The organism is Brevundimonas sp. GW821-FHT10A07 (assembly GCF_059415785.1).
Genome location: NZ_JBWKNX010000023.1, coordinates 1 through 55206, shown reverse-complemented (window position 1 = coordinate 55206; position 55206 = coordinate 1). Strand labels below are relative to the sequence as shown.

Sequence of the window (55206 nt, the reverse complement as noted above, 5' to 3'; positions counted from 1 at the left end):
TGATCCGACGATGGAGCGCCGCAGCCTGGGCCGGTTCGCCATCCTCGACCACGTCCGCCAGGCGGCCCAGGTCGGCCTGCCCTTCGTCTATCTGGGCTACTGGGTCCAGGGCTCCGACAAGATGGACTACAAGTCGGGCTTTCGCCCGATGGAAGTGCTGGGCAAGCTGGGATGGTCTCGGCTGCAGGACTAGGCGAACCGCCTCTCCCTCCCCGTCCGGGGAGGGGCGTCGCGCAGCGACGGGGTGGGGGCGGCACGGCAGCAGCGCACCAACGGAGCAACAGCGAAGTATCGCCCTGCCCTTCCCACCCGGCTTCGGCTACGCCTCCGCCCCCCCTCCCCCGCAGGGGGAGGGAGAGGCCAACTCTACCTGAACTTCCTCAGGCCTCGCGGCCCCTGACGGCCGGCGCCGGCGCGCTTGCCCAGCCAGTCCTTCCAGTCGGGCCAGTTGCGGCGGCGCCCGCCGCCGTCGGCCCATTCCGGCCCCTGTTCGGCGTTGAACACGGTGACGTCGGCCAGACCGCCCTGTTTGAAATTCTGCAGCCGCACCCCCTTGCCGCGCCCCATCTCGGGCAGTTCGTCCAGCGGGAAGATCAGGGTCTTGATGTTCTCGCCGATGGTCGCGACATGGTCGGCTGTCGGCGTCTGCGGGATGCGCAGCATGGCCAGCATGTCGCCGTTCAGCACCTGTTTGCCGCCCCGCTTCTGGGCCAGGGTGTCGTCTTCCGGCGCAATGAAGCCATAGCCGGCCTTGGAGGCGATCAGCAGCTTGCCGCCCGGCTGGTGGGCCAGGACATTGATGATGTCGGCCTTCTCATCCAGATCGATCATCAGCCGCAGCGGCTCGCCATGCCCGCGACCGGACGCCAGTTTGTCGGCCCCGATGGTGAAGATGCGCCCGTCCGACGCCCCGACCAGAAGCTTGTCGGTCGTATAGGCCGGAACCAGATAGGCCAGCTGGTCGCCTTCCTTGAACTTCAGCTCCGACGGATCCTCGACCTTGCCCTTGGCGGCGCGGATCCAGCCCCGTTCCGACAGGATGACGGTGATCGCCTCGCGCGGAATGAAGGCCTCGGGCGCGACGAAGGCGGAGCTGTCCACAGCGTCGGCGATGGTCGTCCGGCGCGGCGAGATCAGGGCCTTGCGCACAGCCTCCAGCTCCTTGGAGATGGCCTTCCACTGCTTGCCTTCCGAAGACGTCAGGGCCTGCAGGTGCGCCAGCTCTTCCGAGAGTTCCTTGAACTCCTTCTCGATCGTCATCTCTTCCAGACGCGCCAACTGACGCAGCCGGGTGTCGAGGATGAAGTCGGCCTGGACCTCGGTCAGGCCGAAGTGCGCGATCAGGACGGCCTTGGGCTGTTCCTCCTCGCGAACGATGCGGATCACCTCGTCGATGTTGAGGAAGACGATGCGCAGGCCTTCCAGCAGGTGCAGCCGCTTCTCGACCCGCGCGATCCGCCACTGCGACCGGCGGTTCAGAACCTCGCGGCGGTGATCCAGGAAGGCCCTCAGGCAGGCCTTCAGCCCCATGACCCGGGGGGTGCCGTCTGCATCCAGCACATTCATGTTGATCGGGAAGCGCACTTCCAGATCCGACAGCTTGAACAGGCTCTCCATCAGCATCTCGGGCTCGATGGTGCGGTTCTTGGGCTCCAGGATCAGGCGGATGTCCTCGGCCGACTCGTCGCGCACGTCGCCCAGCAGGGGCGCCTTCTTGTGCTCGATAAGGTCCGCCAGCGCCTCGATCAGGCGCGACTTCTGCACCTGGTACGGCATCTCGGTGACGATGATCCGCCACACGCCGCGCCCCAGGTCCTCAGTCTCCCAGCGCGCCCGCAGCCGCACCCCGCCCCGCCCCGTCTCATAGGCGTCCAGAATGGCGGCATGGCCCTCGACCGCGACGCCCCCAGTGGGGAAGTCCGGTCCCGGCACCAGTTGCACCAGCTCCTCGGTCGTCGCCTCGGGCCGGTCCAGCAGCATCTGGCAGGCGTCGATCAGTTCGCCGACATTGTGCGGCGGGATCGAGGTGGCCATGCCCACGGCGATGCCGGACGAGCCGTTGGCCAGCAGGTTGGGGAAACCGGCCGGCAGAACCACCGGCTCCTCGTCCTGATCGTCGTAGGTGGCGCGGAAATCGACCGAGTCCTGATCGATCCCGTCCAGCAGCAGCACGGCCGCCGGCGTCAGCTTGCACTCGGTGTAGCGCATGGCCGCGGCGCTATCGCCGTCGATATTGCCGAAGTTCCCCTGGCCGTCGACCAGCGGATAGCGCTGGGCGAAATCCTGGGCCAGGCGCACCAGGGCTTCATAGATCGAGGCGTCGCCGTGCGGGTGGTATCCGCCCATGACCTCGCCGACGACCTTGGCGCATTTGCGCGCCGCCGCCTGCGGGTTCAGCCGCATCTGGTGCATGGCGTACAGGATGCGCCGGTGCACGGGCTTGAACCCGTCCCGAACATCGGGAAGGGCGCGGTTGGTGATGGTCGACAGGGCGTAGGCCAGATAGCGACGGCTGAGGGCCGTCTCCATCGGCTCGTCGATGATACGGCCGCCTTCCGGCGGCGGAGCGTGGATCGTCATGGGCCAGCGAATCGGGGATCGGAAGCGCGAAGTCTAGCCCGTTCGAGCAGGGACAGGGCGTCTATCTGTGGGAGATCGTACGCCGAAGGGTAACCGAACGCCTCCCGGCTTCGTATGTGAGTGACCCCGTCACGTCAGGCCCGCCTTCATGATCCTGTTCCTGCTCTCCTATCTGGCCGGCGCCCTGACCATCGTCAGCCCCTGTATCCTGCCCGTCCTGCCCTTCGTCTTCGCCCGCGCCGGTCGGCCGTTCGTGCGCAACGGCCTGCCCCTGCTGGTCGGCATGGCGGTCACCTTCGCCGGGGTGGCGACCCTGGCGGCCCTCGGCGGCGGCTGGGCCGTGCGCGCCAATGAGGTCGGTCGCTGGATCGCGCTTGCGGTCATGGCCGTCCTGGGGCTCAGCCTGCTCGTGCCCTCCATCGGCGATCGGCTGATGCGGCCGTTTGTGGCGGCCGGTTCCTGGCTGACCGATCGCGTCGAGCGCCGCTCCGCAGACCAGGGCGACGTCCGCGCCTCCCTGTTGCTGGGCGTAGCCACCGGCCTGCTGTGGGCGCCCTGCGCGGGCCCCATCCTGGGCGTCATCCTGACCGGCGCGGCCCTGCAAGGCGCGGGCGTCGGCTCGACCGTTCTGCTGCTGGCCTATGCGGCGGGCGCCGCCACCTCCCTGGCCTTGGCCCTGCTGGTCGGCGGACGGGTGTTCAAGGCCATGAAGGGCGCGCTGGGCCTCGGCGAATGGGTGCGGCGCGGCCTGGGCGCCTTGGTGCTGATTGGCGTGGTCGCCATCGGCCTGGGCCTGGACACGGGCCTGCTGACCCGGATTTCGGCCGGAAGCACCGGCCGTCTGGAACAGGCGCTGCTGAGCGGCATCGGTCGCGGCGCGCCGATGAACGCGGCGCCGACGGATCTGGCGAACCTCCCGGTCGAGGGCCAGTTGCCCGCATTTACCGGGGCCACCACCTGGATCAACTCCCCGCCCCTGACGCCGCAACAGCTGCGCGGCAAGGTCGTGGTCGTCGATTTCTGGACCTACTCCTGCATCAACTGCCTGCGCGCCCTGCCCTACGTTCGCGCCTGGGCCGAGAAGTACAAGGACCAGGGCCTGGTCGTCATCGGCGTCCACACGCCCGAGTTCGCCTTCGAGAAGTCCGAGGCCAACGTCCGCGACGCGGTGCGCCGCCTGGGCGTCGACTATCCGGTCGCCATGGACAATGATTTCGCCATCTGGCGCGCCTTCAAGAACCAGTACTGGCCGGCCCACTATTTCATCGACGCCCAGGGCCGCATTCGCCACCACCATTTCGGCGAGGGCGACTATGAGGGCTCGGAACGGGTCATCCAGCAACTGCTCAAGGAGGCGGGCGCCGCCGACGTCGCTGCGGACGTGGTTCGGGTCCAGGCCCAGGGCGCCGAGGCCGCCGCCGACATGAACCAGCTCGGCTCGCCCGAAACCTATGTCGGCTACGCCCGCGCCGAAAACTTCCGCTCGCCGGGCGGCCTCGCCCGGGATGTGGCCAAGGCCTATGTGGCCAGCCCGCTGCACCTCAACGACTGGAGCCTGGTCGGGCGCTGGCGCGTGACGCGCGAGCACGCCGAACTGGCGGCGTCCGGCGGCCGGCTGTCCTTCCGCTTCAAGGCGCGCGACCTGCACCTGGTCATGGGGCCCGGGTCCAACGGCGCCATGCCGCGTTTCCGCGTCCTGATCGACGGCCAGGCGCCGGGCGCGGACGCCGGGTCCGACATCGACGCCCAGGGGGTGGGACGCATCGACCAGCAGCGCCTGTATCAGTTGATCCGCCAGTCAGGCCAAGTGCGCGAACGCACCTTCGAGATCGAGTTTCTCGATCCCGGCGTCCAGGTCTTCGCCTTCACCTTCGGCTAAAGGTCCAGCAGCAGCCGCAGCCGGTTCTTGGCCAACTGACGACGCTTGCGGACCAGTTCTCGGCTGATGTTCAGATGGGCGGCGATACGGTCGTCGCTCCAGTCGTCCAGATGAAGCCGCAAGGGTTCGATCGAGGCGGCCGGAAGAGCGTTCATGGCCCGCCCCCAGGCCGCGTCGCTTTCCTGTTGCGACAGCGCCTCTTCCGGCGAGGGCGCCGCCTTGACCCAGGCGGCGGCGGACGGCGGCGGCAGATCGGCGTCCTCTGCCACGATGGGAATGCGATTGGCGTTCTGGCGGTGCTGATCCATGCAGGCGTTGTGCAGGATTCGCACCAGCCAGGCCCCGGGGTTCTGCACCGGCTGGCGGTCAAAGGCCTGGGCCGCCCGCACCATGGCCGCGCTCAACGCGTCCTCGGCGTCGGCCCGATTCCCGCCGGAGAGCCGCAGGCTTCGATGCCGCAGACTGTTCTGATGCACCATCCAGATCGCCCAGAAACGGTCCATCGACGGCGGCCGGTCCAGAGCGCGCGCGATCACGCCCGCAGGCGTCAACCCGGCTTTTGGAATCCCGCCCCGATCGCCGCCGGCCGCTCGGGCCAGAACCTCGACCGGAGACGGGGTGCGCGGCGCTGAAGGATGGGAAGCAGAACGCCGCTCAGGCGGCGCAACCGTCGCGGGCGCCCTCTCTTTCTCGCCTTGCGTCTCCCAATCCGGAAACAACCGGACGACATTCATATTCGTCACTCCCCCTCGGCGTGGGGAGCGACCGTCAAGCCCAAAGCGAGCTCATCCCCCTACGCTTGGCCTGGCAGAACCAACGGGGCGTATCGGTCGAGGTCTCGTCGCGATTCCGGATCGCCGACGTCGCATCAACCAAAGTTTGCAAGAACCCCGTTATCACTACTTAGACGGGTGTATTTGCTTTTTGTGAAGCCGTTTGATGCGGTGCTGGAAAATACTGACGGCTACTGGCCGCCTGACGCCCGGTCAGCCGGTGCGGCGGCCGATGGCGATGCGGCGGTCCGTTCGATCATTGCGCAGATCGCGAGGTCCAACTGCCGCGTCACCTCGCGCGCGATGATCTTCTGCAAGGCCTCGACGATCTCGAGACTGACCTGGGCGGAAGGCCCCCTCGCCGCGCGCTGCATGTCCTCGGGCATGGCCGCCAGGCGTTGCTCGGCCACGGCCCGTTTCAACAGCTCGCGCTGATCGGCGAAACTGTCGACGACCATGTGTTTCTGCTCCGATATGGAGTCATAGAGATGCCGCCCCGTCGCCCCTTGCGCATCCGTCATCGGGCGGATCCGTCTTCATCGGGCGGCAGCCCCAGAGCCCGCGTCAGCTGCGCCTGAAGCTGCTCGATCATGGCCTCGGTGAACTGGGGAATCGGCGTGTCCGGCGGCGACTGAGCCGCCAGCAACTCGGGCAGACGCGCGGCCGAGGTCCTGAAGACCTCGGCGACCATCCGCCGAGCCGCCACGACAATGGGATCCGCAGCCGGAACCGGCGGCTCGCCGGCGGCGGCCTCAGGCGATGGAGAATCGTCGGTCATCAAACCCTCCTGTCCGGCCTCATTCCTTGTCGGTTCCGGCGGGAACGAACGAGATCTTCTCGACCAGCTCGCCGTCTTCGATATCGGTCAGCAGGCCCCGCGCCTTGACCATCAACTTCGCCGCCCAGGGCGCATAGGGATCGGTCAGCAACGGCTCCTGCATCCGGTACAGAATGGCGACCATCCCCTCCGCCGCAGCACGCAGTTCCCGATATCTGGACTGGCTTTCCTCAAACCCTTCGGCGGAGGATCTGTCTTCTGCGGCGTCGCTCCACCGCTCGGTCTCGCATCGCGTCTCCCATTCCAGCGTCTGCGCTTCCTGAACGACGGCCTCGGCGTCGCTCATCTTCGATAGGGTCAAACGGGACATGGCTGCTCCTTCTCTCTCTTCGACTAGTTTCTGGGAAAGGTCTTGACCGCCGTGGTGACGGATTCGGCCGCCAGGCCCGCCGCGATCGGCGCCGCGAACGAACTGACCAGGGCCATGGCGTAGGCGACAAGCGCCGGTTCGTTCATCCCGCCCGACGCCAGCATCATGGCCATGGCCTTGCCCTGGACGGTGGTGCTGATGGACAGCATGTTGCGCTGGTAATCGGCGGCGTCCTGCACCGACAGAGCCGCCGCCTGGGTGGCCTTGTCGTAGGCGATGGCGCCACCGGCCGAGACGCGCGTCGAGGTCGAGGGCGTGCCCTGCTCGAGCGGCGCGAAGCCCAGCGCCCAGTTCGTCGAGGTCTGAACGGCGTCCTTGATCTGGCTGTTGACGGTCGGTTCGGTCACGGCGCGAAAGCTCTCGTTTCAGATGAAGGCGCTATTTCTGCGCCGCGTTCATGATCATGGTGACGGCGCTGGAGGTGACGGCGTTGCCGATCTGCTGCAGCCCCCCTTGCGCCTGCTGGGCGTTCTGCATGGCCAGGGAAATCGAATGGGCCATGCTCTGATAGACCAGCGCCATCGATTGGGCCGGCGCTTCGCCCAGCACCTTGACGTTGGTCTGGGTGACCGCGTCGGTGACTTGCGAGTTGACGGGCGTGTCGGCGGCCATGGTTCAGATCCTGACAATTCTAGAGATTCAGCAGTTTGGCGGCGATAAGCAGAACAAGGGCGTTTTCGAGCGGGCTGGGCGGCGGCGGTCGGGCGGCGATCCGCGTGGTGGCGATGGCCGAGACCATGCTGCCCATCTCATAGACCTGCATCACGCCCTGGTTGGTGGCGGCCTGGGCGCAGATCGAGGCCTGGCGCTGGGCCTGGACCGCGTTCTCGAACACGATCGCCGTCGAATGGGCCGCGCTCTGATAGATCGAGCCCATGGCGATCGTCGATGCGGCGCCCAGGACCATCAGGTTCTGCTGCGTCACCGCATCGGTGATCTGACTGTTCACGGCGGTCGGATAGGCCATCGCTCAGACCGCGATTTCGAGAATCTTGGCGATCAGGGCGCCGACGGCGGCGTTGTTGATCTGTTGCATGCCCCCCTGGGTCTGGCTGGCGTTCTCGACCGACAGGCTGGTGGCGTGCGCCACCGCCTGGACCGACACGGCCATGGCTTCCGCAGGCCCCTCTCCCAGCACCTTGACGTTGGTCTGGGTGACGGCGTCGGTGATCTGTGCGTTGACGGTGTCGCTCACGACGAAGCCTCCCCCCCTTTCTTGATGCTCAGGTGACGACCGGCGCGCCGTAGAAGGCCGATGGCGCAGGCTCCTGACGAACTTGCGACACCGACCGCACGCCGACGTCGGCGGTCCGGACCGTGCGGATCTGCTGCATGTCGGCCAGGCTGGTCGCCAGTTGCCGGATCTGCAGCGTCGACAGTTCCGCCGCATGCTGCGTCGAGGCGGCTAGGCGCGCAGCAAAAGCGTCCGCCGAGGCCATGATGGTGATCAGACCGGCGTTGCACACGCCGGCTCCGGCGCACAGCAGCAGGGCGTCGTCGCGACAGGCCGCGACGGCCAGCCCTTCTTCGGTTCTCAATCGCTTTTCCTCGCGTGTCATTCGAACGGCTCCTCACGGCGCGGACCGATGTCCGGCCACGGAATGACGGACGGCTTGTCCATCAGCGCCTGGACGCAGTTCATGGTCGCGACCATGCCCAGGATGTTGGTGGTCTGCTGGTTGGCGACGGCGTTGTGGTACATCATCCCGCTGGCCTGATTGGCGGCCACCAGGCTCTGCATCGCCGCGAAGCTGGGGCCCGAGCCGATGACGGTCAGCAGGGTGTTGGCGACCGATTCCGCCGTGGGGGCCGTCGCGGGGTTCTTGCTGAGCTCCAGCATGAGCTTCAGAATCTCCTCGAAGTCGCCGAGGGTCTGGGCGGATTTTTCCGCCGTCTTCTCGTTCATCTTCGCCTCGACCATGGTCGTCCTCCAGGGGGTGGCGCGGCGGGCGCCAGTCTCCCGCCGCGGCCGTCACGGATATCCAGGGTTCGGCGTCAGGCCGCCGTGGCGCGCAGGGCCGTCAGCAGGGACAACAGATTGTCAGGCGTGTCCGACTGGCTGATCTTGCTGGCGGCGACCGCGCCGGCCATGGTGTCGACGCTGTAGATCTGGATGACCCCCTGATTGGTCGCGGCCTGGCCGGCGATGGCCAGTTGCTGCTGCGAAGAGGCGGCGTTTTCGTAGAGAATGCCGGTGGAGTGGGCGAGCGACTGATAGATCGCGCCCATGGCCATGGCCGGGGCGTCGCCCAGCACCTTGACGTTGGCCTGGGTGACGGCGTCGGTGATCATGCCGTTGACGGGTGTCGGAAGCGCCATGTCTCAAGTCCTTCTTTTGGAGTTTGCGGGGCGAAAAATCAGGAAACCGCAGCCGTGGGACCGACGGCGCGCAGGGCCGTCAGAAGGGCCATCATGTTGTCGGGCGTATCGGACTGGGCGATCTTCGATGTGGCGACCGCGCCGGCCATGGTGTCGACGCTGTAGATCTGGATGACGCCCTGGTTGGTCGCAGCCTGGGCGGCGATCGCCAGCTGCTGCTGCGAGGAGGTCGCGTTCTCGTAGAGAATGCCGGTGGAGTGGGCGAGCGACTGATAGATCGCGCCCATGGCCATCGCCGGGGCGTCGCCAAGGACCTTCACATTCGCCTGGGTGACGGCGTCGGTGATCTGACCGTTCACCGGGGTCGGAATAGCCATGCTTGTCTCCTTCCATTCGATTGAGGCCTCGGATGGAGGGTCGCGTGGCCCCGTTGAAAGTCGCCCCCCACAACCATGACGCGCCATGGGGCGTGGCGTGAATTTCCCGCGGTTGTTTTTCGAGATCTGAAGCACGGCTCAGGCGACGCAGCGGCGTCAGGCCTGCAAGGCGCCCAAGAAAGCGAGCCCCGCGCCGAATTGGCTATGGGGCTTGAACCCAGGGCCGTCGCTTAGAGACGTCCCGTCTCGGCCAGCCGGTCCAGCATCCAGACCCGTGCGGCCGGCAAGGGCTTGTTCTGCGGGTGGAAGACGAACTGTTCCAGAAAATGGCCGGTCAGGTCGAACCCCGCCCTGACGTCGCCCTCGACCAGCCCCGCCTGCGCCCCCAGCATGAAGGGCGGCAGGCTCAGCATCTTGTCGGCATAGGGGGCGCCGGCTTCGCGGCTGACCGCCCGCCCGGTGCGGGGGCTGACATAGATCAGGTCGTCCGCCGTCCCCGTCGCCGCACATTTCGACAGATCGAGGCCGAAGCCCAGGTCTTCCAGCAGCCCCGCCTCGAACCGCACGAAGATGGCCGGCCAGACGTCCGGAAGGGCGAAGGCCCCCATCAATGCCTCAAAGGCCAGGAAGACGCCGGGATGCGGCTCGCGCTCAGGCAAGGCCCCCTGCGCCACCCCCGCGGCCGCCGCCAGGCCGGTCAGGGCCAGGGCGTCGTCGAACAGGGCGCTGGGGCCCTCGCCCACCGGCTCCAGCCGCGCCCCGCCCAGATGATCCGATGTCCGCGCGCGATAGTCGGCCACGACCCGCGCCCCGGCCTGCAGGAAGGGTCGCATCTTGCGGGACGCCCCGCCGGCCACATAGGCCGCGCGCCGTCCATGGCTTTCGGTCAACAGATCCACCACGGCGCCGGTGTCCCCATGGGCGCGCGCCGACAGGACAAAGGCCTCTTCATGAAAATCCATCAGTGCGCGGGATCCGCGTCAGGCCGGGCCTCGACCGGAGACTGAACCAGAGCCACCACGGCCTTCGCCTTGTCGTTCGGAATGGGCATGCTCAACACATACTGCTCGATCTTCCAGCCGTCCTCGGTTCGGCGCAGCACGCCGGAACCGCGCGTCAGCCCATAGGCGTCGTTGTCCAGCAGTTCGTCGAACCAGACGATGCAGCGACAGTCGCCGGGCGCCAGGGTCGTGACCCGGTCGTGGGGCCGATAGGTCCACCCCTGCCCCCGCGAGAAATAGGGCGCCGCATAGGCCTTGAACTGAGCCAGCGACCACCGCTCGGTCGCGTCGGTGCCGATGAAGCGGGCGTCGGGCGTGAACAGGCCGAAATAGGCGTCGGCGTCAGCATGCGAAGCCGCCACATGCATCTGATCCACCACGGCCTCGGCCGCGACCACGGGGTCCTCCGTAGATTGCAGGGGGACGGACATCAGGGCCAGGGCGGCGAGAGCGGCGATCATGGGTTCGTTCTACTCCTGTTCTCGACTTTCGAAAACAGGCTAGCCGCCGGAGCTGGCCTCCTGAATATTTGACGAGGATCATGGACGAAGCGGGCAAGCTCGACCAAGGTCTAATGGACCGTCGAGACCGCGACGCCCAAGTCCAGCCCCGCCTTGCAGGCCCTCCCCGGCCGTAACCTTGAAGAGCTCCATGTCGCGTATCCGCAGCCAATCCCTGCGCTCCAAGCTGATGTCCGCCCAGGACGCCGCCGCCCTGATTCCCGCCGGCTCCACCGTGGGCATGAGCGGCTTCACCGGCTCGGGCTACCCCAAGGCGGTGCCCTCGGCTCTCGCGGCGCGGATCGAGGCCGCCCACGCGGCCGGCGACGCCTTCCGGCTGAACCTCTGGACCGGCGCCTCCACCGGGCCGGAACTGGACGGGGCCCTGGCCAAGGCCGACGGGATCGAACGCCGCCTTCCCTACAACTCCGACCCTATCGCGCGTGAGAAGATCAACTCGGGCCAGATGGACTATCTGGACATGCACCTCAGCCAGCTGGCGCCCATGGTCTGGCAGGGCGTCCTGGGTCCGCTGGACACCGCCGTGATCGAGGTTTCGGCGATCAACGCCGACGGCAGCCTGGTGCCCTCCTCCTCCATCGGCAACAACAAGACCTGGCTGGACCGGGCCGAGCGCGTGATCCTGGAGGTCAACGCCTGGCAGAACCCGGCGCTGGAGGGGATGCACGACATCTATTACGGCACCGCCCTGCCGCCCAACCGTGTGCCCATCCCCCTGACCCGGCCCGACCAGCTGATCGGCCAGCCGACCCTCCGCTGTGATCCGGCCAAGATCGTCGCTATCGTCGAGACCGAGGCCCCCGACCGCAACCTGCCCTTCGCCGCGCCCGACGCCAACGCCCGCGCCATCGCCGGTCACCTGATCGAATTCCTCAAGCACGAGGTCCACGTCGGTCGCCTGCCCACCGCCCTGCTGCCGCTGCAATCGGGCGTCGGCAATGTCGCCAACGCCGTGCTGGCAGGCCTGATGGACAGTCCGTTCGAGCGGATGGCCGCCTATACAGAGGTGATCCAGGACGGGATGCTGGACCTGCTGGACGCCGGCAAGTTGACCGTCGCCTCCGCCACCGCCTTCTCCCTCAGCCCGGAGGCGGCGGCGGACATGAACAGTCGCATGGAGCAGTTCCGCGGCAAGATCATCCTGCGCCCGCAGGAAATCTCGAATCATCCCGAACTGATCCGCCGCCTGGGCTGTATCGCCATGAACGGCCTGATCGAGGCCGACATCTACGGCAACGTCAACTCGACCCAGGTGATGGGATCGCGGATTCAGAACGGCATCGGCGGTTCCGGGGACTTCTCGCGCAACGCCTTCATCTCCTGCTTCGTGACGCCTTCAACGGCCAAGGGCGGCGCCATCTCGGCCATCGTGCCCATGGCAAGCCACGTCGACCACATCACCCAGGACGTCCAGGTCATCGTCACCGAACAGGGCCTTGCCGACCTGCGCGGCCTGTCGCCGAAACAGCGGGCCAAGCTGATCATCGCCCACTGCGCCCACCCCAAATACCGCGATGCGCTGAACGACTATTACGACCGTGCGCTGAAGGGCTCCTACGGCCTTCAGTCGCCGCATCTGCTGAACGAAGCCCTGTCCTGGCACCAGCGCTACATCGAAACGGGGTCGATGCTGCCGACCTGACGGGCGGTCAGCGGGCCAGGGTCGTGGGGAAGTCCCGGCCCAGGGCCTCGGCCATGGCCTGCTGGCTGATCAGGAAGACCTGGTCGCGGAGGTGATAATTGTTCGACAGCACGATCACCGTCACATCGGCCTCGGGCTGATAGAGCATCAGGTTGCGGAACCCGCCCCAGCTGCCGGTGTGATAGATCTGGCGATCCTGGAAACTGGGCCGAACCTGATCGCCCAGCCGGTTCGAGAAGATCCCGTATCCCCAGTCGCGGCGCGGACGGCCCCGTTCCTTGGGCGTGTCCGCCGGCGCATGGTCGGCCAGCATCTGCTGATAGCTGAACGGCTTCAGCAGCGCCCCCCTGTGCAGCGCCCTCTGCCAGACCAGCAGATCGTCCAGGGTCGAATAGACCGCCCCCGCCCCCGCGACGATGGAGGTGTTGGCGTTCGGCTGGGCCGCCAGTCCGGCCGGGAAGTTGGCGTAGCCCATGATCACCCCATGGTCGCCGCCGCCCAGGTCCAGCCCGCTGTCCTTCATGCCCAGAGGGCCGAAGAAGGTCTCGCGCATATAGGCGTCATAGGGCCGGCCGCTGGCCTTCTCGACGATGGCCGCCGCCAGGTTGAAGCCCGCATTGTCGTATCGGACCTTGGTTCCCGGCGCGAACTGCAGGCCGAACCGCTTCGAATCCTCGGTCAATTCGGCCAGTGTCGCCGGCGTGGTCCGACGCATGCCCCAGCCCGGCCGCGCCATCAGGTCCGGTATTCCGGAGGTGTGCGACAGCAGGTGGCTGATCCGCACCGGCTCCCACGCCTTCGGGCACGGCTGGATCCATTTGCACACGGGGTCGGAGATGCGCAGCCTTCCCTCGTCCTGAAGACGCAGGATGGCCGTGGCGGTGAACTGTTTGGAGATCGAGGCCAGGCGAAACCGGGAATCCAGCTTCAGCGGCCGATCCTGCTCATAGTTCGCCTCGCCATAGACCTGACGGAACAGCACCCGGTCGCCCTTGGCCACCAGCACCGCGCCCATGAAACGCCCGGCGGCGGCCTCACGGTCCAGTCGCGCGGCCAGTTGCGGCAAGTCCTCGACCACCACCAGGGGCGGACGCGGCGGCGTGTCGGGACGTATGGAGGCCAGTACCGCATCGCTGGCGGGTTTCACGGCCGTGGAGAAGCCCGCCCAGACCGCGCCGCCGAGGATCAGCGCCCCAAGGACGCCCAGAACGAGCCGGGGATGGCCCCCAGGGGTACGCGGCACTTCAAACACGGGAACTCAGACGTCGAAATCGAGACCGAACTGGGCGTAGAGCGCCCGTGAATCCTGCCATTTCGGATCGACTTTCACCGTCAGGAACAGGTGGACCTGACGGCCGAGGATCTCGTTCAGCTCCTCGCGCGCCTTCTGGCCGATCCATTTCAGGGTCTGGCCGCCCTTGCCCAGGACGATGGGCCGCTGGCTCTCGCGCTCGACATAGATGGTCTGTTCGATCCGGGCCGAGCCGTCGGCGCGGTCCTCGAAACTGGTGGTCTCCACCGCCGCCGAATAGGGCAGTTCCTCGTGGACGCGCAGATAGACCTTCTCGCGCGTGATCTCGGCCGCCAGAACCCGCACCGGCACGTCCGCCGCCTGATCCTCGGGATACAGCCACGGCCCCTTGGGCATCGACCGCGCCAGCCGCTGCTTCAGGTCCTCGACCCCGTCGCCGTTGGCGGCGGAGATCATATAGACCTCCTCATAGACGCCGCTCTCGAACAGTGTCTGCGACAGGGCCAGCAGGGTGTCGCGGCGCATGCCGTCGATCTTGTTCAGCGCCAGGATGACCTTCGTCCCGGTGGACTGAAGATTGGCGATGATGGTCTCGGTGTCCTCGGCCGAGCGGCGATCGGCCGCCGTGCCTTCACGGCCCTCGGCGTTGATGTGCGACTGGGCGTCGATCAGGTGGACGACCACGTCCGCGTCCTGCGCTCCGCCCCAGGCCGAGGCGACCATGGCCCGGTCCAGCCGACGGCGCGGGGTGAAGATGCCGGGGGTGTCCACCAGAACGATCTGGGCGTCGCCTTCCATGGCGATGCCGCGCACCGGGAACCGTGTCGTCTGCACCTTCTGGGTGACGATGGAGACCTTGGATCCGGTCAGCCGGTTGACCAGCGTGGACTTGCCGGCGTTCGGCGCGCCGATGATGGCGGCGAAGCCCGCGCGCTGGTTTTCGATATCGGTCAAATGACGCCTTCACGTTTGAGGAGAGCCGTTGCGGCCGCCTTCTCCGCCTCCTGACGCGAACGCCCCTGTGCGGTCAAGGGCTCCACGCCCTCGACGGACACCTCGACGGTGAATGTCGGCGCATGATCCGAACCCGTCCGATCCGCAACCCGATAAGTCGGCAGCGGTCGGCCCTTGGCCTGGGCCCACTCCTGCAGCGCCGACTTGGGGTTGGTCACGGTCCGCGACGGCGGGGCGGAAAACTCTTCCGCCCAGGCCTTGTCGAAGAAGGCTCGCGCCGCCTCCAGCCCCCCGTCCAGATAGACGGCCGCCAGGATGGCCTCGACCGCGTCGGCGATCACCCCGGCCTTGCGGCGCCCCCCCGTCTTGGTCTCGCCCGGCGACAGCCGCAGCGCAGCGCCGACGCCCAGGGCCTCTCCCACGCGCGCGCAGGCGGTCTTGTCGACCAGGGTGTGCAGGCTGGACGAGAGCTGGCCCTCGTTGGCGGTGGGATAGTCCCGCGACAGCTTCTCGGCCACCAGCAGGCCCAGCACCCGGTCGCCCAGAAACTCCAGCCGCTCGTTGTCGCGCGGACCATGCACACCCACCGGCGCGCCCTCGCCCACGCTGGCGTGGGTCAGGGCGCGTTCCAGCAAGGCCGCATCCCTAAAGGCATGACCAATGCGTGTCTGAAGCGCCGCGACCGCCTCGGCCCGTAAATTGGCCATCAGTGCAGGACGTTGAAGAACCGGTCGAGCCGCACGTTGAACCAGCTCACAGGGTTCCACAGCGACGATCCGGGCTTCCACGAGAACAGGATGATCTGCGCCTTGCCGACCAGGTTCTCGGCCGGGACCATGCCCACGCCGCTGGACTGTTCGACCCGGCTGTCGATCGAGTTGTCGCGGTTGTCGCCCATCATGAAGTAGTGGCCGACCGGCACCTCATAGACCGGGGTGTCGTCCAGGTCGTTGCCGGGGCCGAAGTCCTGGGTCATGAAGCTCTTGCCTTCCGGCAGGGTCTCGCGGACCTCGGCGATCGGGTGCGCGCCGAAGATGTCGTCGATCTCACCCTGGCTGACGACGACGTCCTGAACCGGCTTGTCGTTGATATACAGCTTGTTGGCGATCATCTGGATGCGGTCGCCCGGCAGGCCGATCACCCGCTTGATGAAGTCGGTCTTGTCGTCACGCGGCAGCTTGAACACCACGATATCGCCGCGCTTGGGCGCCGAACCCATGATGCGGCCGTCGAACAGCGGTGGGCTGAACGGGATCGAGTGTTTCGAATAGCCGTAGGACCATTTCGACACGACGATATAGTCGCCTTCGTACAGGTTCGGCTCCATCGAGGCCGACGGGATGGTGAAGGGCTGGAACAGGAAGATCCGCAGCACCATGGCGATCAACAGGGCGAAGAAGATCGTCTTGACGATCTCGACCGTTTCGTCGCCGGCGCTCTGTTCGCCCTTGGCCTTGTTGGCGGGCTTGCGCGCATAGACCGGAGTCGTCGGCTCGTCCTCGAACGGCGCATCCCCCTTGTCGCTCCAGACCGGGCGCTTTTCGGCGGCGGGATCCTTCACCGCCTCCACAGGCGCATCGGCCTCGGACGCGGCGAAGACTTCCTCCGGCGTGGCGTCGGTCGCGTTGGTCTGGGCAGCATCGGCGTCGTGCGGCTTCTGGTCTTCGCTCATGCGATCAAGCATCCCCTTGCCGCGTCTGCGCGGTCGTCTCGTGACGGGTATATCGCGATTACGACAGCGGCAAGGCTTCGATCACCACGAAGGCGAGTGCATAGGGGTGTTCATCGCTGAGGGTCAGGTGAATCCTCGCCTCATGACCCGCCGGCGTCAGTCGCGCCAGATGGTCGGCGGCGTGGCCCGTCAGGGCCAGGGTCGGCTGGCCGGAGCGCAGATTCACCACCCCCATGTCGCGCCAGTAGACATCGGCTCTCATCCCGGTGCCCAGGGCCTTGGCGCAGGCCTCCTTGGCGGCGAACCGCTTGGCGTAACTCCAGGCGGGATCAGGCTTGCGGTCCGATCGCGTCCGCTCCAGATCGGTGAAACAGCGCTGTTTGAACCGCTCGCCGAACCGATCCAGCGAGGCCTGGATTCTCCGAATATCGGACAGGTCCGCCCCGACGCCGAGGATCACAGGGCGGCGTCCATCGCCGCCCGCATGCGGCGGATGGCGGAATCCAGGCCGACGAAGATGGATTCGCCGATCAGGAAATGGCCGATATTCAGCTCACGCACTTCGGGGATCGCCAGCATGCGGGGCGCCGTGTCGTAATCCAGCCCATGGCCGGCATGGACCTCGAGCCCCAGGATGTCGGCCTGGGCGGCGGCGGCGGCGATCCGTTCGAACTCGACCTCCCGCTCGCCGGGATCGGTCAGCAGGCAATAGCGGCCCGTGTGGAACTCCACCACCTGGGCGCCGACGGCGGCGGCGGCCTCGACCTGGTCTTCCGACGGTTCGATGAACAGGGACACCCGGATGCCCGCCTCGGCCAGGGCCTGGGCGACAGGCGCGATCCGCGCCTCGTGCCCCGCGACGGCCAGACCGCCCTCGGTCGTGACCTCCTCGCGCCGTTCGGGCACCAGACAGGCGGCGTGGGGCCGATGGCGCAGGGCGATGGCCAGCATCTCCTCCGTCACCGCCATCTCGAAATTCAGGGGCTTGCCCGCCCGGGCGCACAGGGCGCTCAGAACATCGATGTCGGCGTCGGTGATATGGCGACGGTCCTCGCGCAGATGGGCCGTGATGCCGTCGGCGCCGGCGGCCAGCGCCGCCTCGGCGGCACGGGCCGGATCAGGATGCGTCCCGCCCCGCGCGTTCCGCACGGTGGCGACATGATCGATATTGACGCCCAGCCTGACCCGTTCGCGCATCTCAGCTCCTCGCCAAACCGAACATCACTTCGAAAGTCTGCGGCTGCCGGGATCCTCGACCGGCAAAGCCGCCAATTCCGGCGGCAAGGCGTCGGCCGGATAGGCCGGCACTTCCAGCGAGGCCAGGGCGATCAGGGGCACGCCCACATCCGCCTTGCCCCCAGACCGATCGACGATACAGGCGGCCGCAACCACTTCGCCTCCCGCAGCCTGGATGGCGGCGATGCATTCGCGCGACGACAGGCCCGTGGTGACGATGTCCTCGACCATCACCACCTTCTGTCCCGGCTCGACCGAGAAGCCGCGCCGCAGCTTGAACTGCCCGCCTTCCCGCTCGACATACATCGACGGCACGCCCAGGTGACGCGCGGTCTCATATCCCGGAATAATCCCGCCGACCGCCGGCGAAATGGCGACATCCACCGGACCCACGGTCGCGACGATCTTGTCCGCCAGGGCCTTGCACAGGCGTTCGCAGCGGTCGGTCTGCATGAAGACCAGGTTCTTCTGCAGGAAGACCGGGCTGTGCAGGCCGGACGACAGGACGAAATGGCCTTCGCGCAGGGCGCCGGCGTCACGGAATTCGTTGAGGACGTCTTGGGTGTTCATGGCGCGGTCTTAGCGCCTGGAACCGTCGTGTCAAAGGCTCAGCCTCGACCGCGATCGACGTTGTCGACGGATGGATTGGCCCGCAGCGCCGCCATGAGCATGGTCGCGTGTTTGGCGTCCTCGACCTCGACGTCGATGGTCACATCGAAGAAGTCCTGCTGGCGGTAGGCCATCGACAGGTTGATGATATTGCCGCCCGCCTCGCCGATCAGGGTCGTCACCTGCCCCAGCACCCCCGGCGCGTTGCGAATGGTCGCATTCAGACGAACCGCCGCAACGGCGTCTGTCTCGGCCTGGGGCGTCCATTGCAGGTCGTGCCAGACCGAGTCGTCATCGGCGAAGGCCGCCAGGGACTGGCAGTCGATCGTATGGACCGTCAGGCCGATCTCCGGCTCCAGGATGCCGACGATCCGATCACCCGGCACCGGGGTGCAGCACTGACCGAAGTGAACGCTGACGCCCGGCGTCAGTCCGCCGCCGCGCACGAACAGACGGGCGGTGTCGCTTTCGATCCGTTGTTTCTCGGGTCCGGCCTTCAGCCGCCCCTTCATGGCGGGGAACAGGGTCTCCGCCACCGTCGTCGGCGACAGTCGGCCGCGACCCAGGCTTTCGAACACATCATCGTCACCGGCGACCGCCAGGGTCTCCAGAATCGGCTTCAGCGACACCTCGGCCAGGGTCTTGTCTATTCGGGCCAGGGTCTGCTGCAGGGCGATTCGGCCCAGTTTGACGAACTCCTCGCGTTCCGAAGTCCGGATGTGGCGGCGGATGGCCGAACGGGCCCGGCCCGTGACCGTCAGGCTGCGCCAGTCGGCGGGCACTTCGCGTTTGGCCCCGCGGATGATCTCGATCACGTCGCCGTTCTGAAGCGGCGTCCGCATCGGCTTCAGTTCGCCGTTGACCTTGACCCCCACGGCCGTGTCCCCGACCTCGGTGTGGACCGCATAGGCGAAGTCCAGCGGCATGCCGCCGCGCGGCAGGGTCACCAGCCGCCCCTTGGGCGTGAAGACGAACACCTGGTCCAGGTACATTTCGAGCTTGGCGTGCTCGACCCAGTCTTCGCCGCCCTCGCCGTGCTCGATCACCTGAACGAGATGGCGCAGGTTCTGCAGCGGATCGCGTCCGCCGCCCTTGGCCATGGCCTCGCGGTCGAATCCATAGGACTGGTTCTTGTAGCGCCAATGGGCCGCCACGCCGTCTTCCGCCACGCGATCCATCGCCTCTGTGCGGATCTGCATCTCGATCCGGAGGCCGCGCGGCCCGACCACAGTGGTGTGAAGCGAGCGATAGTTGTTCGACTTGGGCGTCGAGATGAAATCCTTGAACCGTTCCGGCACCATCGGCCATTCGCGGTGGATGACGCCCAGAGCGCGATAACAGTCGTCTTCCGCTTCAACGATCACGCGGAAACCGTAGATGTCCGACAGTGACGAAAACCCGACCGACTTGCGCTGCAGCTTGCGCCAGATCGAATAGGGGGTCTTTTGCCGCCCGAACACATGGGCGCCCACGCCCGCCTCGGACAGAACCCGCTCGACCTCGCCGGACACGCCTTCGATGGCGCGGCCATGCTCCAGCTTCAGCGCCTCCAGCCGCCGTTCGATGGCCGTCTTCGCCGTCGGATTCAGATAGGTGAAGGCCAGTTCTTCCAACTCGGACGCAATCGAGTGGATGCCGATCGACCGTCCCAGCGGGGCATAGACTTCCAGCGTCTCGCGGCTGATCCGTTCGCGCTTCTCCGGCTTGACGTACTGGAGCGTGCGCATGTTGTGCAGCCGGTCCGCCAGCTTGACCAGCAGCACCCGCACATCCCGGCTGATGGCCAGGATGAATTTACGCAGGTTCTCGGCCTGGCGGGTGTGCTCAGCCTGAAGCTCCAGCCGGCTCAGCTTGGTCACGCCCTCGACCAGAACGGCGACCTCTTCGCCGAACATCTGGGCGATGTCGTCGCGCGTCGCCGAGGTGTCCTCGACCACGTCGTGCAGCAGGGCCGTGACGATGGTGGCTGTGTCGAGCTTGTAGTCGGTCAGTATGCCCGCGACCTGGATCGGGTGGGCGAAATAGGGATCGCCCGAGGCCCGCATCTGCGAGCCGTGCATCTTCATCGCATAGACATAGGCGCGGTTCAGCAGCGCTTCGTCGGCGGTAGGGTCATAGGCCTTGACGGCCTCGATCAGCTCGAACTGACGAAGAACCGGCGCACGCTTGATGGCGGGGGCCGGTTCTGCAGTCGTTGAAACAGGTTCGTTTTTGTTTGCAGTTTGGGGCGCCGGCGGAACCGTCTCGGTCCGCGCCGGCAGGATAGTGACGCCAGGGGCTCCCTCGGGCGTCAGTACCGCTCCTCCTGACCGCCGTCGCGGTCGCTTTGCAGCGCGCGGATCAGCTCGGCCTCGGCCATGTTCATGTGTTGCGGTTCGGCCAGCAGGGCGACGGTTTCCGCCTCGTCCTCGGCTTCGGTGCGCTCATCGACGCGTTGCAGGGTGGTGATGATGGTTTCGCGCAGTTCGTCCGGCACGACGGTGTCGTCGGCGATCTCGCGCAGGGCGACGACCGGGTTCTTGTCGTTGTCGCGGTCGATCGTCAGGGCGGCGCCGTTGGCGATGCTGCGGGCGCGGTGGCCGGCCATCAACACCAGACCAAAGCGGTTCGGTACCTTTTCGATGCAGTCTTCGACGGTGACGCGGGCCATGAAATTCCTCGAACGCGGGGGAGAACCGCGTGAAATACAGATAGGGACTGACTTTTGCAACGCCAGAGCGGCGAAAGTGCGGCCTCAGACCGGATGGGCGTCGCGCCCCACCGTCGCCGAAGCCGCCAGGGCCTGGGCGACCCCGCCGTGGGGATGGATCCAGTCCGGCGCGATCTCCGCAATCGGCCCCATCACGAAGCGGCGCTCGGCCGCGCGGGGGTGCGGCAGGATCAGCCCGTCCAGGTCCCCGCTCAGTCGACCATAGGCGATCAGGTCCAGATCCAGCGTGCGCGGGGCGTTGCGGACCGATCGCTGACGGCCGAAGACATCCTCGATCCGCCCCAGGGCCGCCATCAGCGCGTGGGGGTCATGGCGCGTGGCGACAATGACCACCCCGTTCAGGAACGGCGGGTCCTGCGGATCGGGCCAGGCCATGGACGACCACCAGGACGACCGCGCCACCACATCGACGCCCTCGCTGCGAAAACGCGCCAAGGCGGCCTCCAGCGCCTCGCGGCAGGAGGCCCAGACCCCCTTGTCATTGCAGCCCAGCGCCACGATGACTGCAGCGTCCAGATCGGGCGCGCCGTCGATTCCCACATCGACCGCAGCGTCCGGCCGGGCGCCATTTTCTTCATTTCTTTTGACGGCCTCGACCATGTTTCATTCCACCGACCGCCTGGCGATCTTCATCGACGGCTCGAACCTGTATTCCGCCGCCCGCGCCTTGCAGCACGATATGGACTTCAAGCGGATGCTGGACTGGTTCCGCGAGAAATCCATCCTGACGCGCGCCTATTATTACACGGCGGTGGTCGAGGGCGAAGAGTTCTCGCCGGTAAAGCCCCTGGTGGACTGGCTGGACTACAACGGCTTTTCGGTCGTGACCAAGCCGGTGAAGCGCTTCACCGACGGCCAGGGCCACAGCCGGATCAAGGGAAATATGGATATTGAGATCGCGGTGGACATGCTGGAACTGGCCCCCCGCCTGGATCACGCCGTGCTGTTTTCCGGCGACGGGGACTTTCGGCGACTGGTGCAGGCGGTGCAGGCGCAAGGCGTGCGCGTCACTGTCGTCTCGACCCAGAAGACCCAGCCGCCGCATATCGCCGACGAACTGCGTCGCCAGGCCGACGCCTTCCTTGATCTGAACGACCTGATGGCCGAGTTCGGCCGCCCCAAGACCGGCGCCGGTCAATGAGCCTGAGACCCGAGCCCCCCCGCGACTGCCCCCTGTGCCCGCGCCTGGTCGAGTATCGCCAGGAGAACGCCCGCCAGAACCCCGACTGGTGGAACGGCCCCGCCCCGTCCTTCGGCGATCCGAACGCCCGGCTGCTGGTCGCGGGTCTCGCGCCCGGCCGCACCGGCGCCAATCGCACGGGGCGGCCCTTCACCGGCGATCACGCCGGCTGGCTGCTGTACGACACCCTGAAAAAAGCCGGCTTCGCCCAGGGCCACTATGATCCGAACGGCGACGACGACCTGACGCTAGTGGACTGCATGATCACCAACGCGGTCCGCTGCGCCCCGCCCGGCAACAAGCCGCTGCCGATCGAAGAGACGACCTGCCGCCCCTTCCTGATCGACCGCCTGGCCTTGCTGCCGAATCTGAAGGTCATCGTGACCCTGGGCGACGTCTCTCGCCGCAACATCCTCAAGGCGTTCGGCCGGCCGGCCTCGGCCATGCCGGCCGGCCATGGCGCAGAGGGCGAGGCCGGCGGATACGTCATCCTGAACTCGTATCACTGCTCCCGATTGAACACGAACACCGGCCGGCTGACCCCGGCCATGTTCGAGGCGGTGTTTGATCGGGCGCGCGAGATCATCGCCCGCTAACCCTCTACTGTTGCGTGCGTGTCGCACGACTCTGCCATGCTGAAATAAGGCGGAACAGAGGCGAGCGTTCGGCGTTCGTCTCCCAGCGGGAGGCTGGACGATGCGACGCACTGACGGATTATTCACGCGACGCGAGCGCAGGATCGCGATCCTGGCCGCGGTCCTCGTGATTGTGATCACGGCCCTGGCCCTGATCACAGGCGGCCTTTTCCATCCGTCCACAGGGACCGGAGGCGCGGGCGGCTATGGTTTCGCTGATCTGCCGGGCGTCACGGACGCCCGGCCGCTGGGGTAGTGCTCGGACCTCAGCCCTTGTCGCGCATCAGACGGGCCTTGTCGCGCTGCCAGTCCCGTTCGGCCGAGGCTTCACGCTTGTCGTGCAGCTTCTTGCCCTTGGCCAGGGCGATCTCCAGCTTCGCCTTGCCCGCGTCGTTCAGATACAGCTTCAGCGGAATGATCGTCTGACCGTCGCGCTGCACCGCCCCGATCAACCGGTCGATCTGCTTCCTGTGCAGCAGCAGTTTGCGTGGTCGGCGCGGCTCGTGATTGAAGCGGTTGGCCTGCTTGTACGGCGGGATGTCGGCGTTGATCAGGACGATCTCGCGCCCCTCCACCGCCGCATAGCTTTCGGCGATATTGGCCCGTCCGTCCCGCAGCGCCTTGATCTCGGTGCCGAGCAGTTGAATGCCCGCCTCGATATTGTCCTCTAGGAAATAGTCGAACCGCGCGCGGCGGTTCTCAGCGATGACCTTGGACTTCGACTGCGGCTGCGGCGCCATCAGACGACGCCCGCATCCGCCATGGCGCGGTCGATCAGCGGCTTGACCCCTTCCGACGTCGGCGACAACGGCAGCCGCGCCTCCTCGCTGCACAGGCCCAACCGGGCCAGGGCGTATTTGGTCGGAGCCGGAGAATTGTCGAGGAACAGCGCCTTGCACAGGCCGATCAGTCGATTCTGCCAGTCGCGGGCGGTGGCGTAGTCGCCGGCCGCCGCCGCATTGTGCAGGGCGACCATGGCCTCGGGCGCGACATTGGACGCCACCGAGATCAGTCCGACCCCGCCACAGGCGTGATAACCCAGATAGCTGGAATCATCGCCCGAGATCAGGTCGAATTGGCCGTCGATATTGGCGCGCATCCAGCTGACCCGGCTCATGTCGCCGGTGGCGTCCTTGACGCCGACGATGTTCGGATGGGCCGCCAGCCGCGCTACCGTCTCATTGGCCAGATCGACTCCCGTACGCGACGGGACGTTGTAGAGTAGGATCGGCAGTTGAACGGCGTCGGCGATAGCCTCGAAATGCGCCGCCATGCCCGCCTGCGAGGGGCGGATATAATAGGGAGTGACGATCAACGCCCCATCCGCACCCACCGCCTTGGCGTGCCGGGTCAGGTCGATGGCTTCCTTGGTGTAGGGCGATCCGGTTCCAGCGATGACGCTGACGCGTCCCGCCACCAGCCGTACGCACAGGTCGATCACATGCTTGTGCTCGTCCAGGTCCATGCTGGCGCCCTCGCCCGTCGTGCCGACGGGCACCAGCCCGTCGACGCCTGCGGCGATCTGTCTTTCGATGAGCGTGGCGAATGCGGCTTCGTCCACGTTTCCGTCATGAAGTGGTGTGATCAGGGCGGTGATCACGCCCTTGAACAAGGGGGCGGTCATGGGACTAGCTAGCCTGCGTGGGGAGGGGCGATGGACGGATGTCCAGAACCTCTGTCTTGAGAGCGCGGGACGTTAGGTCGCCAGCGGCCTCGCCGCAACCGGGATGAATGAGAACAGGAAATATCATGATTGCGACCAGTCTGGCTGCGGCCCTCGCCGTCATCGCCCCGACCCCGCAGGACGCCCTTCCCGGCCAACCTGTTCCCTATTCCGCCGTTTCACAATCCGTGCCGGGTTACAGCCCCACCTATCAGGGCCGCGTGCTCGATGACCAGGACACGGCCCTGTTCCGTCAGGGCCTGGCGGCGGCGCGGGCGCGCGATATCCCCGGCGCCCAGGCTGCGATCTCGCAGATGCGCGACCCCACGGCGCGCAAGCTGATCGAGTGGGCCCTGATCGACACCTCGGGCGAACAACTCTCCTACGCCGAACTCGCCCAGGCCCAGACGGCCTTGAAGGGCTGGCCGCGCGCCGAATCACGTCGCGCCGCCGCAGAATCGGTTCTGGACCGCGTCGGAGCCACGCCGGACGCCGTCATGGCTCTCTTCTCCGACCACCCGCCCGAAACCGTACAAGGCGCCATCGCCAACGCCTCGGCGCTCGAACAGCGCGGACGTCACCGCGAGGCCCGCGCCCTGATTCGCGACTGGTGGCGGACCCGATCCTTCGACGCCGAGCCGCAATCGCGCATCCTCGCGCGCTGGGGCGGGGAACTGACCCCGGCCGATCACGAGGCGCGACTGAACATGCTGTTGCTCGGTCCGCACGGCCCGGCGACGCGCGCCATGCTCGATCTAGTCTCGCCGGAACGGGCGGCCGTCGCCAATGCGGTCATGAGCCTGCGCACCGCCTACAGCCCGGACGCCGTGGTCGCCGCCCTGACGCCCGCCCAGGCCGCCGATCCGGCGGTGACGCTGGAACGGGTGCGCATCCTGCGCTCTCAGAACCGCCAGTCGGAAGCCTTCCCCCTGCTGGCCAACCTGCCGCCCGCCCCGGCTCATACCGCAGGCGACAACACCCTGTGGACCGAGCGCCGCAACTATTACCTCGACGCCCTGCAACAGGGGAATTGGCGCGCCGCCTATGACGCCATGAACGGCCACGGCTTCACCTCCGGCGACCGGATGGTGGACGCGGAGTTCTTCGCCGGCTGGGTCGCCCTAACCAAGCTGAACCAGCCCGAGGTCGCCGCCCGCCATTTCGAGGCCCTGCGCACCGCCTCCTCCACCCCGATCACCCAGGGTCGGGCCTACTACTGGCTGGGCCGGGCGGCCGAGGCCCGCGGCGAGCGCGACGCCGCACTCGGCTATTACCGCAACGGCGCCCAGCATTGGCAGACCTTCTACGGCCAACTGGCGGCCGAGAAAGCCGGAATGACCACCCTGACCCTGCCCGGCGAACCGGCCCCGACCCAGGCCGACATCGCCCGATTCGAGGCCAATGAGCTTGTCCGCGCCACGCGAATCCTGGGCGAGACCGGCGAGACCAGCCTGCTGCGGGTCTTCGCCTATCAACTCGACAACGACCTGCCGACTATCGAGGATCTGGCCCTGCTGATGGACCTGACCCGCAGCTATGGCGAAGGCTTCACCGCCATGATGGTCGGCCGCGCCGCCAGCCAGCGCGGCTTCGTCCTGCCCGAACGCATGTACCCCGTGCGCGTCCCGCCCCAGGTCGCCGGCGCCGCGCCGCTGGAATTCACCCAGGCCATCACCCGCCAGGAATCCAGCTTCGACCCGCGCGCGCGCTCCGGCGCCGATGCGCGCGGAATGATGCAGTTCCTGCCCGCCACGGGTTCGGGCGTCGCCCGTCGCCTGGGCATGGGCTTCTCGGCCGAACAGCTGTGGGATCCGGACTACAACATGACCCTGGGCAGCTATCACCTGGGCGAGCTTATGGCGGCCAACAACGGCTCCATGCTGCTGGCGACGGTCGGCTACAACGCCGGTCCGGCCCGGCCGAGCCAGTGGATCGCCCGCTGTGGCGACCCCCGCGGCGATTCCAATGCGGCCATCGACTTCATCGAATGCGCGCCCTTCACCGAGACGCGCAACTATATGATGCGGGTGATGGAGAATATGGCGGTCTACAAGGCCCGGCTGAACGGGGGATCGGCCCCGCTGACGACTTCGTCCGACATAGCACGCGGCGCGGCCGCCGGTCCCCGTCCCTACGCCGCCTACTGAGCCCGGCGGGCCGCCAGCAGCGGCCCGTCCGGCCCCTCGATCCAGGTCCCGTCCAGGCAGAAGACCTGGCGCAACACGGGTTGCGCCAGGGCGTCCAGGGGCGCGGCGTCGGCGACGATGCGTCCGCCGTCCAGCACGACCACCCGGTCCGCAAAGGCGGCGGCCAGGGTCAGATCGTGCAAGCTGACCAGCACCCCGGCGGCGGCTCTAGACCGCGCCCGCAGTTGTTCCAGCACCAGTCGCTGAGCGTCCGGGTCCAGACCCGCCGTCGGCTCGTCGGCCAGCAGAAGCGGCGCATCGACCACCAGGGCCCGCGCCAGCAGAACCCGCGCCCGCTCGCCGCCCGACATTTCGGCCACCCCTCGATCCGCCAGATGACCCGCCCCGACGGCCAGCAGCGCTTCCTTGGCCCGATCCAGGGCTGCGTCGCCCGCCAGGAAGGGCGCGCCCAGGGCGGCCACCTCCACCGCAGGCAGATTCCAGGCGATCCGCCGCTCCTGCGGCAGATAGGACAGGCGTTCGGCTCTCTGACGCGGCGATAGACGACCGATGTCGTCGTCGCCCAGTCGCACCTCGCCGCTTTCTGCCGCCAGCAGTCCCGCCGCCGCCCGGATCACGCTGCTCTTGCCCGCCCCGTTCGGGCCGCACAGGGCCACGACCTCGCCGGCCGAGACGGTCAGGCTGACCCCATCCAGCACCCGCTCACGCCCGATCCTGGCCCGGACGGCGTTCAACGACAACAGGCTCACAGCCGCCACTCCCGCGCCGCCCGCCAGGCGATCAGGGCGAACAGGGGCGCGCCGATCAGGGCTGTGAACACCCCAAGCTTCAGTTCCTGATCCGTCGGCGTCAACCGCGCCAGCAGGTCGGCGACCACCAGCATCAAGCCACCGGCCAGGGCCGAGGGCGCCAGGATCCGCCCCGGATCGCCCCGCACCGCCGCCCGCACCAGATGGGGCGCCGCCAGACCGACGAAGCCGATCACGCCGGCCACGGCCACCGCCGCCCCCGTCGCCACCGCCGCCGCGACCAGAGCCAAGGCGCGAACCCGCCCCATGGACAGACCCGACGCGGCCGCCGCCTCGTCGCCCAGGGTCAGCATCCGCAACCCTCCCGCCGACAGGCCGGCGAAGACCGCCGCGACGACCACCGCGGGCGTGACCCAGGCCACATCGACCCAGCTGCGGTTCTGCACCGACCCCAGCAGCCAGGACATCACCTCGGCCTGGGCGATGGGCGACGGCGACAGGTTGAAGATCAAGGCCGTGGCCGCCCCGGCGAAACTGGACAGGGCCACGCCGAACAGGATCAGAGCCTCCGGCGCCCGCATCAGGCCCGAGGCGACGATCAGCAGACCGCCCGCCGCCGCCGCCCCCAACAGGGCGGACATCTCGACCACGCCCGCCACCCCGGCGCCGCCCAGGACAATGGCCAGGGCCGCCCCCAGGGCCGCTGTCGCCGACACGCCCAGAACGCCGGGATCCGCCAGCGGATTGCGCAACAATCCCTGCATCACCGCCCCGGCCAGACCCAGCGCGGCCCCGACCGCCAGGGCGCAGACCGCGCGCGGCGCGCGCACCTGCCACAGGACCACCCATGGGCCGGACGACGGATCGCTGAAGGCCGCCGCATACTGGGCGGCGTCAAAGGGCGTCTCGCCGATCAGCACGGCCGCCGCCAGGGCCGCGAGGATGACCAGTCCCAGGATCAGGCAAAGCCTCAACATCCGGCTCATGGCCGCCCTCTCGCCATCATCTCGACCCCGTCGGCCGCGAACCAGGCCGGACAGGTCAGCACCGCCGCCGGCAGTTTCGCCGCCGTCCGTCCCTGGGCTGCGCGCCGGACCACCGGATGCCGCCCCGGTCCGCGCCAGTCAGCCCGCAACTGATCGAAGAAGCCCAGTACGAACCGGATCGGCGGCTCCATCGCGATCCGCTCGACGCTGATGGCGCCGAACCCCGGCGCCGCCGTCAGATTGCGAAACCCGGCAGCCCGGATCATCGCATCCATCAGGGTGCCGGGTCCGGAGGTGAACCCGCCCGAGGTCAGATAGACCGCGCCCGGCCGGGGGCGGTCCGGCGCCGCCGCCCGGTCAAGTTTGGCCTGCATGGCCCGCTCCAGCCGTGCGCCGCGTTCCACCTGGCCCAATTCCCGGGCCGCCGTGCGGATATTGGCGCGGACCCCGTCCATATCGGTCGCGTCCGCAATGGTGACCACCGTGACGCCCCGTGTTTGCAGAAGGTTCAGCAGCCTGGGCTCCCCGCCCCAGTAGCGCACGACCACATCCGGCCTGAATCCCACAGCCGCCTCCAGCGTCGGCCGCAGACGCCTGTGGCCCGCCGCTTCGCGCCTTAACCAGGCGTCGGGATCGTCGGCGCGCGGCGACAGGGCCAGATCGGCGTCCGGGGCCAGGGCCAGAACGTACTGGTCGGCGCACTGGTCCAGGGCCATGACCCGCAACGGACGCGCCTGCGCGCCCTGGGCGACGGCCATGGCCGCGACCGCCGCCGCCAGCCCCCAAGCACGGTTCACGATTTCAGCAGGCCGGAAAAGACGGCGTCCAGGGTGGTCTTCACCAACACCTCGCGCTCCGCCCAAGGGAAATAGGGTTTGGTGATCATCAGGGAGACGACGCCATGGGCCGAGGCCCAGATCGATTGGGCGATCGTGCGGGGATCCCCTTCCATCCGCCCTGCGGCCACGGTTTCACCGACCAGGGTCTCGAAGGCCGCGAAGACCCCCGCCCCCAGTTCCTGCGACAGGCTCTGGGCGCCGTCGCGCGCCTCGACAGGACGGGTCAGATAGATCAGGCGATAGGCGTTCGGATTGGCGAATCCGAAATCGACGTAGACCTCGATCATGCGCCGAAGGCGAACCTCGGGCGGCCCATTGAGGGCGGACAGGGATTCAGCTGCCGTGATCAGCTCACCGAACGCGTGGCGGCAGATTTCCTGCAGGATCGCGCCCTTGTCGGAGAAATGCATATAGAGGGCGGTCGAAGACAGGCCGACCTCGTCGGCGATCTTGCGGATCGTCGCCCCTTCATAGCCGTACTCGACGAAGATGCGTTCGGCCGCAGCGAGGATCTCGCCACGCCGTGAATGGCCCTCGCCCTTGGGTTTGCGACTGGAACGCGAGGATGGCGAAACGACGGGCAACGGCGACTCCGGATCTGGCCCGCCCTGAATAGCGACAATCTGTCATCGACGCCAATCGCCGCCTCGAAGAACACGGTTGCGCGAAATGCGTATTTCTAGTTGTGTTACGCCGGGCGCGGGGGCGAACGGACATGACGACGAGGGATGCGGCGCAAACCGGCGCGGCGCGGCGAATGCCGACCTTGGGGCAGGCGATCATGGTCGCGAGCCTGGCGACGGCGCTTGTGGCCGCAGGGATCGTCTGGCCCCGCTCGACGCTTTCGGCGTCGTTCATCGGGATTCAGATGGGCTTCGTCGCCTCGGCCCTGTGGCGCGCGGCCCTGGTCATCGCCAGTCTTCGTCCTGCCCCGTCGTCGCCCAAACCCTCCCGGTGGCCGCGTTACACAATTCTGGCCGCCCTTCATGACGAGGCGGCCGTCGTGCCCCAGCTTATCCAGCGCCTGTCGAAAATCGACTATCCGCGGCGTCAGCTCGAAGGTTTTCTCGTGCTGGAAGCCCATGATCAGGCCACCATAAATGCGGCCAAGGCTGCGCGCCGGCCGAGCTGGCTCCGGATCCTCGTGGTCCCGCCGGGCGCTCCGCAGACCAAACCCCGCGCGCTGAACCACGCCCTGGCTTTCGCGACAGGCGAGCTCCTGACCATCTATGACGCCGAGGACGAACCGGATCCCGGCCAGTTGCGCGAGGCGGCCTCACGTTTCGCCGGTCAGCCGCGATTGGGTTGCCTTCAAGCGCCCCTGCGGATTCGCCGGCGCAACGCCGAACTCTCGACCTTCCTCGACCGCCAGTTCGCCTTCGAATACGCCGCCCTGTTCGAAGTCAATCTTCCCGGCATGGCGAAGCTGAACCTGCCTTTTCCTCTGGGGGGCACCAGCAATCACCTGCGAACCGCCGCCCTTCGTCGGGTCGGGGGCTGGGACGCCTACAACGTCACGGAAGACGCCGATCTGGGCTTCAAGCTCTGGTCCGCGGGATGGCGGCTGGGGGTGCTCGAAAGCCCGACCTGGGAAGCCCCGCCGGGAGCGCTGGAACGCTGGCTGCCGCAACGCACCCGTTGGCTGAAAGGCTATATGCAGACCTGGGGCGTCCACACGCGTGCGCCTCGGGCCCTGGGCCGGCGCGGCCAGCTGTCGCTGGCCATGACGCTGGGCGCCGCCATCGTCTCGGCGGCTTCCCACGCGCCCACCCTGGCCTGGCTCATTGCGGCCCTGATGGTCGCCCTCAACATCGGCATGGCTCCAGTCGTGCCTTTGGCCTCCTTCGCCGTCCTGGCCGTGGGCGTCATCGCCGCCTGGATGGGCTGTGCGGCGGGCGCAAAACGGGCCGGGCAGGACTACAGGCTGACCGACATGTTGGCCGCGCCCGCCTACTGGTCCCTGCTCAGCCTGGCCTTCATCCATGCCCTTTGGCGGCTGATCGTCGCCCCCTATGCATGGGACAAGACGGCCCACGACGCCGAGATCGACGCCGAATGCACGTCCGTGATGACGGTGGACGCTGGACGCGAGGCCGCCTGACCGCCTATCAGCCGCACAATGGTGCCCCTGCTCTCCCCCACCCCCGAAACCCTCGTGACCCGCGGCTGGTCCGACTACGCCCTGTTGGACAGTGGCGACGGCAAGAAGCTGGAGCGCTACGGCCGCTACACCGTGGTCCGCCCCGAGCCCCAGTGTTTCTGGTCCCCGCGCGATCCGACCGCCTTTGACAAGGCCACGGCCACCTTCGATCCCCAGCAGGAGGAGGAAGACTCCGGCCGCTGGAAGTTCGACCAGCACGGCCCCGTCGACGCCTTCCCCCTGAAATGGCGCGACGTGAAATTCACCGGCCGCTTCACCCCCTTCCGCCACCTGGCCTTCTTCCCCGAACAGGCCGCCAACTGGGAATGGCTGGACAACCGGGTGCGCAGATTCTCGCGCCAAGCCGGCAGAGCGCCCAAAATCCTGAACCTCTTCGGCTACACCGGTGTCGCCAGCCTTGCGGCCGCCGCCGCTGGGGCCGAGGTCACCCACGTCGACGCCTCGAAGAAATCGGTCGCCTACGCCCGCGAAAACGCCGAACAGTCCGGCCTGTCCCAGCACCCGATCCGCTGGATCGTCGAAGACGCCCGCAAATATGTCGCCCGAGAAGTGCGTCGCGGGTCCAAGTACGACGGCATAATTCTCGACCCGCCGAAATACGGGCGCGGCCCGACCGGCGAGGTCTGGCGCCTGTTCGAGGACATGCCGCTCCTGCTGAAGGACTGCGCCGCCCTGCTGGCAGACGACGCAGACTTCCTGTTGCTGAACGCCTATGCCGCCCGGGTCTCGGGCCTGTCCCTGGCCCATCTGATGGCCGAGGCGACGCATGATCGCGGCGGCCGCATCGACTGGGGCGAACTGGCCCTGTCCGAAGACGGCCCGGACGCCCGCGCCATCGGCCTGTCCTTCTTCGCGCGGTGGATCCGATGAGCGCCAGAGACGAATATCGCGTCATCACCTCGCTGACGAACGACACGATCAAGAGCGTCCGCGCCCTCCACATGCGCAAGGAACGCGACCTGACCGGCGCCTTCCTGGCGGAGGGTCTGAAGTTCATCGGCGAGGCCCTGGACCTGGGCCGCGCGCCCCGGATGCTGCTGGTCGGCGAGGAAGCCCGCCCCCACCCCCTGCTGGACCGGGCCAAGGCCGAGACGCGCAAGGCCGGCGGCGACATCATCATCGTCACCCACGCCATCCTCGAAAAGATCAGCCGCCGCGACAATCCCCAGACCGTGCTGGGCGTGTTCGACCAGGCCTATGCGCCGCTGGACAGCCTGGACCCGACGTCAGCGCCCTGCTGGGTGGCCCTGGAACAGGTGCGCGATCCCGGCAATCTGGGCACCATCATCCGCACCGCCGACGCGGCCGGATGCGGCGGCGTCATCCTGATCGGCGACTGCGTCGATCCCTATTCGGTCGAGGCCGTTCGCGCAACCATGGGCTCGGTCTTCGCCGTCTCGATCACCAGGACCGACCCGGAGGCCTTCCTGGCCTGGCGCAAGACCTGGCCCGGCAGCGTCGTCGGCACCCGCCTGGACGCGACCGTCAGCCACCGCTCTGCGGTGATGCAAAAGCCGTCGCTGATCCTGATGGGCAATGAACAGGCGGGCCTGACCGACCAACTGGCCGCCGCCTGCGACGTCAACGTCAAGATCCCGATGCGCGGCCGGGCCGACAGCCTGAACCTGGCCATCGCCACCGGCATCATGGTCTACGCCGCCACGGACGAGGCTTAAAGCTCGGTCTCCGGGCTGACCCGTCCCATGCCCCACAGGGCCAGGATGGTCACCACCGCCGACAGGGCCAGATAACCGCCGACCGCCGCCAGCCCATAGTTCTGCGCCAGCCAGGTCGCCAGATAGGGCGCCAGCGACGCCCCGACGATCCCCGCCAGATTGAAGGCCATCGACGCCCCCGTATAGCGGACCGTCGTCGGGAAGGGCCGCGCCATCGCTGCGCCTATGGGGCCATAGGTGCAGCCCATCAGCCCGAACCCCAGGGCGAAGAAGATCAGCAGTCCGGTCAGACCGGCGCCGAACAGGGGCGCGAACAGGGCGCCGAACAGGCCGATCCCGACTGACGAGGCGATCAGCACCTTCACCTGCCCATACCTGTCCGCCAGCAGGGCCGTCACCGGAATGAAGGCGGCGAAGAACAGCACCCCGATCAGCTGGATCGGCAGGATGTCCGCCCGCTCATACCCCATGCCCGTCGTGGCCCACCCCAGGGCGAAGACGGTCATCAGATAGAACAACGAGAAGGTCGTGACCCCGCTGAATGTCCCCAGAAACAGCGCCATCTTGTGATGAGCGAACAGGGTGACGGCCGGCGCCTTGACCCGTTCGTTGCGATCCACCGCCTTCTGGAACTCGGGCGTCTCGGTGATCTTCAACCGCACCCAGAGACCGACGAACACCAGGATGGCGCTGGCCAGGAAGGGGATGCGCCACCCCCAGGCCTCGAACTGGGTCTCGCTCATGGTCGAGGTCAGGACGATGAAGGAGGCGGTCGACAGGATGAATCCGATCGGCGCGCCCAACTGCGGGAACATGCCGAACCAGGCCTTCTTGCCGGGCGGGGCGTTCTCGGTGGCCAGCAGCACCGCCCCGCCCCATTCGCCGCCCAGACCCAGTCCCTGTCCGAACCGGCACAGAGCCAGCAACAGCGGCGCGATCACCCCGACCGCCGCATGGGTCGGCAACAGGCCGATGGCCACGGTCGACAGGCCCATGGTCATCAGGGCCGCCACCAGCGTCGCCTTGCGCCCCACCCGGTCCCCGAAATGCCCGAAGGCCAGGGCGCCGACCGGCCGCGCGAAGAAGGCGATGGAGAAGGTGGCGAAGGACGACAGCATGGCCGTCGTCGGATCGGCGCCGGGGAAGAACAGCTTCGGAAACACCAGCACCGCCGCCGTGGCGTAGATGTAGAAGTCATAGAATTCGATCGTGGTGCCGATCAGGCTGGCGAAAAGAACCCGCCCCTTCCGGGCGGTCGGCGAAACAATCTTTGCGTCAGACACGGTGAAATCCTGCTTGGGAGCAAAGCCAATGCTTTGCCCGTCCCGCACGGTCAAGTCCGGCGCTCAGGTCCCGCGCGGCTTGACCCGGTTGGTCGGCTGGGCCTCGGCCGGGTTCTCGGGCCAGGGATGGCGCGGATAACGGCCCCGCATGTCCGACCGCACCCCCGCCCAGGACCCGGCCCAGAACCCCGGCAGATCCTTCGTCACCTGTACCGGCCGCCGCGCCGGAGACAGCAGCGACAGGGTCAGGGGAACCCGCCCGCCGCCGATGGTCGGATGGGTGACGACGCCGAACAGCTCCTGCACCCGGATCTCCACGCGCGGCCCGCCCTCGGCGCCATAGTCGATCGCCGCCGACCCGAGGGGCGTGTCCAGCCGATTGGGCGCCAACTCATCCAGCTTGCGCTGCAAATCCCAGGGAACCAGCCCCCGCAGCGCCTCGGCCAATCGACCGTCGCTGATCGTCTCCAGCGACTTCGCCCCATCCAACACCGGCCACAGCCAGTCCGCCCGCGCCTCCAGCAAGGCGGCGTCGGAAACATCCGGCCAGCTCGGATCCAGCCCGTGCAAAAAAGCCAGCCGCGCCCGCAGCCCCGTCGCCTGCTCGCCCCAACGCAGGGCGCCCAGCCCCTCGGCCTCGATCTCGGCGCGCAGGGCCGCCGTCATGGTCTTGGCGTCCGGCGCCCCGATCACCTTTTCATCCAGCACCAGGGCCCCGATGCGTCGCGCACGCCGGATCACCATCCGGCCGGACGGCTCCTTGACCAGCCGATCCTCGATCTCGATCAACCGACCCAGGTCCGCCTCGATCCGCGTCCCGTCCAGCGCCGCCGCCAGCCGCACCCGGTCGCGCGCCTCGCCGCCGCCCAACTCCGCCACCGCCAGCCAGGATTCGCGCGCCAGATGATCGGTCGCGTTCAGCACGGCCCCGCGCCCGCTGGCCAGCAACAGCTCGCCCGTCTTGCCGCGCGCCTTGGCGATGCGTTCGGGAAAGGCCTCGGCCAGCAACAGACCCGGCTCGACCGCCTCGCCCTGGCCGCCGCCCGCCGCCTTCGCCCACCGGTCGGCCAGTTTCAGCGCATCCCGCGCCCGGGGCGACCGATCCCGTTCCAGCCCGACCAGACGATCCGCCAGGTCCACGCCCGAGCCGCCCAGCCCCGGCTCGCTCAGCACCGCCGCGATCCGCGCGCCGGTCATGGCGTCCCCGGCGTCCGATGCGACAGCGACCATATGGGCCAGGCGCGGCGACAGGGGGATGCGCGTCAGACGTCGTCCATGATCCGACAGGCCGCCTTCGGCGTCCAGCGCCCCCAGACGGCTCAACACCTTGCGCGCCTCCGCCATGGCCCCGGCCGGGGGCGGATCCAGCAGGGCCAGTCCCTCGACCGACCGCGCGCCCCATCGCGCCAGGTCCAGCGCCAGACCGGTCAGGTCCGCCTCCTGGATTTCCGGCCGCTGATGCGGGACCAGACCCCGCGTCTGTTCCTCGTCCCACAGGCGATAGCAGACGCCCGGTTCGGTCCGCCCGGCCCGGCCCCGCCGTTGTTCCGCCGACGACCGGCTGACCCGCACAGTCGCCAACCGCGTCAGGCCGCTGGACGGCTCGAACCGGGGCACGCGCGACAGACCGCCGTCCAGCACCACCCGCACCCCGTCGATGGTCAGACTGGTCTCCGCCACCGAAGTCGCCAGCACCAGTTTGCGCCGCCCCTCCACCGCCGGTTCGATAGCCCGATCCTGCTCGACCCGGTCCAGCCCGCCGTACAGCGGAACCACATCGACATTCGGCAACCGCAGTCGCTCATTGACCAATCGCGCCACGCGGTGGATCTCCCCCTGCCCCGGCAGGAAGGCCAGAACCGACCCCGTCTCCTCGCCCAGGGCGGTCAGACAGGCCCGCGCCATCGCCTCTTCGAACCGTTCGGCCGGATTGCGCCCCAGATGGCGGGTCTCGACCGGATAGGCCCGGCCCTCCGCCTCGATCACCGGCGCGCCGTCCAGCAGTCTCGACACCCCCGCCACGTCCAGCGTCGCCGACATGACCAGCAGCCGCAGGTCCTCCCGCAGCACCCCTTGCGTCTCCCGCGCCAGGGCCAGCCCCAGGTCGGCGTCCAGGCTGCGCTCGTGGAATTCGTCGAACAGGACGGCGCCCACCCCCTCCAGACCGGGGTCGTCCAGGATCATCCGGGTGAAGACACCCTCGGTGATCACCTCGATCCGCGTCTTCGGTCCGATCCGGCTTTGCAGCCGGGTGCGATAGCCGACGGTCCCGCCCGCCGTCTCCCCCAGGGTGCTGGCCATCCGGTCCGCCGCCGCCCGTGCGGCGATACGGCGCGGCTCCAGCACCAGGATTCTCCCGCCGCCCAGCCAGGCCTGATCCAGCAGCGCCAGGGGCACGACCGTCGTCTTGCCGGCGCCCGGCGGCGCGGCCAGCACCGCCGTATTTCCACTCGCGAGGGCGGCCTGCAGGGGTTCGAGAACAGCGTGGATCGGCAACATCACCCGCCTCTAACCCGATGCGCCCCCGATGCGCCACCGATGCGCCGTGATCACGAAAGCGTCGTGAGGGCTTTACCGCCTCGTCATGCGCGTTGCGCGCCATTCGATCCGCCGCTAGCGTCCGCCCAACGCGGCCGAGGGGCCGCTGTAAACGTGGGGGTATTCTATGTGGCGCGTTAAGTCGCTCGACGCGATTCTGGCCACGGCCGAGAAGAAATCGCTTCATCGGTCGCTCGGACCTATTCAACTGACCTTGCTGGGCATCGGCGCCATCATCGGCACCGGCATCTTCGTGCTGACGGCCGCCGCCTCGCAAAAGGCCGGCCCCGGCATGATGGTCAGCTTCGTCATCGCCGGCGCGGTCTGCGCCGTCGCGGCGCTCTGCTATTCGGAACTGGCGGCCATGGCCCCGGTGTCGGGCTCGGCCTACACCTACACCTACGCCGTCATGGGTGAGCTTCTGGCCTGGTGCGTGGGCTGGGCTCTGATCCTGGAATACGCCGTGGCGGCCTCGGCCGTTTCGGTGGGCTGGTCCGGCTATGTCATGGGGCTGCTGGAGAACGGTTTAGGCTTCGACTGGCCTGACCTGTTCCAGGCGGGCCCGACCTGGGCCATGAACGGCTTCATCCCGACGCCTGACTTCTCGATGGGCATCATCAATATCCCGGCCATCATCGTCGCACTCGGCGTCACCGCCCTGCTGATGGTCGGCACCACGGAATCGGCCCGCGTCAACGCCGTCCTGGTGGCGATCAAGGTCGCCGCCCTGACCGTCTTCATCGTCCTGACCCTGCCGGTCATCAAGACGGCGAACTTCACGCCCTTCGCGCCCAATGGCCTGTTCGGCGCATCGTCGGGCATGGGCGTGGTCGGCGCCGCCGCTTCGATCTTCTTCGCCTATGTCGGTTTCGACGCGGTCTCCACCGCAGCGGAGGAAACCAAGAATCCCCAGCGCAACGTCCCCATCGGCCTGATCGGTTCGCTGGCGATCTGCACCATCTTCTATCTGCTGGTCGCCATCGGCGCGGTCGGCGCCATCGGGGCCCAACCGGTCGTCGGCGCGGCGGGTGAAGCCGTCCAACCCGGTTCGCCGGCCTTCGTCGCCGCCTGCGCCCTGGCTGAGAACGCCGACCGTCTGGTCTGTTCGAACGAAGCCCTGGCCCACGTCCTTCGCGAGATCAATTGGCCGATCGTCGGCAACGCTCTGGGCACCGCCGCCCTGCTGGCCCTGCCCTCGGTCATCCTGATGATGATCTATGGTCAGACCCGCATCTTCTTCGTGATGGCGCGCGACGGCCTGCTGCCGGAAGGCCTGACCAAGATCCACTCCAAGTGGAAGACGCCCTATATTGTGACCGCCTTCACCGGTATCGCGGTCGCCATCGCGGGCGCCCTGTTCCCTGTCGGTCAACTGGCCGACATATCCAACTCGGGCACGCTGTTCGCCTTCTTCATGGTGTCGATCGCCGTGCTGATCCTGCGGGTCAAGGAGCCCAACCGTAAGCGCCCGTTCAAGACGCCTTTGATCTGGCTGTTTGCTCCGCTCTCGGCCTTCGGCTGCGCCTTCCTGTTCTGGAACCTGCCGCACGACGCCAAGATGGTGCTGCCGATCTGGGGCGGCATCGGCCTGGTGATCTACATGCTGTACGGCTACCGCAAGAGCCACGTCGGCCGAGGCGTCTTCGACGTGCCGGAACTGTCCCCCGACGCGCCTCCCGGACCGGTCCCGCCCATGCCCGGCGCGCCCGCTCCCGGTTCCAAGGAAGAACGCGACTGACAGTCCGGGGCTGTCCAGGCGGCCCCGGAGCACCGTCCCCATCTCGCCTCAAGCAGCCCGAAGGGCGGTAGGCCCTGACAAAGAAAAGGCCCCGGAGCGATCCGGGGCCTTTTTGCTTTGGTGCGGATGAGAGGACTCGAACCTCCACGCCTTGCGGCGCTGGAACCTAAATCCAGTGCGTCTACCAGTTCCGCCACATCCGCTTGGGCAGGTGGTGGGCTCTAGAGGGCCGGACGTCGCCTGACAAGAGCCTCCAGCGGCCTTCAGCGGCGTCCGGCGACCAGTTCGTTGCGGATCGTCCGTCCCAGGGGATCGCGAGCCTGCCAGCTTTGACCGATGTCGGCCTCGACCATGCGGCTACAGAAGCGTGGCAGAATCTGGCGTGGCCGGAACCCGGTCAAACAGATCTTGTCGCCCTCCCGGCTCCAGCGCGCGCTCAACTGACGCCCGTCCGAGAACTGGGACACATAGCGGCCGTCCGGCTCGAAAAAATGCTTCACCCACTGGCCGTTGGGATAGTGAGACACGATGGTGTTGCCAAAGGCCTCCGCCATATCGGCCCGCGCCGGGGCCGTAGAGGCGACGACGACGCCCAGCGCCAGGCCGCAACCGATCAGGACCGTCCGCATCATCCCCTCCGCGTCTTTCCGACCAAATATTACCGATCGTTAAGACTTTGCAAGCCGGAGGGTTCCGGACGGTCCGTGCGTCGGATCAGACGTTGCCGCGGCGGCTCGATTCGAACAGGAACCAGACGCGCTTCTCGCTCTCGTCGATCCAGTTCTCCAGCAGGCTGGCGGTCGCCACGTCGTTGTGCTCGTCGCAAAGGTCGTGGACCTCGCGCATACGCCCGACCAGGTCGTTGTTGTCGTCCCGCAGTTCGGCCAGCATGTCGAGCGCATCCACGAACTCGGCGTCATTGTCGAGAACGCGCGATTCGCGGGCGATCTGACCGACAGAGCGCAGAGTGGTCCCGCCGATCTTGCGCGCCCGTTCGGCGATCAGATCGGTCATGGCCAGGATCTCGGCCGATTGTTCGTCCAGCATCAGGTGATAGTCGCGGAAATGCGGGCCGGACACGTGCCAGTGGAAATTCTTGGTCTTGATATAGAGAGCGAAGACATCCGCCAGCAGGGTCGTCAGAGCGGCGGAAATATCCCGCGTCGCGGCCTCCGACAGGCTGGTGGGGGTTTTCAACGGCGCCAGACGTTTCTCGTGGGCGGTGGCCATGGTCATTCTCCTCAGCTGAAGCACTGCTTAGCTAGGGAGCGTGAGGTCCCAGCGAAAGTCCCGGCGCCCTTCATTTTTACCGTTGCGTACATTGTCCGTATACCAATGTTCGCTACAGTCGAAATCTTGCGACTTCAGACACGACCCCGGACTGGGTCCAGATCCCGGCTCAGATCGTCATGAGATACAATATTTGCAGTCGCACCTGGGACCAGGGCGAGCGGCCCGTCCACCTTACCTCCATATCGCAGGGCCAATACAGCATCAGCGACGACCCGGACGCGGTGATCACGACGGTCCTCGGCTCGTGTGTCGCAGCCTGTATTCGCGATCCCAAGCGAGGCGTGGGCGGCATGAACCATTTCGTTCTCCCCGAATCTCCGACGCCGCTTTCGGAGCAGGACGACCCGTCGCGCTACGGCTCCTACCTCATGCAGCGTCTGGTCGACGACCTGCTGGAAGCCGGAGCCAATCCCCACTGTCTCGAAGCCATGGTGTTCGGCGGCGCCAGTCCCGGCGATTCGTTCTACAATGTGGGGGCGCACAATGTGGCCTTCGCCGAGGGTTTCCTCGCTGACCGGGGCATAGCGATCGTCGATTCGATCTGCGGCGGGCGTTCCGGATGCAAGGTGGAATACTGGCCGGCGTCCGGCAAACTGATCCATACGCCTTTGGGGCAAGACGGGAAGGCCTGAGCCGCCGCCCACAAGCTTCGCCGAGCTCTGCCCTAGCAGGAGCTGCCCCCTTAGTCCTGAACTAGCGGTGAGAGGAACGCGTGCACTCCGCTTAAATCCTTCGGGGCGGTGGCTGGGGAACGAGGACTCGAACTAGAATGACGGTACCAAAATCTGAAATTTCCCACGAGGAAATCGACACTTAGGGTGCAAAACTATGCCGCTCTCGCCCCCATAAAAACAACGACTTAGCCGAGTCCTGTAAAACCCCGATCTCGTTCATTGTGTCTGCTTGTCGCCGTTAGAGGAGGCGCTCTTGGCTTGGAGTGCCCACGCTACGAGATTGAGGGTCAGTTTGCCCATGCCAGCGCCTGGCAGGAACCTTTACCTGCGAACCTTCGGTCGGGGGCAGCCAGATCGTTGTGTCTCCGACTGACATCAGCCAGTCGATCGGTGCGGTCAGCTGGTCGCGAAGCTCACGACAGCCTTGCCTGGGTCCAGATCCACGCGCGCGATGTCGCCGACCTTGCGATCGGTATCCTCTTCGGAGCTGGCGGCGGCGGGTCTGCGCATTTCGCGACGGCGATGCCGCAGCGCTGACCTTCAGCGCGCGGAGCCTGTTGTCAGAGCCCTGACGTCACAACAGCGGGCAGCGTCCAACTCCCCATCGCCAATGCTCCGCCGTTGATTTCAAAGACTAGGTTGACGAGAAACGAGAACGCCCCCCTTCTCGGATAACGCGAGTCGATGGGAGACCGCGCTGGGGGCCAACAATGACCAATGCTCTACCGCCACAATACTGCCGGATCTCGAGCGTGGTCGAGCCGGGAAATACGCTCACGCTTGGGACGCCTTTTTCAGGCGCCTTGCCCACGGACTGGACTTGGTCCTGGGTCGGGACATCCATGGAGGGCCAGGCCACAGTTCTGAGTTGGGACAACGTGGGTGCCCTCGTCGTCAACAACGGCGCCATTGAGGTTCAGCTGGCGCCAGGTACGGTGCTGGACGGTAGTGACGCCCTGCTCCCAAGCAGCGAGGTTAGCGTTGTGGTCGCTAACGCCGGGGCCGGCGCCCAAAAAGTCGCTGTCTACATTGATGCCGGCGCTGAAGTCGCGTCAACGACAATGCACAAGACTGAAACCGCAGCCGCGCCAGGCGCGCTCGTCGTGAACCATTCCAATATCGACAGCGTCCGGGTGTTCAACTCGGCCATCGATCCAACGACGGCCGACCAATTCTGGCTCGATGAACCCGGTTCGCCGCTGCCAGCTTCGCTCGCGGCGGCCTACGACTTCTTCACCGTGCCACCTTGGGACCGCGTTGCGGGTCAAGCGATCCCCGGAACACTAACGCAGACCATGCTGACGACTGGTCGCATCTGGCCTGGCACGGGCGGCGAAATAGTTTCCACCAAGAACTTCCAGCCCGGCGCTGGTGGCGCGGGACTGACCGTCCAAGCTTGGGTCCGCTGGGCAGGCGACGTCCAAGCTGATTTTGTGATCGCAAGTTTCAGCGGAAGCAGCACCATCAAATTCCTTTGGACCCAAGATGGCCACCTCCGGCTCTCGGCCAATGGCACGAACGTCGATGCCCCGACCGGGGGGGCCGTTTCCGGGGTCTGGATGAATGTGGCGGCGATGATCGGCCCGAGCATCGTTGCCATTCTAATCAATGGTGTGCCCGTGGTTTCCCAAAAACTCACCGTCGATACCAGCAACATCACGGGCGCCCAATTCGGGGGGTGGAGTTCGGCCACCTCAACAGGTGGAGCCCAGACCTCGATCCAAACCATCGGCTTCTACAACGGCGCCCTTACACCGACTGACGTCAAAACTTTCATGTACTCGCGCTCGGTCGGAGATCCGCGTTGCATCGGCCTGTTCCGACTGACGACAGGGAACATCCCCTTCAACCTGATTACGGGCGACAACGTCACGGCGGACTCAGGGGGCCAACGAATGCAATTCTGGGAGGATTGCTCTTCCTACAGTTTCCCATCACCTGCCATCGCGCGAGACGCCGCACCCGCGGTGGAGTTGGCCCGGCCGACGAAGGAGGAGATTCACGCTTTCTTGGTCGAGGCTTCCGCCAATGCCGAACAGGGCAATGAGCAACAGCAGCTCACCAATCAGCTGACGCGGGACTTGAGGGTTCTTCCGACTGGAGAACTAGTGCTTGTTGGCTGTGTCGTGGATGGAGCTAACGGCGGTTTGGCCTTGGTTACATCGCGCGGCCTAGTAGCGTTCCGCGGGCTCACGTTCCCAAGCGATGCAGCATGCAACAAATGGATCGCCAAACTGCTGTACACACTCATCACGGGGTTTGCAGCAATGCTGGGGCACTTCCGGACAAGCAGCCCGGCCCGAACCGCCTGGGTCGAAAACTTCATGGAGAACTCGCAGCGTGTCCAAGACCTTGTTGACTGGCTCGAAACCATCGCTCACCGACCGGTGACTGAAACAGATGTTCTCAAGGGGCTAAAGATCATGTGGGCCTCCGCCTCGTTCGCCTACTCGCTATGGGATCTTCTGGATGGCGAGGATTATTACGACGGCGAACGTGCGGCGCTCTCGTTGCTATCGATCGGTGCTTCGTACGTGGCGGGTGAGGCGCCATCACGTTCGCGTTGGTGGACAGCGGTGATTCTCCAGTTGGGGTCTACTGCAGCCAATGTGACCGCACTCTTGAAAACCCGTCCCGCCGGCTGTCCGAGCGCGCAGTGTGGGTGCTGACCGCCAAGCCACTATGGCTAAGGTCTTGAGGGATCAACGATCCGGTAAACGGGCCAACTTGGCAGGACCGGGAATCCGTCCTGGCCCGGCGCCTCTCAGGCTCAGCCCCCATTGATCCGAGGGAGATGATCTGATTCAGGCTCCTGAAGAGTCTGGACATGAGTGACCTGTATTGGCTGACGGACGAGCAGATGGCCCGGCTGGCGCCCTATTTCCCGAAGAGCCACGGCAAGCCCCGGGTGGATAACCGCCGCGTGCTGAGCGGGATCATTTTCGTCAACCGCAACGGCTTGCGCAGGCGTGATGCGCCGGCGGCCTATGGTGGGCCACACAAGACCCTACAATCGCTGGAAGCGATGGAGCGAGGCTGGCGTCTTCATGCGGATGATGGAGGGCCTGTCCGGGGCTCAGACCGAACGCCCACCATCATGATCGATGCGACCTATCTCAAGGCGCACCGACGGCTTCGAGCCTGCGGGTAAAAAGGGGGCCTCGAATGAATGTTGCCAGACCGACATTCCCAGTGACTTTAGTTTCTGAATATCCATCAGAATCTCTTCTAATATAAGCGTCCATAGACAGTAAATCTAATAGCAATACCTGCGTATATCTATCTCACAAAATCGCTTGACTTTAGCTTCGATTACTCAGGAGAGCGATGCAAATTCACACTACCCGTTATAACTCCTATCCATGGTAGAAATTTTTCGACTTGACCTGAAGATGGACGGGACCTGGTCGCCCTCAAGACTACTTCGCGCAATTCCACACCAGGCAATATATTACCTAGTTCTTCTGCTCGAAAATAAAGAGATGAGCTCGGCTTGTTTAAGTCAGAGAACTGAGCCAGAAGAGGAAATTCATGTCCCAACAACGTATATGACACGTCGCCGTTCGAGAATTCCTCATAGGCACGATTTCTGCCATCAGACTCCCATCTAGGGACGCCCTCGCGGTTCTCGATTACCAACTCCGGCCCGATCAGCCGTCGATCATAACGTGCGTCGTTCACCAATAACATGAACAGGGGGGAGCGGCCGGGAAGCTCTAGAATGCCCGCCTCGCCCTGGAACTCCTTAATGGTGGAGCCTTCGAATCTAAACCAATTAGGATAGGTTCCCCGCACTGAACGACGAGCGACCGAGACGCTGTGCTGAATGCCGTCGATAACGAAGCGGTGCTCAACTTCGAACCGCATCTCGTACCTTGGACGACACGCGCCCAGCCCGAGTGCGGCAGCCCCCAAACCTGCAAAGACCACTCGGCGATCCCAGTCGTGCGCCATCACGTTTCGCCGCTCCACGCAACGATGTCATTGTGATCGCCACAATCGATCAGATTGCCCATCCCGGTGTCATTGAGGCCGCGTATACCGGCCGCGCCTGGGGCGCCGGTTGTCTGCGCGCCACGATTGTAGACGTCCATTGACAGCAGGCTGAGCAGAACTTTGCGGTCCATCTACCAATTCCTTGAAAATGATGGTGCTGAGAATCCGATGCCGTCTGGCGAGTAGGCGCCTCGCCCTCTTTGGGTCGTCCACGGCATGATTTCCTCGACCTGCCCGATGTCGAGCGGCTCGTCGGTGACCTGAACCGTGCATCGCCCCCAGGTCAGGCCGGGGAACGGCTTGGGCAGTTCTTCCGGCAGAATGATTACCCCGCTGCCCGGAACACGGGGCGTCCAAAACAGCGCCAGGAATTGCTCCTGTTGCTGGAGCGGCACATTACTTATGTCACCGGACACCGACGTTCTGTCGCGCGAAGGTTGTATTTCACACTCGAAATATGTTGTGGATAACGACCTGATGTCGCGACTAGAGGCACATCCAATCGCATGAACAGCCTCTGGAACCGCTTCGGATTTCCAGAACTAGTTGCAGTGCCCCCACGCGGATATCGGGCGTCCGACGGGAATAGACATATCGCCGCAACCGTCACAAATAGAGGGCGGCGGGTTCCGGAACGGATAGGCGCTGATCTTGAGCCGGAGGACGCAGAGCGTCGGCGGCGATCAGGGCTGCCCCCCCGGCTTCCGTACAGAAGTTCCAGGCCCGCCCCCTTCTCACTTGGTGGATGCCTCGGGGGCGATCAGCCCGGTCCGTACCGCCACGGCGACCGCTTCGATCGGCCAGACCCGCAATCCCAAGATCGGTCTGATCTACAGTCCCACGCCCGACCTGCTGTTGCGCGCCAGCTACGGCGCCTCGTTCCGCGCCCCCGCGCTGCGCGAACTGAACAGCGCCTATAGCCTCGGGCCCTGACCGAAGCGATCTCGCATATCGCCGAACTCGCAAGGCCCGCGCGGTTCGCGTTGGATCGTCGTCGGTGGAGCAGACGAGGCGAACCGCCGACGCCGCTCTATGGGGCGGACAGTGCGTCCGCCTGCTCAGAGTGGCGTCGAAAACAATGGGGCTTGACCGACGGATGAAAGGCTGCCCAGCCCTGATCTGGGCGCGGCTGATGGCGTCACCAAGAGGCTTGGCGTGGGTTTCCGGATCAGGACGGGTCAAGGCCGCTGCCTCTGCGGCGCCGTTGCCCCCTCACGTGCTGGCTTCATCCGGTGCGTTCGCCGTAAAAGCGCTTCATGACCAAGTCGACGAAGCGTTGGAGATTCTGGATCGACCGGGGCGGCACCTTCACCGACGTGGTGGCCCGCGCGCCCAATGGCGCGCTCCAGACGCGCAAGCTGCTGTCGGTCAATCCGGAACACTATGCCGACGCCGCCGTCGAAGGGATTCGACGCATCCTCGATGTCGAGTCCGGGCCTCTGCCGCCCGGTCTGGTCGATGATGTGCGGATGGGCACGACGGTCGCGACCAATGCCCTCCTGGAACGCAAGGGCGAGCCGACCGTGCTGGCGATCACTGCGGGCTTCGGCGACGCCCTGCGCGTCGGCTGGCAGGCGCGGCCCGACCTGTTCGTGCGCAACATCGTCCTGAACGACCAGTTGTATGATCGGGTCGTCGAGATCGGCGAAAGGGTCAGGGCGGACGGGGCCGTGGATCGTCATCTGGACGAGAATCGGGCACGGGTCGATCTGGCCGCCGCCCACGCTGCAGGCCTGCGGGCCGTGGCCATCGTCCTCGTGCACGGCTGGCGTTTCCCCGACCACGAAAAACGGTTGGCCGAGATCGCGCGCGACGTCGGTTTCGATCAGGTCTCGGTCAGCCACGAGGTCGGCGCCCTGATCAAGCTGATCGGGCGCGGCGACACCACCGTCGCCGACGCCTATCTGTCGCCGATCCTGCGCGCCTATGTGGAGCGGGTCGGCGCCGACCTGGGCCCGGCGACGCCGCTTCAGTTCATGCAGTCGTCGGGCGGACTGACGGCGGCCGACGCCTTTCGGGGAAAGGATGCGATCCTGTCCGGACCGGCCGGCGGCGTGGTGGCCATGGCGGAGACGGCCAAGGCGGCCGGGTTTAACCGCGCCATCGGTTTCGATATGGGCGGCACCTCCACCGACGTCTCTCACTTCGCCGGGGAGTATGAGCGGACCTCGGACGCCGTGGTCGCCGGGGTGCGGCTGCGCGCGCCGATGCTCAGCATCCATACGGTCGCCGCGGGCGGCGGTTCGATCTGTCGGTTCGAGGGCGGGCGGATGCGGGTCGGGCCGCAATCGGCCGGCGCCGTACCGGGTCCGGCCGCCTATCGGCGCGGCGGTCCCCTGACGGTGACCGACTGCAACCTGATGCTGGGCAAGCTCAACCCGGACTTCTTCCCCGCCGTCTTCGGGCCGAACGCCGACCAGCCGCTGGACGCCGAGGCCGTACGCCTCCACTTCGGCGCCCTGGTCGCCGAGGTCGAGGCTGCGACCGGACGCGCCACCACGCCAGGCGAGTTGGCCGAGGGCTTCGTCACCATTGCCGTCCAGAACATGGCCGAGGCGATCCGCTCGATCTCGATCCAGCGCGGCTACGACGTGACCCGCTATGTGCTGAACTGTTTTGGCGGCGCCGGCGGGCAGCACGCTTGCCTGGTCGCCGACGCCCTGGGCATGACCAAGGTGCTGCTGCATCCGTTCGCGGGCGTGCTCTCCGCCTACGGCATGGGCCTGGCCGAGGTGCGCGCCATACGCCAGGCGACCGAGGCCGCCCCGCTTGATTCCGCCCGCGATCCGGCCTTGGCCGACCGCATCGCCGGACTCGCCGCCGCTGCCCAGGCGGACCTGGAAGCCCAGGATTTCGCAGCCCGCGCCGTCTCGACCGTCGCGCGGGCAGAGATCAAATTCGCTGGATCCGACACGCCGCTCGTCGTGCCCTTCGGTCCCGCCGATGCGATGGCCGAGGCGTTCGAAACCCTCCATCGCCGCCGCTTCGGCTTCTACGCCGAGGACAAGGCCCTGATTGTCGAGACCCTGGAAGTGGAGGCCATCGGCCATTCGGACCAGGCGCCGTCGAGGCCGACCCTAGCCACCGCAACCGGATCATTGGAGACCGTCGCCGAACTGACCGTCCGCATGGCCGGCCGCGACCGCCCCACCCCCGTCTATCGTCGCGATGGCCTGACGCCGGGCCTAGCCGTCGATGGGCCGGCCATCCTGCTGGAAGACACCGGCACCATAGTGGTCGAGCCCGGCTGGCGCGCAACGATCGACGTCCAGGCCAATCTGCTGCTGGAGCGGGTCGTCCCCCTGCCCGCTCGCACGGCCATCGGCACGGATGTCGATCCGATCATGCTGGAGGTGTTCAACAGCCGTTTCATGGCCTGCGCCGAACAGATGGGTGAAGCCCTGCGCGCCACGGCCTATTCGGTGAACATCAAGGAGCGTCTGGACTTCTCCTGCGCCATATTCGACGCGACCGGCGCCCTGATCGCCAACGCCCCGCACATCCCGGTCCACCTGGGCTCGATGGGCGAGAGCATCCGCACCGTCATCGCATCGCGCGGAGGCGGCGGCATGAAGCGCGGCGACGTCTACATGCTGAACGCCCCCTACAACGGCGGCACCCACCTGCCCGACATCACCGTCATCATGCCCGTCTTCCTGGACGAGGACACCGCTCCAGCCTTCTTCGTCGCCGCACGCGGACATCACGCCGACGTGGGCGGAACCACGCCGGGCTCCATGCCCGCCTCGTCGCGGACGGTGGACGACGAGGGCGTTCTGATCGACGACTTCCTACTGGTCGATGCGGGCCGACTACGCGAGGCGGAGACGCGCGCCCTGTTCGCCTCGGGCCGTCATCCTTCGCGCAACATCGATCAGAACCTGGCCGACCTGAAGGCCCAGGTCGCCTCCTGCACGCGCGGCGCCGACGAACTGGTCCGCATGACCGCCGAGTTCGGCCGCCCGGTGGTCACGGCCTATATGGGCCATATCCAGGACAATGCCGAAGAGGCCGTGCGGCGCGCCATCGCCGCCCTGAAACCCGGCGCCTTCGCCTATGAGATGGACGACGGCGCCGTCATTCGCGTCCGCATCGACGTGGATGCTCAGGCTCGCAGCGCCGTGGTCGATTTCACAGGCACCAGCGAACAGAGGCCGACCAATTTCAACGCGCCGCTGTCCATCACCCGGGCGGCGACCCTCTATGTCTTCCGCACCCTGGTGGACGACGCCATTCCGCTGAACGAGGGCTGCCTGAAGCCGATCAAGCTGATCGTGCCGGAGGGATCGATGCTGAATCCCCGTTATCCGGCCGCCGTGGTCGCGGGCAACGTCGAGACCAGCCAAGCGGTGGTGGACACCCTGTACGGCGCTCTGGGCGTGCTGGCCGCCAGCCAGGGTACGATGAACAACTTCACCTTCGGCGACGATGCGCGGCAGTATTACGAGACCATCGCCGGAGGGGCCGGCGCGGGCCCGGGTTTCGACGGGACGAGCGCGGTCCAGACCCATATGACCAACAGCCGCCTGACCGATCCCGAGGTGCTGGAGACCCGTTTTCCGGTCCTGCTGGAGGAATTCTCCATCCGGCGCGGCTCCGGCGGCGTCGGGCGTTGGCGAGGCGGAGACGGGGCGGTGCGCCGAATCCGCTTCCTGGAGCCGATGACCGCCGCCATCCTGTCGAACCGCCGGCGCGTCCCCCCCTTCGGCGCGGACGGCGGCGGACCCGGCGCGACGGGCGTCAACCGAATCGAGAGGGTGGATGGAACTGTCGATCCTCTGACTTCGACGGCCGAAGTCTCGATGTCGCCCGGGGACGTCTTCGTCATCGAGACGCCGGGCGGCGGCGGCTTCGGCGAATGAGGCTTCCTGAGCCGACCGAACCGCGCAATCCTTTGTCCGGAGGGGGATGAACCATGCTGGTGCTTTTGGGGATTGCGGTGGTGGTCGCGGGCTTCGTCGCCCGGATCAACCCGCTGGTGGTCATTCTGGTCGCGGCGATCACGACCGGGGTTCTGGCCGCGGTCGGACCGGGCGTCGACGCCCGCGCCCTGCTGACGGCGGCGATCAACACCATCAGCCGGTTCGGCGAGGCGTTCAACGATAACCGCTATTTCCACATCACCTGGCTGGTCCTGCCGGTGATCGGTCTCCTGGAACGGGTCGGCTTGCAGGCGCGGGCCCGCGATCTGGTGACCCAGGTCAGGGCCGCGACCGCCGGGCGGCTGATGCTGATCTATCTGGTGGTGCGCCAGACGACGGCCGCCTTGGGCCTCACCTCGCTGGGCGGCCATCCGCAGATGGTCCGCCCCCTGATCGCCCCGATGGCCGAGGGCGCGGCCGAGACCGAACACGGCCCCCTGACGAACAAGGCCCGTTTCCGCATCCGCGGCATGGCGGCCGCCACCGACAATATCGGCCTGTTCTTCGGCGAGGACATCTTCATCGCCATCGGCTCCATCGTCCTGATCGTCGGCTTCCTCGAACAGGCCGGGGTGCGGGTCGAGGCCCTGCATGTCTCGCTGTGGGCGATCCCCACCGCCGTCGTCGCTCTGGTGGTCCACGGCGCGCGCCTGCTTATGTTCGACCGACAGGTGAGGAAGGACATGGCTGTCCCCGATCCGGTCGCGGATGTGGATCAGACAGGGGGCGGTCGATGATCACTCTCGAACACGCCTATGTCGCGACCGGCCTGATGTTCGCGGCCTTCTCGATCCTCAGCCTGCGCGATCCGCTGAACCCGACCCGGTTCCGTAGCGCCCTATTCTGGGGCCTGATCGCCCTCTCCCTGCTGTTCGGTTCGTGGCTGGGCGGCCTTGGAAACGGATTGCTGGTGATCGCGCTCGTCGTGATCAGCGCGGCGGGCAAACTGGGCGTCGGCAACCCCGTCACCACCACCGGCGCACAGCGTAAAGCCGGCGCTTCGCGCTGGAGGAACGCCTTGTTCGTGCCCGCTCTCATGGTGCCCCTAGTCGCCGTCGGCGGGACATTGCTCGCCAAATACACGCCCGCCGGGGCCTGGCTGGTCTCGCCGGTGCAGACCACTCTGATCTCGCTGGGCCTGGGCTGCGTCGTCGCGCTGATCGCCGCCATGGTCTGGTTCCGGCCCCCGGTCATGGCTCCGGTGCAGGAAGGGCGTCGCCTGATGGACTCGATCGGCTGGGCCGCGCTCCTGCCACAGATGCTGGCCTCGCTGGGCGCGGTCTTCCTGGCCGCCGACGTGGGCCAGGTGGTCGGCGACCTGATCGCGCGGATCCTGCCCATGACCTCGGCCTTCCTGGCGGTCTTCGCCTATTGCGCCGGCATGGCCCTGTTCACCGTCATCATGGGCAACGCCTTCGCCGCCTTCCCGGTGATGACCGCCGCCATCGGCCTGCCGATTGTGGTCAACCAGTTCGGCGGCGATCCGTCCATCGTCTGCGCCATCGGCATGCTGGCCGGCTTCTGCGGCACCCTGATGACCCCCATGGCGGCCAACTTCAACGTCGTGCCGGCGAACCTGCTGGAACTGCCCGATCGCAACGCCCCCCTGAACGGCGTCATCCGCGCGCAGCTGCCCACCGCCGCCATCATGCTCGTGGCCAATATGCTGCTGATGTATCTTCTCGCCTTCCGGTTCTGATCATGACGCACAGCCTCGACGCCGCCCTCGCCTCCCGCTTTGCTGCGACGGCCTTGGGCCATGTGACACGCGAGTATCCGAACCACATCATGCATGTGCTGACCGGACCGCAGGACGCCCGCACCCCGCGCGACATGCACCCGATCTTCTTCGGCAGTTTCGACTGGCACTCGTGCGTCCACGGCTGGTGGACCCTGTTCACCCTCTATCGTCTGTATCCAGACGTGGCCGAGGCCGACCAAATCCGCGCGACGGCCGAGGCCCTGTTCACGCCGGACCATGTCGCAGGCGAAGCCGCCTATCTGGCCCGACCTGAGGCGCGCGGGTTCGAACGTCCTTATGGCTGGGCCTGGCTGTTGATGCTGAGCGCCGAACTCGGCCGCCACGAGACTGAAGAGGGCCGGCGCTGGTTCGAGACCCTGCGGCCCTTGGCCAGGGTCTTCGCCGACCGGTTCAGGGCTTTCCTTCCGTTAGCGGATTACCCCGTCCGCGTCGGAACCCATTACAACACCGCCTTCGCTCTTAGATTGACCCTCGACTACGCCGACGCCCACGACCCCGATCTGGCGCAGGTCTGCCGCGACGCCGCCCTGCGCTGGCATGCCCATGACCGCGACTGCCAGGCTTGGGAGCCGTCCCAGGACGAGTTCCTGTCCCCGGCCCTGATGGAGGCGGAGCTCATGCGACGTGTCCTGCCGCTCGTAGATTATCGAATCTGGTTCAACGCTTTCCTGCCCCGCCTGGGAGACGGCCAGCCCGCCACACTGCTGTCGCCCGCCCGCGTCAGCGACCGCACCGACGGCAAGATCGCCCATCTCGACGGCTTGAACCTGAGCCGCGGTTGGTGTTGGCGCGCCATTGGAGCGGCCTTGCCGATGGGTCATCCCCTTGCCCCGGTCGCCCTCCGTGCGTCGGCCGATCATCTGGCGGTCGCCCTGCCCCACGTCACGGGCGACTACATGGGCGAGCACTGGCTGGCCAGCTTCGCCCTGCTGGCTCTGCAGTCGCCGGATGCCGGGTCCTATCGCAATAGGCCGCGCGGCTCATAGGCCGAAGTCGCCAATTGGTTTTGGTCCTTGCGACTTCGTCGAGAGGCCCCCCGTAGCCTTGCGATGCAGAGATTGCAGGTTGGCGTCGAACTGCGGTTCGGGTTCGATCTCCATTGTTGTTTGCCCCGGCCGCCGAGGGAGAGGCCAATGACCGAACCGCGCCTTCTGACCGAGCGCGAAGCCGACGCTCTTTGGGCTCATCACCCGCAATCTCGACCTGATGTCGAAGGATCGCAGCCTTGCTGCCACGCACCAAGGTCGATCGACGCAAACACCTGGATATCGTCAGGACGGAACTGGGAGACCTGACGCTCACGGCCATCACGGCGCCTAAGGCGCGTCTTTTCCTCCTGACTTGGCGCGACAAGCGCGCAGACACGCCCAAGACGGCCGACGAACGGCTCGGGGCCCTGTCGCTTGTTTTGAACTGGGCGGTGAACCGGGGGGAACTGGCGACCAATCCGGTTGCGAACTTCCCGCGCATCTACAAGGTCAATCGCGCCGACATCATCTGGGAGCCCCATCACCTCGCCACGATCCTGAACCACGCGAATCCGCCGGTCGTCGCCGCGATTCGCCTGGCGGCTGTCACGGGCCTGCGAAAGAATGATCTGATCGTCCTGCCGTGGTCGACGGTGAAGGAGAATGCGATCGTCTAGCAGACCGGCAAGAGCCGGGGCCGAAAGTGTGTCGTGCTGCCGATTACCGACGCCGTTCGAGAGGTGCTGAACATCTTGCCCCGGGGCGACTGCCCGACCGTCCTGGCGACCTCTGAAGGGGAGCCCTGGGCCCCGCCGGGGCGCGGCCTGGACAGCGGCGTCCAACGCGCCCGAGATCAGGCCGACGCCGCAGCCAAGATGCGAGGCGGCGCCCAGGCCACGGCCGGCCTGGAAGGCCTCCGCTTCCACGACCTCCGCGGCGCCGCGGCGACCAACTACATTCTGGTCGGATTGCCGCTCGACGACATCGCCACGATTCTCGGCTGGGAGCTCAAGCGCGTGAAGGAGATCGCCCGCCGTTACGTCACCGTCGAAGCCATCGGATTGGGCATGATCGCGCGGCTTCAGGAGACCAAGAACATAAGGGCAACTGTAAAACCCTCTGTAAAACCCGCTCAGAAAACCGCCCGCGGGCGGCTGAAAGAGGATCCCGTGAGGGCGGATGGCTGGGGAACTAGGACTCGAACCTAGAATGACGGTACCAAAAACCGGAGTGTTACCATTACACCATTCCCCAGCAGGTCCGGCGACCGCAGCGCTCTCGCGCGGCGGAGGCGGTCAGATAGGCCAAACCGTTTTCGGATGCAACACCCTCTTTCAGGACTATTTTCGCCCCGTGCGAAGAAGGTCGAAATGGATGCTTGCGGGGTCCGAAACCCATGGCTATAAGCCGCGTCCTCACTTCGGGGCGACGCCGCCAGGCCAGCCCCCACGGTCGGAGTGTGGCTCAGCCTGGTAGAGCACTGCGTTCGGGACGCAGGGGTCGGAGGTTCGAATCCTCTCACTCCGACCATCTTCTCTTTTGACATCGACGGCAGGACGGCGGGTTTCAGACCCGCCGCCTCCCCCCGCGCGGCCAGACGTCAGTCGTCGTTCGCCGCCGACTCCCGAGCCTTGCGCGCCACTTCGTTCAGATGCGCCCCCACCGACTCGATCGGCCGCCGGCCCAGGGCGCTGCGCCGCGCCAGCAGGTCGGGCGAGCCGGCGTCGTAATCCGCCATCAGGGCGCGCACGAACCCGCCGCCCTGCACCTCGGCCAGCACCTGGTCCATCGCCGCGCGCGAGGCGGCGTTGATGATGCGCGGCCCGGTCAGATAGGCCCCGTACTCCGCCGTATTGGAGATCTTGGCGAAGGCGCCGGCTATGCCGCGTTCGTACATCAGGTCGGTGACCAGCTTGGTCTCGTAGAAACACTCGAACCAGGCCACCTCGGGCGGATAGCCGGCCTCGACCAGTTTCATGAAGGCCGAATCGATCAGTTCGGCGATGCCGCCGCACAGCACCACCTGTTCGCCGAACAGATCGCTCTCGCACTCGTCCTTCATCGTCGTCTCGAGGATGCCCTTGCGCCCGCACCCCAGCGCAGCCGCATAGGACAGGCCCAGGGCGTGGGCGCCGCCGGTGGCGTCCTGATGCACCCCAAACAGGCAGAAGACCCCCTCCCCGGCCTCGTACAGGTCGCGGATGCGGGGCCCGATCCCCTTGGGCGAGGCCAGGATGACGTCCAGGTCGGCGCGCGGCTCCACCAGGCCGAACCGCACCGACAGGCCGTGGGCGAAGACCAGGGCCGCCCCTGGCCGCACGTTCGGCGCCAGTTCGTCGCGCCACAGGTCGCGGTGCGCCTCGTCCGAGGTCATGACGGCGACGACATCCGCGCCCGCCGCCGCTTCGCCCGCGGTCATCACGGCGAATCCGTCGGCCTTGGCCCGTTCCCGCGTCTTCGACCCGGCCTTCAGCCCCACGACGATGTCGGTCACGCCCGAATCGCGCAGGTTCAGCGCATGGGTCCGCCCCTGGCTGCCATAGCCGATCATGGCCACGCGCTTGCCGCGAATGATCGAAAGGTCGCAGTCGCGGTCATGGAAGACGGGCAACGGATTGGATAGGATCTGGCTCATGACCGCCTTCATAGCCCCATCCGACGTCGTCGCCTTCTGGAAAGCGGCCGGCCCCGACAAGTGGTTCGCCAAGGACGAGGCCTTCGACGCCGCGTTTCGCTCGCGGGGCCATGATCTGCACCTGTCCGCCGCCCGGCGCGAGCGCGACGACTGGATCGCTGCGCCCGAGACCGCCCTCGCCCTGCTGATCCTGCTGGACCAGTATCCGAGGAACAGTTTCCGCGGCACGGCGCATCAGTTCGCCACCGATCCTCTGGCCCTGATGTTCGCGAACCAGGCCGTGGCGCGCGGCCACCATCTCCAGGTCGCGCCGGAACTGAAGAACTTCCTCCTCCTCCCGTTCGAACATTCCGAACGGCTTGAGGATCAGGACCGCTACATGGCCCTGATCGCCGGCGACGCCGAACTCGAGAAATGGGGCCGCCTCCACCGCGACATCATCGTCCGCTTCGGCCGCTTCCCCCACCGCAACCCCGCCCTGGGCCGCGCCAGCACGCCCGAGGAACAGGCCTTCCTCGACGACGGCGGCTTCGGCGGCTGACGTCTCACCTCCCCGTTCGCGCAGGCGAACGGGGAGCAACCATGTCAGTTGATCACGGGCGTCCAGGGCTGATCACGCTTGAGGACG

The 55206-nt window shown here is 66.8% G+C and carries 60 protein-coding genes, 3 tRNA genes and 1 pseudogene (1 of these 64 only partly in view); 23 read left to right on the top strand and 41 right to left on the bottom strand.

The genetic code is table 11. The features are described from left to right. Positions 1-193, top strand: partial view of an arginyltransferase gene (locus AC07NC_RS16250; protein WP_494570150.1) — the end only. It extends 545 nt beyond the left edge of the window; the window shows 193 of its 738 coding nt (coding positions 546-738); its start codon lies beyond the left edge, outside the window; the stop codon is at positions 191-193. A gap of 173 nt (positions 194-366) precedes the next feature. On the opposite strand, the gene parC is transcribed toward AC07NC_RS16250, so the two are convergent. Then, entirely contained in the window at positions 367-2580 is a 2214-nt protein-coding gene (gene parC, locus AC07NC_RS16245) for a DNA topoisomerase IV subunit A (RefSeq protein WP_494570149.1), read from the bottom strand. A gap of 148 nt (positions 2581-2728) precedes the next feature. Between parC and AC07NC_RS16240 the strand changes: the two genes are divergently transcribed. Beyond that, positions 2729-4459: a cytochrome c biogenesis protein DipZ gene (locus tag AC07NC_RS16240; protein WP_494570148.1), complete on the top strand. Its 1731-nt coding sequence runs from the start codon at positions 2729-2731 to the stop codon at positions 4457-4459. On the opposite strand, the gene AC07NC_RS16235 is transcribed toward AC07NC_RS16240, so the two are convergent. From AC07NC_RS16235 to AC07NC_RS16170, 14 genes are all read right to left on the bottom strand, one after another. Next, complete coding sequence (locus AC07NC_RS16235) at positions 4456-4995, bottom strand: RNA polymerase sigma factor (RefSeq protein ID WP_494570147.1); 540 nt, start codon at positions 4993-4995, stop codon at positions 4456-4458. The two genes, AC07NC_RS16240 and AC07NC_RS16235, sit on opposite strands and share 4 nt — an antisense overlap. A gap of 428 nt (positions 4996-5423) precedes the next feature. Further along, entirely contained in the window at positions 5424-5753 is a 330-nt protein-coding gene (locus AC07NC_RS16230) for a hypothetical protein (protein WP_494570146.1), read from the bottom strand. Beyond that, a complete protein-coding gene (locus AC07NC_RS16225) occupies positions 5750-6010 on the bottom strand; it encodes a hypothetical protein (RefSeq protein ID WP_154726198.1) in 261 nt (86 codons plus the stop codon). Before AC07NC_RS16225 ends, AC07NC_RS16230 begins: the two co-directional genes overlap by 4 nt. A 19-nt stretch (positions 6011-6029) precedes the next feature. Further along, entirely contained in the window at positions 6030-6380 is a 351-nt protein-coding gene (locus tag AC07NC_RS16220; protein ID WP_154726197.1) for a hypothetical protein, read from the bottom strand. Positions 6381-6403: 23 nt separating this feature from the next. Further along, entirely contained in the window at positions 6404-6787 is a 384-nt protein-coding gene (locus tag AC07NC_RS16215; RefSeq protein WP_008259273.1) for a hypothetical protein, read from the bottom strand. 31 nt (positions 6788-6818) lie between these two features. Continuing rightward, positions 6819-7052 (bottom strand): RebB family R body protein, encoded by a 234-nt coding sequence (locus AC07NC_RS16210; RefSeq protein ID WP_008262209.1) that lies wholly within the window; start codon positions 7050-7052, stop codon positions 6819-6821. 19 nt (positions 7053-7071) lie between these two features. Further along, a complete protein-coding gene (locus tag AC07NC_RS16205) occupies positions 7072-7407 on the bottom strand; it encodes a RebB family R body protein (protein WP_154726196.1) in 336 nt (111 codons plus the stop codon). Positions 7408-7410: 3 nt separating this feature from the next. Next, positions 7411-7635, bottom strand: coding sequence for a RebB family R body protein (locus tag AC07NC_RS16200; RefSeq protein ID WP_008260453.1), 225 nt, complete (start codon positions 7633-7635; stop codon positions 7411-7413). Between the two features lie 28 nt (positions 7636-7663). Next, on the bottom strand, positions 7664-7978 hold the full coding sequence (locus AC07NC_RS16195; RefSeq protein WP_154726195.1) for a hypothetical protein: 315 nt from the start codon (positions 7976-7978) through the stop codon (positions 7664-7666). A gap of 17 nt (positions 7979-7995) precedes the next feature. Further along, positions 7996-8361: a RebB family R body protein gene (locus tag AC07NC_RS16190; protein WP_035310418.1), complete on the bottom strand. Its 366-nt coding sequence runs from the start codon at positions 8359-8361 to the stop codon at positions 7996-7998. Between the two features lie 74 nt (positions 8362-8435). Beyond that, positions 8436-8759, bottom strand: a complete 324-nt coding sequence (locus AC07NC_RS16185; RefSeq protein ID WP_008259391.1) for a RebB family R body protein — start codon at positions 8757-8759, stop codon at positions 8436-8438. A gap of 38 nt (positions 8760-8797) precedes the next feature. Next, the gene (locus tag AC07NC_RS16180) at positions 8798-9136 is read right to left on the bottom strand and encodes a RebB family R body protein (RefSeq protein ID WP_008262254.1); all 339 of its coding nucleotides are present in this window, start codon (positions 9134-9136) and stop codon (positions 8798-8800) included. Positions 9137-9366: 230 nt separating this feature from the next. Then, on the bottom strand, positions 9367-10098 hold the full coding sequence (recO, locus tag AC07NC_RS16175; protein WP_426025987.1) for a DNA repair protein RecO: 732 nt from the start codon (positions 10096-10098) through the stop codon (positions 9367-9369). Next, positions 10098-10598 carry a nuclear transport factor 2 family protein gene (locus tag AC07NC_RS16170; protein WP_494570145.1) on the bottom strand — a complete coding sequence of 167 codons (501 nt, stop codon included), beginning with the start codon at positions 10596-10598 and terminating at the stop codon, positions 10098-10100. The genes recO and AC07NC_RS16170 overlap by 1 nt, the downstream gene beginning before the upstream one ends. Before the next feature lie 190 nt (positions 10599-10788). Here AC07NC_RS16170 and scpC point away from each other — a divergent pair, with 190 nt between their 5' ends. Continuing rightward, on the top strand, positions 10789-12300 hold the full coding sequence (gene scpC / locus AC07NC_RS16165) for a succinyl-CoA:acetate CoA-transferase ScpC (protein WP_494570144.1): 1512 nt from the start codon (positions 10789-10791) through the stop codon (positions 12298-12300). Between the two features lie 7 nt (positions 12301-12307). On the opposite strand, the gene AC07NC_RS16160 is transcribed toward scpC, so the two are convergent. The 10 genes from AC07NC_RS16160 to folK form a co-directional block, all read right to left on the bottom strand. Next, positions 12308-13543 (bottom strand): serine hydrolase domain-containing protein, encoded by a 1236-nt coding sequence (locus AC07NC_RS16160; protein WP_494570143.1) that lies wholly within the window; start codon positions 13541-13543, stop codon positions 12308-12310. Between the two features lie 15 nt (positions 13544-13558). After that, positions 13559-14506 (bottom strand): GTPase Era, encoded by a 948-nt coding sequence (gene era / locus AC07NC_RS16155; RefSeq protein ID WP_292148442.1) that lies wholly within the window; start codon positions 14504-14506, stop codon positions 13559-13561. Beyond that, the gene (rnc, locus tag AC07NC_RS16150; RefSeq protein ID WP_494570142.1) at positions 14503-15213 is read right to left on the bottom strand and encodes a ribonuclease III; all 711 of its coding nucleotides are present in this window, start codon (positions 15211-15213) and stop codon (positions 14503-14505) included. Before rnc ends, era begins: the two co-directional genes overlap by 4 nt. Continuing rightward, positions 15213-16178: a signal peptidase I gene (gene lepB, locus AC07NC_RS16145; RefSeq protein WP_494570141.1), complete on the bottom strand. Its 966-nt coding sequence runs from the start codon at positions 16176-16178 to the stop codon at positions 15213-15215. Before lepB ends, rnc begins: the two co-directional genes overlap by 1 nt. Positions 16179-16236: 58 nt before the next feature. After that, positions 16237-16638: a holo-ACP synthase gene (gene acpS / locus AC07NC_RS16140; RefSeq protein WP_154726192.1), complete on the bottom strand. Its 402-nt coding sequence runs from the start codon at positions 16636-16638 to the stop codon at positions 16237-16239. After that, on the bottom strand, positions 16635-17375 hold the full coding sequence (locus tag AC07NC_RS16135; protein WP_008264343.1) for a pyridoxine 5'-phosphate synthase: 741 nt from the start codon (positions 17373-17375) through the stop codon (positions 16635-16637). Before AC07NC_RS16135 ends, acpS begins: the two co-directional genes overlap by 4 nt. Positions 17376-17399: 24 nt before the next feature. Further along, a complete protein-coding gene (gene pyrE / locus AC07NC_RS16130) occupies positions 17400-17984 on the bottom strand; it encodes an orotate phosphoribosyltransferase (RefSeq protein WP_008264313.1) in 585 nt (194 codons plus the stop codon). Between the two features lie 38 nt (positions 17985-18022). Further along, positions 18023-20194 carry a RelA/SpoT family protein gene (locus AC07NC_RS16125; protein ID WP_494570156.1) on the bottom strand — a complete coding sequence of 724 codons (2172 nt, stop codon included), beginning with the start codon at positions 20192-20194 and terminating at the stop codon, positions 18023-18025. Between the two features lie 119 nt (positions 20195-20313). Continuing rightward, positions 20314-20673: a DNA-directed RNA polymerase subunit omega gene (gene rpoZ / locus AC07NC_RS16120; RefSeq protein WP_008259724.1), complete on the bottom strand. Its 360-nt coding sequence runs from the start codon at positions 20671-20673 to the stop codon at positions 20314-20316. An 84-nt stretch (positions 20674-20757) separates the two neighbouring features. Further along, positions 20758-21333 carry a 2-amino-4-hydroxy-6-hydroxymethyldihydropteridine diphosphokinase gene (gene folK, locus AC07NC_RS16115; RefSeq protein WP_494570140.1) on the bottom strand — a complete coding sequence of 192 codons (576 nt, stop codon included), beginning with the start codon at positions 21331-21333 and terminating at the stop codon, positions 20758-20760. Here folK and AC07NC_RS16110 point away from each other — a divergent pair. The 3 genes from AC07NC_RS16110 to AC07NC_RS16100 all read left to right on the top strand — a co-directional run bounded on the left by AC07NC_RS16110 (position 21332) and on the right by AC07NC_RS16100 (position 22804). Continuing rightward, positions 21332-21874 (top strand): LabA-like NYN domain-containing protein, encoded by a 543-nt coding sequence (locus tag AC07NC_RS16110; protein WP_154726187.1) that lies wholly within the window; start codon positions 21332-21334, stop codon positions 21872-21874. The two genes, folK and AC07NC_RS16110, sit on opposite strands and share 2 nt — an antisense overlap. Beyond that, positions 21871-22509, top strand: a complete 639-nt coding sequence (locus AC07NC_RS16105) for a uracil-DNA glycosylase (RefSeq protein ID WP_008260955.1) — start codon at positions 21871-21873, stop codon at positions 22507-22509. Before AC07NC_RS16110 ends, AC07NC_RS16105 begins: the two co-directional genes overlap by 4 nt. A gap of 100 nt (positions 22510-22609) precedes the next feature. After that, positions 22610-22804, top strand: coding sequence for a hypothetical protein (locus AC07NC_RS16100; protein ID WP_035309522.1), 195 nt, complete (start codon positions 22610-22612; stop codon positions 22802-22804). A gap of 10 nt (positions 22805-22814) precedes the next feature. On the opposite strand, the gene smpB is transcribed toward AC07NC_RS16100, so the two are convergent. Both smpB and dapA read right to left on the bottom strand, forming a co-directional pair. Continuing rightward, positions 22815-23288 (bottom strand): SsrA-binding protein SmpB, encoded by a 474-nt coding sequence (smpB, locus tag AC07NC_RS16095; RefSeq protein WP_008259266.1) that lies wholly within the window; start codon positions 23286-23288, stop codon positions 22815-22817. Next, on the bottom strand, positions 23288-24172 hold the full coding sequence (gene dapA, locus AC07NC_RS16090) for a 4-hydroxy-tetrahydrodipicolinate synthase (protein ID WP_008260157.1): 885 nt from the start codon (positions 24170-24172) through the stop codon (positions 23288-23290). The genes smpB and dapA overlap by 1 nt, the downstream gene beginning before the upstream one ends. A gap of 125 nt (positions 24173-24297) precedes the next feature. Here dapA and AC07NC_RS16085 point away from each other — a divergent pair, with 125 nt between their 5' ends. Next, entirely contained in the window at positions 24298-26358 is a 2061-nt protein-coding gene (locus AC07NC_RS16085) for a lytic transglycosylase domain-containing protein (protein WP_494570139.1), read from the top strand. On the opposite strand, the gene AC07NC_RS16080 is transcribed toward AC07NC_RS16085, so the two are convergent. The 4 genes from AC07NC_RS16080 to AC07NC_RS16065 are packed head-to-tail and all read right to left on the bottom strand — an operon-like array spanning position 26352 to position 29516. Then, positions 26352-27107 carry an ABC transporter ATP-binding protein gene (locus AC07NC_RS16080; RefSeq protein ID WP_494570138.1) on the bottom strand — a complete coding sequence of 252 codons (756 nt, stop codon included), beginning with the start codon at positions 27105-27107 and terminating at the stop codon, positions 26352-26354. The genes AC07NC_RS16085 and AC07NC_RS16080 overlap by 7 nt on opposite strands. Then, positions 27104-28093 (bottom strand): FecCD family ABC transporter permease, encoded by a 990-nt coding sequence (locus AC07NC_RS16075; RefSeq protein WP_494570137.1) that lies wholly within the window; start codon positions 28091-28093, stop codon positions 27104-27106. Before AC07NC_RS16075 ends, AC07NC_RS16080 begins: the two co-directional genes overlap by 4 nt. Next, positions 28090-28890 (bottom strand): ABC transporter substrate-binding protein, encoded by an 801-nt coding sequence (locus AC07NC_RS16070; protein ID WP_494570136.1) that lies wholly within the window; start codon positions 28888-28890, stop codon positions 28090-28092. The genes AC07NC_RS16075 and AC07NC_RS16070 overlap by 4 nt, the downstream gene beginning before the upstream one ends. Next, positions 28887-29516 (bottom strand): TetR/AcrR family transcriptional regulator, encoded by a 630-nt coding sequence (locus AC07NC_RS16065; RefSeq protein WP_494570135.1) that lies wholly within the window; start codon positions 29514-29516, stop codon positions 28887-28889. Before AC07NC_RS16065 ends, AC07NC_RS16070 begins: the two co-directional genes overlap by 4 nt. 131 nt (positions 29517-29647) lie before the next feature. On the opposite strand from AC07NC_RS16065, the gene AC07NC_RS16060 reads away from it, so the two are divergent. The 3 genes from AC07NC_RS16060 to AC07NC_RS16050 are packed head-to-tail and all read left to right on the top strand — an operon-like array spanning position 29648 to position 32769. After that, positions 29648-31033 (top strand): glycosyltransferase family 2 protein, encoded by a 1386-nt coding sequence (locus AC07NC_RS16060; RefSeq protein WP_494570134.1) that lies wholly within the window; start codon positions 29648-29650, stop codon positions 31031-31033. 18 nt (positions 31034-31051) lie between these two features. Beyond that, positions 31052-31963: an RsmD family RNA methyltransferase gene (locus AC07NC_RS16055; RefSeq protein WP_494570133.1), complete on the top strand. Its 912-nt coding sequence runs from the start codon at positions 31052-31054 to the stop codon at positions 31961-31963. Then, on the top strand, positions 31960-32769 hold the full coding sequence (locus AC07NC_RS16050; protein ID WP_040349581.1) for a TrmH family RNA methyltransferase: 810 nt from the start codon (positions 31960-31962) through the stop codon (positions 32767-32769). Before AC07NC_RS16055 ends, AC07NC_RS16050 begins: the two co-directional genes overlap by 4 nt. Here the strand turns inward: AC07NC_RS16050 and AC07NC_RS16045 are convergent. After that, positions 32766-34052 carry an MFS transporter gene (locus AC07NC_RS16045; RefSeq protein WP_494570132.1) on the bottom strand — a complete coding sequence of 429 codons (1287 nt, stop codon included), beginning with the start codon at positions 34050-34052 and terminating at the stop codon, positions 32766-32768. The two genes, AC07NC_RS16050 and AC07NC_RS16045, sit on opposite strands and share 4 nt — an antisense overlap. Positions 34053-34115: 63 nt before the next feature. After that, positions 34116-36551, bottom strand: coding sequence for an ATP-dependent helicase HrpB (gene hrpB / locus AC07NC_RS16040; RefSeq protein WP_494570131.1), 2436 nt, complete (start codon positions 36549-36551; stop codon positions 34116-34118). Between the two features lie 166 nt (positions 36552-36717). On the opposite strand from hrpB, the gene AC07NC_RS16035 reads away from it, so the two are divergent. Beyond that, positions 36718-38328, top strand: a complete 1611-nt coding sequence (locus AC07NC_RS16035) for an amino acid permease (protein WP_492070645.1) — start codon at positions 36718-36720, stop codon at positions 38326-38328. 118 nt (positions 38329-38446) lie between these two features. On the opposite strand, the gene AC07NC_RS16030 is transcribed toward AC07NC_RS16035, so the two are convergent. The 3 genes from AC07NC_RS16030 to AC07NC_RS16020 form a co-directional block, all read right to left on the bottom strand. Further along, a tRNA-Leu gene (locus AC07NC_RS16030) sits at positions 38447-38531 on the bottom strand. A 60-nt stretch (positions 38532-38591) separates the two neighbouring features. Next, positions 38592-38960 carry a hypothetical protein gene (locus AC07NC_RS16025; RefSeq protein WP_008258840.1) on the bottom strand — a complete coding sequence of 123 codons (369 nt, stop codon included), beginning with the start codon at positions 38958-38960 and terminating at the stop codon, positions 38592-38594. An 82-nt stretch (positions 38961-39042) separates the two neighbouring features. Next, positions 39043-39558, bottom strand: coding sequence for a Dps family protein (locus tag AC07NC_RS16020; RefSeq protein WP_197019716.1), 516 nt, complete (start codon positions 39556-39558; stop codon positions 39043-39045). A gap of 179 nt (positions 39559-39737) precedes the next feature. Here AC07NC_RS16020 and AC07NC_RS16015 point away from each other — a divergent pair, with 179 nt between their 5' ends. The 3 genes and pseudogenes from AC07NC_RS16015 to AC07NC_RS16005 all read left to right on the top strand — a co-directional run. After that, positions 39738-40253: a chemotaxis protein CheD gene (locus AC07NC_RS16015; RefSeq protein ID WP_494570130.1), complete on the top strand. Its 516-nt coding sequence runs from the start codon at positions 39738-39740 to the stop codon at positions 40251-40253. Positions 40254-41005: 752 nt separating this feature from the next. After that, positions 41006-42964: a LamG-like jellyroll fold domain-containing protein gene (locus AC07NC_RS16010; protein WP_494570129.1), complete on the top strand. Its 1959-nt coding sequence runs from the start codon at positions 41006-41008 to the stop codon at positions 42962-42964. 158 nt (positions 42965-43122) lie between these two features. Further along, positions 43123-43460: pseudogene (locus AC07NC_RS16005) on the top strand (transposase); the annotation flags it as partial. Positions 43461-43607: 147 nt separating this feature from the next. Here AC07NC_RS16005 and AC07NC_RS16000 read toward each other — a convergent pair. From AC07NC_RS16000 to AC07NC_RS15990, 3 genes are read right to left on the bottom strand one after another with little or no spacing between them, the layout of a single operon-like run. Then, positions 43608-44252 (bottom strand): hypothetical protein, encoded by a 645-nt coding sequence (locus AC07NC_RS16000; RefSeq protein WP_494570128.1) that lies wholly within the window; start codon positions 44250-44252, stop codon positions 43608-43610. Continuing rightward, complete coding sequence (locus AC07NC_RS15995; RefSeq protein ID WP_494570127.1) at positions 44249-44422, bottom strand: hypothetical protein; 174 nt, start codon at positions 44420-44422, stop codon at positions 44249-44251. The genes AC07NC_RS16000 and AC07NC_RS15995 overlap by 4 nt, the downstream gene beginning before the upstream one ends. Continuing rightward, positions 44423-44707 (bottom strand): hypothetical protein, encoded by a 285-nt coding sequence (locus AC07NC_RS15990; RefSeq protein ID WP_494570126.1) that lies wholly within the window; start codon positions 44705-44707, stop codon positions 44423-44425. A gap of 325 nt (positions 44708-45032) precedes the next feature. Here AC07NC_RS15990 and AC07NC_RS15985 point away from each other — a divergent pair, with 325 nt between their 5' ends. From AC07NC_RS15985 to AC07NC_RS15955, 7 genes are all read left to right on the top strand, one after another. Next, positions 45033-45224, top strand: a complete 192-nt coding sequence (locus AC07NC_RS15985; protein WP_494570155.1) for a TonB-dependent receptor — start codon at positions 45033-45035, stop codon at positions 45222-45224. A gap of 323 nt (positions 45225-45547) precedes the next feature. Beyond that, on the top strand, positions 45548-49153 hold the full coding sequence (locus tag AC07NC_RS15980; protein WP_494570125.1) for a hydantoinase B/oxoprolinase family protein: 3606 nt from the start codon (positions 45548-45550) through the stop codon (positions 49151-49153). A gap of 53 nt (positions 49154-49206) precedes the next feature. Beyond that, entirely contained in the window at positions 49207-49950 is a 744-nt protein-coding gene (locus AC07NC_RS15975) for a DUF969 domain-containing protein (protein ID WP_494570124.1), read from the top strand. Further along, a complete protein-coding gene (locus AC07NC_RS15970; RefSeq protein ID WP_494570123.1) occupies positions 49947-50912 on the top strand; it encodes a DUF979 domain-containing protein in 966 nt (321 codons plus the stop codon). Before AC07NC_RS15975 ends, AC07NC_RS15970 begins: the two co-directional genes overlap by 4 nt. 2 nt (positions 50913-50914) lie before the next feature. Beyond that, positions 50915-51961, top strand: a complete 1047-nt coding sequence (locus AC07NC_RS15965) for a DUF2891 domain-containing protein (protein ID WP_494570122.1) — start codon at positions 50915-50917, stop codon at positions 51959-51961. A 239-nt stretch (positions 51962-52200) separates the two neighbouring features. After that, positions 52201-52620, top strand: coding sequence for a hypothetical protein (locus tag AC07NC_RS15960; RefSeq protein WP_494570121.1), 420 nt, complete (start codon positions 52201-52203; stop codon positions 52618-52620). Between the two features lie 33 nt (positions 52621-52653). Then, entirely contained in the window at positions 52654-53151 is a 498-nt protein-coding gene (locus AC07NC_RS15955) for a hypothetical protein (RefSeq protein WP_494570120.1), read from the top strand. Here the strand turns inward: AC07NC_RS15955 and AC07NC_RS15950 are convergent. Next, positions 53124-53197: transfer RNA gene (locus AC07NC_RS15950), tRNA-Gln, on the bottom strand. The two genes, AC07NC_RS15955 and AC07NC_RS15950, sit on opposite strands and share 28 nt — an antisense overlap. A 199-nt stretch (positions 53198-53396) precedes the next feature. On the opposite strand from AC07NC_RS15950, the gene AC07NC_RS15945 reads away from it, so the two are divergent. Next, positions 53397-53473 (top strand) — tRNA-Pro (locus tag AC07NC_RS15945). A gap of 70 nt (positions 53474-53543) precedes the next feature. Here AC07NC_RS15945 and ilvC read toward each other — a convergent pair. Beyond that, complete coding sequence (ilvC, locus tag AC07NC_RS15940) at positions 53544-54578, bottom strand: ketol-acid reductoisomerase (RefSeq protein ID WP_494570119.1); 1035 nt, start codon at positions 54576-54578, stop codon at positions 53544-53546. Here ilvC and AC07NC_RS15935 point away from each other — a divergent pair. Further along, positions 54577-55119, top strand: coding sequence for a DUF924 family protein (locus AC07NC_RS15935; RefSeq protein ID WP_494570118.1), 543 nt, complete (start codon positions 54577-54579; stop codon positions 55117-55119). The two genes, ilvC and AC07NC_RS15935, sit on opposite strands and share 2 nt — an antisense overlap. Positions 55120-55206: the final 87 nt, after the last annotated feature.

Bases quoted from the DNA above. Each gene is read 5' to 3' on its own strand.
- parC (WP_494570149.1), bottom strand. From the start codon at position 2,580: ATGACGATCCACGCTCCGCCGCCGGAAGGCGGCCGTATCATCGACGAG.
- AC07NC_RS16240 (WP_494570148.1), top strand. From the start codon at position 2,729: ATGATCCTGTTCCTGCTCTCCTATCTGGCCGGCGCCCTGACCATCGTC.
- AC07NC_RS16230 (WP_494570146.1), bottom strand. From the start codon at position 5,753: ATGACGGATGCGCAAGGGGCGACGGGGCGGCATCTCTATGACTCCATA.
- AC07NC_RS16225 (WP_154726198.1), bottom strand. From the start codon at position 6,010: ATGACCGACGATTCTCCATCGCCTGAGGCCGCCGCCGGCGAGCCGCCG.
- AC07NC_RS16220 (WP_154726197.1), bottom strand. From the start codon at position 6,380: ATGTCCCGTTTGACCCTATCGAAGATGAGCGACGCCGAGGCCGTCGTT.
- AC07NC_RS16210 (WP_008262209.1), bottom strand. From the start codon at position 7,052: ATGGCCGCCGACACGCCCGTCAACTCGCAAGTCACCGACGCGGTCACC.
- AC07NC_RS16205 (WP_154726196.1), bottom strand. From the start codon at position 7,407: ATGGCCTATCCGACCGCCGTGAACAGTCAGATCACCGATGCGGTGACG.
- AC07NC_RS16190 (WP_035310418.1), bottom strand. From the start codon at position 8,361: ATGGTCGAGGCGAAGATGAACGAGAAGACGGCGGAAAAATCCGCCCAG.
- AC07NC_RS16185 (WP_008259391.1), bottom strand. From the start codon at position 8,759: ATGGCGCTTCCGACACCCGTCAACGGCATGATCACCGACGCCGTCACC.
- AC07NC_RS16180 (WP_008262254.1), bottom strand. From the start codon at position 9,136: ATGGCTATTCCGACCCCGGTGAACGGTCAGATCACCGACGCCGTCACC.
- recO (WP_426025987.1), bottom strand. From the start codon at position 10,098: ATGGATTTTCATGAAGAGGCCTTTGTCCTGTCGGCGCGCGCCCATGGG.
- AC07NC_RS16170 (WP_494570145.1), bottom strand. From the start codon at position 10,598: ATGATCGCCGCTCTCGCCGCCCTGGCCCTGATGTCCGTCCCCCTGCAA.
- scpC (WP_494570144.1), top strand. From the start codon at position 10,789: ATGTCGCGTATCCGCAGCCAATCCCTGCGCTCCAAGCTGATGTCCGCC.
- rnc (WP_494570142.1), bottom strand. From the start codon at position 15,213: ATGGCCAATTTACGGGCCGAGGCGGTCGCGGCGCTTCAGACACGCATT.
- lepB (WP_494570141.1), bottom strand. From the start codon at position 16,178: ATGAGCGAAGACCAGAAGCCGCACGACGCCGATGCTGCCCAGACCAAC.
- AC07NC_RS16135 (WP_008264343.1), bottom strand. From the start codon at position 17,375: ATGCGCGAACGGGTCAGGCTGGGCGTCAATATCGATCATGTCGCCACC.
- pyrE (WP_008264313.1), bottom strand. From the start codon at position 17,984: ATGAACACCCAAGACGTCCTCAACGAATTCCGTGACGCCGGCGCCCTG.
- rpoZ (WP_008259724.1), bottom strand. From the start codon at position 20,673: ATGGCCCGCGTCACCGTCGAAGACTGCATCGAAAAGGTACCGAACCGC.
- AC07NC_RS16110 (WP_154726187.1), top strand. From the start codon at position 21,332: ATGTTTCATTCCACCGACCGCCTGGCGATCTTCATCGACGGCTCGAAC.
- folK (WP_494570140.1), bottom strand. From the start codon at position 21,333: ATGGTCGAGGCCGTCAAAAGAAATGAAGAAAATGGCGCCCGGCCGGAC.
- AC07NC_RS16105 (WP_008260955.1), top strand. From the start codon at position 21,871: ATGAGCCTGAGACCCGAGCCCCCCCGCGACTGCCCCCTGTGCCCGCGC.
- AC07NC_RS16100 (WP_035309522.1), top strand. From the start codon at position 22,610: ATGCGACGCACTGACGGATTATTCACGCGACGCGAGCGCAGGATCGCG.
- smpB (WP_008259266.1), bottom strand. From the start codon at position 23,288: ATGGCGCCGCAGCCGCAGTCGAAGTCCAAGGTCATCGCTGAGAACCGC.
- dapA (WP_008260157.1), bottom strand. From the start codon at position 24,172: ATGACCGCCCCCTTGTTCAAGGGCGTGATCACCGCCCTGATCACACCA.
- AC07NC_RS16085 (WP_494570139.1), top strand. From the start codon at position 24,298: ATGATTGCGACCAGTCTGGCTGCGGCCCTCGCCGTCATCGCCCCGACC.
- AC07NC_RS16075 (WP_494570137.1), bottom strand. From the start codon at position 28,093: ATGAGCCGGATGTTGAGGCTTTGCCTGATCCTGGGACTGGTCATCCTC.
- AC07NC_RS16060 (WP_494570134.1), top strand. From the start codon at position 29,648: ATGACGACGAGGGATGCGGCGCAAACCGGCGCGGCGCGGCGAATGCCG.
- AC07NC_RS16055 (WP_494570133.1), top strand. From the start codon at position 31,052: ATGGTGCCCCTGCTCTCCCCCACCCCCGAAACCCTCGTGACCCGCGGC.
- AC07NC_RS16050 (WP_040349581.1), top strand. From the start codon at position 31,960: ATGAGCGCCAGAGACGAATATCGCGTCATCACCTCGCTGACGAACGAC.
- hrpB (WP_494570131.1), bottom strand. From the start codon at position 36,551: ATGTTGCCGATCCACGCTGTTCTCGAACCCCTGCAGGCCGCCCTCGCG.
- AC07NC_RS16035 (WP_492070645.1), top strand. From the start codon at position 36,718: ATGTGGCGCGTTAAGTCGCTCGACGCGATTCTGGCCACGGCCGAGAAG.
- AC07NC_RS16025 (WP_008258840.1), bottom strand. From the start codon at position 38,960: ATGATGCGGACGGTCCTGATCGGTTGCGGCCTGGCGCTGGGCGTCGTC.
- AC07NC_RS16020 (WP_197019716.1), bottom strand. From the start codon at position 39,558: ATGGCCACCGCCCACGAGAAACGTCTGGCGCCGTTGAAAACCCCCACC.
- AC07NC_RS16015 (WP_494570130.1), top strand. From the start codon at position 39,738: ATGAGATACAATATTTGCAGTCGCACCTGGGACCAGGGCGAGCGGCCC.
- AC07NC_RS16010 (WP_494570129.1), top strand. From the start codon at position 41,006: ATGACCAATGCTCTACCGCCACAATACTGCCGGATCTCGAGCGTGGTC.
- AC07NC_RS15995 (WP_494570127.1), bottom strand. From the start codon at position 44,422: ATGGACCGCAAAGTTCTGCTCAGCCTGCTGTCAATGGACGTCTACAAT.
- AC07NC_RS15980 (WP_494570125.1), top strand. From the start codon at position 45,548: ATGACCAAGTCGACGAAGCGTTGGAGATTCTGGATCGACCGGGGCGGC.
- AC07NC_RS15975 (WP_494570124.1), top strand. From the start codon at position 49,207: ATGCTGGTGCTTTTGGGGATTGCGGTGGTGGTCGCGGGCTTCGTCGCC.
- AC07NC_RS15970 (WP_494570123.1), top strand. From the start codon at position 49,947: ATGATCACTCTCGAACACGCCTATGTCGCGACCGGCCTGATGTTCGCG.
- AC07NC_RS15965 (WP_494570122.1), top strand. From the start codon at position 50,915: ATGACGCACAGCCTCGACGCCGCCCTCGCCTCCCGCTTTGCTGCGACG.
- AC07NC_RS15935 (WP_494570118.1), top strand. From the start codon at position 54,577: ATGACCGCCTTCATAGCCCCATCCGACGTCGTCGCCTTCTGGAAAGCG.
- ilvC (WP_494570119.1), bottom strand. From the start codon at position 54,578: ATGAGCCAGATCCTATCCAATCCGTTGCCCGTCTTCCATGACCGCGAC.